This window comes from Flavobacterium suzhouense (genome assembly GCF_042684765.1).
GTDB lineage: Bacteria > Bacteroidota > Bacteroidia > Flavobacteriales > Flavobacteriaceae > Flavobacterium > Flavobacterium suzhouense.
Window position 1 is genome coordinate 57,672 of the sequence record NZ_JBHUMD010000006.1, and the last position, 57,671, is coordinate 115,342.

A 57,671-nucleotide genomic window follows, 5' to 3' on the forward strand; every position below is an offset into this window, starting at 1 on the left:
CTAGGAAACAGTCGGACAAATAGCCTAAAAAATGCGACAACCACAACCTATAGAGCTGATATATAATCAAATATATTTACATTGACAGGTAATTCCATTTTATGCGCAATACGCTCTTTTCGTTTTCTGCAAGCTTCTATTGTTATGTTAAGAATAGAAGAAATTTCTTTCACACTAAGATTCATGTAGATGTAAGCCACAAAGCGGATGTCATTCGCAGTCAGGGTTGGATGAAGTGTTTTTAAACGATTAAGAAATCCCTGATTCAGCTCTTCGAAATGCGTTATAAAATCATCCCATTCGTTGTCAATTCGAAGTTGGCTTTTCAGGGTCTTGATTTGGTTGGCTAACGAAGTATCTTTAGACAGTTTAGTTTTTTTAGAAAGTGAAACCAAAATGTCTTCTATAAGCTGATTCCTGTCTGAAAGATAAAGTGCTTTAGCAGACAATTTTCTGTTACGGGTCTCAATTTCATTTTTAAGTCGTTCCTGCTCCAGTAATGCATTAGTTTCATTTTCCCTGAATTGTTTTTCAAGCAACAGGTTGTCATTCTTTTCTTTTTCCAGTTCAAGAGCTGTAATACGCTGATTACGCTCCGCTATCAGTTTCTTTTGTCTTAATATAAATACCGTAGCGGTTAGCGCAATAATAAAAAAAGCAAGCAGAGAGTAAATGATTCTTCGCGTTATAACCTCCTTTTCCTGATTTAAAGCAAGTTGGTTCTTATATTCCTGCATTTCAAATTTTACCCTGCTGTTTTCAAACAACCTTCCGTTCTTCACTTCATTAAGTTCTTCAGTCGCACTCAGCACAGAATCTTTAAATTTAACAGCATTACGAAAATCATTACTCTTACCATAAATCTCGGCGAGCAGCTCAAAAGTTCGCTTTCTTGTTTCAAGATCAGGCTTTTTATTTAAAATACCAAGAGCATTTTGAGCCGCGACGTCATAGTGGCCTTCCTTAAAATAACTTTTAACTATTATCTCATTAAGAGGTATTGCAATATCGTTATAAGCAACATCTTTTGTATTCTTCAATAATTGTAAAGCCTCTTCTCTGGCAACAGCAGTTTTACCCTCAAGCAAATCAGCTTCTGCAAGAATCATTTCTGCTGCAACCACAGACCTTGGCCAATACTGCTTGAGGTTAGGCATAGCTTCCGTAATATAGTTACGGGCCTGAACCGGATTTTCAAGTATATTTTCAACATTAGCAAGGTTTATCAGATAAATACCAAGGCTTTTAAATTTTCCCTGTTTAGCAGCATCATATACTTTTCTGTAATAGTCTCTTGCCTTTTCATAATTTTTATCAGCAGTATATAGTATCGCAATATTATTAAGCGCAATCATCTCAAACTCCGGATCCAGCTCCTTTACGGCAAGATTATATGCTTCAAGGCAATAATTTAGCGCCTCACCATAATCCATCATTGCAATATAATTATGCCCTGTATAATTTATCGCATGAAACAACTGTTTCTTCCAACGGTTTTTTTCCGCCATAGAACGTGCCGTAGCCAAAACCTCTAGCGATTTTACATAATCCTTATCCCGTGTAGCCTGCTGCCCTACTTTTAAGAGCGAATCGCATTGTGCCACAGTCTGCGCATTTAAAGACAACGCACTTAGCGATATGAAAAGAATAAGAAGGACTATTTTACAGTTTTTTAATAAATGCATTTGGGATAGGAAGTCTGTAATTGAAAGTTAGATTCAAATATACTAATAAACCTTTTAAAAGTAAACTTATGTACATCCGCAGAAAACCTTGCCTAAACGACTAAACATACATTGTAGCGTTAATCAATAATTTGTAGGTTTGCATTGGTAAACCGCTTTATTGGATTGTGCCAAAAACTGACGTTATGAAACTTATTATTTCTTTATTTACACTGATAACATTTTCGGTGAATGCCCAACAACTTCAGACCCTAAACTGGGATGATGCCAAAATAAACGGCAAACTGGAACTGACGATATTAAAACGCGATTTTGAGAAAGCAGTAAAAGGTATCGGAACAATAATTACCCCTTATCCTGACGAAGTTTGTAACAACGACCCTGAATTAGATATTAAACTTTACTATTTCAGAACCACTAAATATGAACTTGACAATGGCGTACTGAATTTCCGCCGACTATTCCTTGATAAAAAAGCAGGTTATTATTTTACTTATAAAGATGTAAGATTAGACTGGAATACCACTCCGCAGGACTTGTTTAAATTTATAGATGCAGCTTCTACAAACAGAACTACTAAGCAATTAAAAAATATAGGAACTTATATTATCATTACACTCGATAATAAAACTGACGAAGGCGAATGGCAATTTCACTTTACTGCCGGAAAACTTACTTCTATTGAATGTGTTTTTGATTGTTAATGGATGATGTAAAGACATATTATAATCCGTTAAACGGCGAGTATACCAAAATACTCCGGTCATCTGCAGACACACTTGGAGAATATTCGCTTTTAGAAGTTAATCTTATGCCGGGAGGTGGAAACCCTCCACATTACCACACCCAATTTACAGAAGAGTTTATCGCTGTAAAGGGCAAACTGGGACTCTTGTACAATAAGGACATTGTATATTTAAACCCCGGAGAAAGTCGGTTGGTTCCAATAGGTGTTGAACATCGCTTTTTTAATGACTGCGATGAGCCTATTGTCTTTAAAATAATATTGAGAAGCGGACAGCCGGGATTTGAAAACTTCATTAAAGGTCTTTTCGGACTGGTTAACGATGTTAAAACCACTAAAAAAATGATTCCTAAAAATCCTCTTTATGGTGCAACATTACTTTATTGGGGTGACACCCATCTTAAAAACCTTTATTTTCACGTATTCAGTCCCTTAGCCAAACTTGCCTACTGGCTTGCAAAGAAAACAGGAACAGAAAACAAACTGCTCGAACGGTATTGCAGATAATTTCATGTCTTTATAATTATATAACAATAGAATAATTCGATAGCCACCTTTGTTTTTGATAAAAATTATCACTAATTTTAAGGCTATTGTTATAGGACTATGATAGAGATCGATATAGAACAGGAAAATAAGGCTATTGCCAAAGAATACAAGGAGTTACTCCGCATCAGCTACCAAACGCTTACCGAAGATGACAAAAAGCTAATCCGAAAAGCTTTTGACGTTGCTGTGGATGCCCATAAAGAACAACGAAGAAAATCGGGCGAAGCCTACATCTTCCACCCTATTGCCGTAGCTAAAATCGTAGCATCGGAAATTGGTTTGGGTGCAACTTCTATTGCCTCTGCCTTACTGCACGATGTAGTAGAAGACACCGATATTACTGTCGCGGATATTGAGCGTATGTTCAATCCTAAAATAGCGCAGATTGTTGACGGTCTTACCAAAATAGCACAGGTTAAGACCGATCAGGAAATATCGATGCAGGCGGAAAACTTCCGCAAAATGCTCCTTACCCTGAACGACGATGTAAGGGTTATCCTCATCAAAATCGCCGACAGGCTGCACAATATGCAGACAATGGAGTCTATGGCCGATTACAAACAGGCTAAGATTGCCTCTGAAACGCTATATATATACGCTCCGTTAGCACATCGTTTAGGCTTATATAACATAAAATCGCAACTGGAAGACCTTGGCTTAAAATATACCGAACCTTCAGTTTACAATGATATTGTAAGCAAGATGAAGGAAACCAAGGAAGAACAGGACGCTTATATCAAATCGATATCAGACGTATTAAAAGCTTCCCTTGACGCTGAAGGGATTGAATATACCATAAAAGGCCGCCCGAAGTCGATATATTCCATACGCAGGAAAATGCTGGCGCAAGGGGTAACTTTCGATGAAGTGTACGACAAATTTGCACTACGAATCATCTATAGATCAAACCAGCATGATGAGAAATTCATAGCCTGGAAAATATACTCTATCGTAACCGACCACTACCGCCCCAGCCCCAGCAGGCTAAGAGACTGGATATCGTCACCTAAATCAACCGGATATGAGGCCCTGCACATTACAGTTATGGGACCCAAAGGGCGTTGGGTTGAAGTTCAGGTACGCAGTGAGCGTATGGACGAAGTAGCCGAAAAAGGTTATGCAGCACACTACAAATACAAACAGGGTGGCGCAACAGAAGAACACGGACTTGAAACCTGGCTAAACCTGCTTAAAGAAGCTCTCGAAAACACATCGGGCAATGCAGTAGACTTTGTAGAGGACTTTAAGCTGAATCTTTATGCCAAAGAAATTTATGTATTTACCCCTAAGGGAGAGATCAAATCGCTGCCAAAAGGAGCCACCTCTCTGGATTTTGCCTTTAGCATTCACTCTGAGATTGGTGTAAAAACAAGAGGCACACGCGTAAATGGCAAACTGGTTCCGTTAAACCATGTACTTAACAGCGGTGACCAGGTGGAAGTTATTACCTCGCCCAACCAAAAGCCTAATCCGCACTGGCTGGACTATGTAACAACGGCCCGCGCTAAAAATAAGATTAAGAATGTACTTAATGAAAGTACCAAAAAAATTGCCGAAGACGGTAAAGAACTCCTTACCCGTAAGCTGCGTCATTTAAAAATTACACTTAGCGAAAATGTTGTTAATGAGCTAGTAAACTACTTTAAGCTAAAAACCAGCCTTGACCTGTTTTATCGTGTAGGCGTTGGAACCATAGACAACCAGCAGCTTAAGGATTATGCAGCCCTGAAGAGCAATACGTTCATGAACTTCTTTAAAAGCAAGATCAAACGTTCGCCAAGCGTACCTCAGGAACAGATACAAAAAGAAGAGATCAGCCGTAATTACGACCTGTTGGTTTTCGGTAAAAATGACGATAAACTGGACTATAAGCTATCCAACTGCTGTAACCCCATTCCGGGAGATGATGTATTTGGATTTATTACCATAAATGAAGGTATTAAAGTCCACAAAAAAGACTGTCCGAACGCCATCAGGCTACAGAGTAATTATGCATACCGCATTATGCCTGCCAAATGGATCGATTCGTCACAGGAAGAATTTAAGGCAACACTTAAAATTACAGGTATGGACACCCTGGGGCTTACCAACGAACTTACCAAAGTAATATCCAACAATATGCACGTAAACATCCAGAGTATATCACTTAGCGGAAATGCAGGGATATTTAACGGGCAGGTTACAGTCGTAGTACAGAACAATACCATACTTAAAAAACTTATAGACAACATTAAAAAAATAGATGGCATAGATAAAGTAACGAGGATAAATAACAATTAAGCTTAATGCTTTCACTTAACGAAATTTAGATTATCTTTGCACCATCGATACAAATACCATGGAAGATAATAAAAACCAGGACATTGTAAAAAATGTTTTTACTAAGTTCCTAGAAGACAAAGGCCACAGGAAAACTCCTGAGCGCTATGCTATACTTCAGGAAATTTATGACAGCAAAGAGCATTTTGACATTGAATCGCTGTACATAAAGATGAAAAACAAGAACTACCGTGTGAGCCGTGCCACGCTTTACAACACGATAGAGTTGCTTTTAGAATGCGGGTTGGTAAGAAGACACCAGTTTGGACAAAACCAGAGCCATTACGAGAAATCGTATTTTGACAAGCAGCATGACCATATCATTATGACTGACACAGGAGAAGTTATAGAGTTTTGCGACCCAAGGATACAATCTATCAAAAAAACGATAGAAGAGATTTTTGGTATTGAAATTCATAACCATTCTTTATACCTTTACGGCCATAAAAAACAATCTGCAACGGAACAGGAAAAACCTGTTACTGAACAACCTGTTGCAGAACACTAATAAAGGGCTCGTTTAGAAAACGATAAACCAACCCTGAAAAGGATTGGTTTTTATTTTTAGTAATTATCCGAAAAACAATTATTTCAATATAACAAACAAATTAAAGGAATGACCGTAGATTTGCTGCTTGGATTACAGTGGGGCGACGAAGGTAAAGGAAAGATCGTTGACGTACTCACATCAAAATATGATATTATTGCCCGTTTTCAGGGTGGACCAAATGCCGGACACACGCTTGAGTTTGACGGTATCAAACACGTTTTAAGAACTATACCATCAGGTATATTCCATAAAAACTCTGTTAATATCATAGGAAACGGTGTGGTTATGGATCCTGTTGTTTTCCAGAAAGAGATAGAAGGACTTGAAAAATTCAATATCGATATACAGTCACGCCTTCTTATTTCAAGAAAAGCACACCTCATTCTTCCTACTCACCGCCTTTTAGATGCTGCTTCTGAAGCTTCTAAAGGAAAAGCAAAGATTGGTTCTACGCTTAAAGGTATTGGCCCTACTTATATGGACAAAACCGGAAGAAACGGTCTTCGTGTAGGTGATATTGAGCTTGACAACTTTGAAGAGCTTTACCGCCATCTTGCAGACAAACACCAGGCAATGATCGATTTCTACAATGTAGACCTTCAATACGATCTTGCTGAGCTCGAGGCTGAATTCTTTGCTGCGGTTAAAGAACTTAAGAAACTTACTTTCATTGATAGTGAAGAGTACCTGAACAAAGCTATGAAGGAAGGAAAAACAATCCTTGCTGAAGGTGCTCAGGGATCGCTTCTTGATATTGATTTCGGAACTTATCCATTCGTTACATCTTCTAACACTACTGCTGCAGGAGCATGTACAGGTCTTGGTATTGCACCAAACAGAGTTAAAGATGTATTCGGAATTTTTAAAGCATATACTACACGTGTAGGTAGCGGACCATTCCCTACTGAACTATTTGACGAAGATGGTGCTACTATGGCACGCGTTGGTAACGAATTCGGTTCGGTTACAGGACGTGCAAGACGTTGTGGTTGGTTAGACCTTGTAGCGCTTAAATATGCGGTTCAGGTAAATGGTGTAACTGCCCTTTACATGATGAAAGGTGACGTACTTTCAGGTTTCGACACTCTAAAAGTATGTACTGCCTACAAATATAAAGGACAGGAAATTGACCACCTTCCATACAACATCGAGCCTGAAAATGTTGAGCCGATCTTTGTTGATAAAAAAGGATGGGCTGCTGACCTTACAGGGATGACTACTTATGAGCAGCTTCCTGCTGAACTTAAAGAATACATCGAGTTTATTGAAAAAGAACTTGAAGTGCCTATTAAAGTTATATCTGTAGGTCCGGACAGAACTCAGACAATAATGAAATAATACAGAAGCCGCTTGAAAGAGCGGCTTTTTTTATCCACACAATAAAAACTCCACACTCCTATTCTTGTTGTTTTTATGTAAATTTGTTCCAAATTATTAAAACTTGAAAAAGCTTCTTTTTTTATTCATTGCTTTTATCGCTTTCTGTGGCACTTCGCTTACTGCCCAGAACACTAAGCAAATTATTATAGAACACGTTGATTTCAGTGAAATGAACCAGACTGAAATTCCCGGTGCCGTAGTGCTTTCAGGGAACGTGAGGGTGCTTCACGACGGAATCAGGATGACCTGCAATAAAGCCTATCACTTCACAAAAGAAAACTACATAAAGCTTTTTGGAAATGTAAAGATGAATCAGGGTGACACCCTATTCATGGATGGGCGTTATGCTGAATATAACGGTAATAAAAAGTTTGCTTACGCAACAGGAGATGTTGTTATGCGCTCGCCGGATATGCGACTTACTACCGATACCATTAATTTTGACAGAACTATCCAGCAGGCTTACTACAACTCTTACGGAACGATTGTAAATGGAGAAAATACACTAAAAAGCAAATCAGGACGCTATATTGTTGGACAGAAAAAATATGAATTCAGGACAGCCGTAGTACTTACCAATCCTAAATATGTATTAAAATCAAACCATCTTGATTATTACACTAATTCAGGACATTCATATGTATTCGGACCATCGACCATTACCAGTAAAGAAGATTTTATTTATACTGAAAAAGGGTTTTACGACACCAAGAAAAACGAAGCTGAACTGCTTACCAATTCCTACATAAGATATGGTACGCGGGTAATTAAAGGCGATAAGCTTTATTATAACAAGCCGAAGAATTATTCATCGGGCACCAATAATGTCAGGATTACTGATACCATAAACAAATATATAATGGAGGGGCATTTTGGCGAAATATACAGAAAACCGCAAGGCGATTCTATTGTTATGACCAAACATGCAGTTGCCAAAACCCTTGTAGAGAAAGACACTTTGTACACCCACGCTAAGCTGATGATTGTTACCGGAAAGCCCGGAGAACGCATTATCAGAGGCTATAATAATGCCCGCTTTTACAAATTGGACATGAGTGGAAAATGCGACTCCATACATTCGGATGAGAAGAAAGGATTAACACAAATGATAAAAAGACCGGTTATCTGGAATGGCGACAGCCAGCTTACCGGCGATATAATTCATATTATTTCGAATAGCAAAACCGAACAAATAGACTCGCTGAAGGTCCTTGGCAATGCATTCATAATACAAAAAGACACCATAGGAACGGGATACAATCAGGTTAAGGGTAAAAACCTCTATGGAAAATTCCGGGATAATAAACTCTACGAAGTTGACCTGATAGGTAATGCCGAAAAGATTGTATACATGTATGACAAGACTGAACTTTTCGGTATTGATAAAGGGAAAGGCAGCAGCATACACCTCGAGATAGTAGACAACAAAATAACAACTGCGACACTTTTCAAAAAGACTGAAAGTGAAGTTTATCCTGATTCAGAATTCCCTGAGAATGTGCGGAAATTCAGAGGGTTTGTATGGCGGGGCGACGAGATGATACTCTCTAAGGATGATATTTTCCCGCAGGAAGAAAAAGACCTGCATGATAAGATCGTTAAGAAAAGTGATGCCGATAAAAAAGTGGAAGATAAACCTATGGATCCTCTTAAGAAAACACTGGAGTACGACAAGAACAATCCGCAACCAAAGCCAAAACCTGAAAATCCTTAGTTTTCATTTGCAGTCGAAGTTTTCAGTTCTTCTAACATACAGTATTAAAAACGAAGACACCCTTTCTTCGGTAAATTCCCCCTTTGGGGGTTAGGGGGCTAATATGATCAATGATTTTTTAAAATACCAGGCACAGACTTCACCTTACCCATTAGGAATGGAAGTTTCTCATGCTGTGGGCTCCTATATATTTGATACAAACGGTAAAAAGTACCTTGATTTTGTTGCAGGTGTTTCAGCTGCCAGCCTTGGCCATCAGCACCCAAGAGTAAATCAGGCTATAATAGACCAGCTGAACAAATACAGCCATGTTATGGTGTATGGCGAATATGCCCAGCATCCCTCAGTTGAATTTTGCAAACTGCTTGCTAAGCATATGCCCCCTCAACTGAATAAAACCTATTTGGTTAATTCAGGAACTGAAGCAACAGAAGGTGCATTGAAGCTTGCCCGCAGGGTTACCGGCCGTAGTCAGCTCATATCATGCTTTAATGCATATCACGGAAATACCATGGGCTCTATGAGCGTTATGGGATTTGAGGAGCGTAAACAGATATTCAGGCCACTTATCCCTGATGTTGATTTTATTACTTTTAATAATGAGGAAGACCTACAGAAGATAACAAATAAAACTGCCGGAATCATTTTGGAAACCATTCAGGGTGGTGCAGGCTTTATACAGCCTGAAAATGAATTCCTGAAAAAAGTAAGGCAGCGTTGTGATGAAGTTGGCGCTATGATGATACTGGATGAAATTCAGCCGGGCTTTGGACGTACCGGAAAAGTATTTGGCTTCCAGAATTATGATGTGGTTCCGGATATCGTAGTTATGGGCAAAGGAATGGGCGGAGGAATGCCGGTAGGCGCTTTTACAGCCAATGAAAAATATATGGACCTACTGAGCCACGACCCTAAATTGGGACACATAACAACCTTTGGCGGACATCCGGTTATTGCTGCAGCCTGTCTTGCCACACTAAAAGAAATTACAGAGACTGACATAATGGCGCAGGCACTGGAAAAAGAAAAACTTTTCAGAAAACTGCTTGTGCATCCACTTATAAAAGAGATACGAGGCGAAGGCCTGATGATTGCCCCTATGACCGAAAGTGCTGATATCACTAATGAAGTGATACTTCGTTGTCAGCAAAAGGGTCTTATTTTGTTTTGGCTGCTATTTGAAGGGAAGGCAATACGCATTACACCTCCCCTAACGATAAGCAATAAAGAGATAGAAGAAGGATGTGGCATTATTATTGAAGTTATGAATGAGATTCTTGCAGAGCAAAACAATAATTAACAATAAAATTTGTTAATTAAATTGTTCAAAAGAATTATAAATTATTTCCTATTGGGGTGTACATTTCGTAACTTTAATAAGGATAATTTTAAACAATTGGAGTATGAATTTGAGCCACGAAGAAGAAGATTACAGTTTATCCTTATCAAAGTTTGAATCTATGTTGAAAACCAACAAAGTATTCTTCTTTGACTCCGAAGAGTTTGAAGATATCATTCTTCATTACCTTGACACCGGAAAAATAAATTTAGCTAAAAAGGCCTTAAAATTAGGTTTGGAACAACATCCCAAATCAACAGGCTTAAAATTAGTACAGGTGGAGCTTTTGGTATTTGATGATAAGCTCGATATCGCCGAAAGATTGCTGAATGACCTTTATGCAATTGAACCTACCAACGAAGAAATATATATCCAGAAAGCAAATATTTATTCTAAAAGAGACCAACACGAGAAAGCCGTAGAGCTGCTTGAAACCGCTCTTAAATATACTGATGATTTTGCCGATGTATATTCGCTTATTGGTATGGAATACCTTTTTATGGACAATTTGGAGCTGGCAAGGGACAACTTTATCAAATGTCTTGATGAAGATACCGAAGACCACTCTGCCTTATATAATGTAGTATACTGCTTTGATTTCCTTGACCAGAATCTTGAAGCTATTGAATTCCTGAATAAGTTCATTGACAAGAATCCGTATAGTGAAGTGGCCTGGCATCAGTTGGGACGACAGTATTATGCCGTAAAAGACTATCCGGGAGCGCTTCGCGCTTTTGATTATGCAACCCTTATTGATGATGCTTTTCTGGGTGCTTTCCTTGAAAAAGCAAAAACCCTTGAGAAGCTAAAAAAATATAGGGAAGCCATAGACTGCTACAATATCACAATGGAGCTTGATGACCCTACCTCATTCGCTTTATTACGCGTAGGTAAGTGTTACGAGAGACTTGGTAATTTTGAGCAGGCACTGAACTTTTTCCTTAAAACGGTTCACGAAGACCCATTATTGGATAAAGCATGGATAGCAATAACCGACTTTTACATTCGACGTAAAAATTACCAGAAAGCGCTTTACTATGTAAACAAAGCTATTGGTATTGACAACGAAAACAAACTGTACTGGAAACGTTATGCTATCATCAACAGGGCACTAAGCTTTCACGAAGAAGCTGAAGAAGGTTACCGTAAAGCCGTTGAATTTGGCGATTACCAGCTTGACACATGGCTATTCTGGACAGATACGTTAATTACCCTTGGCGAATATGAATCTGCGATTAAGGCTTTACTTGATGCTACGGAATATTTTCCTGAAGAATATGAGATCGAATATCGTTTAGCCGGATTGTATTTTATGCAGCACGAAGAAGAGAAAGCCGTTTTTCACTTAAGCAACGGATTACGACTTGGCTTTAAGCACCACACGCTTATCGAAGAGTTCTTCCCGGCAATATGGTATTCAGACATTGTTCAGGATGCTATCAAAAAGCAGGAGAAAAAAAATAAATAATTCACTCTAATAAATTATAAGCCTGATTATGGAAACATAGTCAGGCTTTTTTATTTTTGTCGCATGAAACCAATCTACCTTATACCATTTCTGGCCTTAGCTTTAAACACTCAGGCACAGACACAAAATAACACTGAAAGTCCGGTAATCAACAACAGCAGCGCAGAATCAGAGACTGAAAACATCATTTATAACACTTCAGGTCTTCAGGTGCAACCTGAGTTTCCGGGAGGTCTAAAAGCTTTTTATGACTTTATACTTTCTAATTTTAAGGATCCAATAGTAGAAGACGGTCCTAAAACATTAAAGGCATATATTTCTTTTATCGTTGAAAAAGATGGAAGTGTCACCAATATAAAGGTATTGCGCGATCCGGGATACGGAGTAGGCAACGAAGCTATAAGGGTTCTTAAACTATCTCCAAACTGGAAACCAGGGGAGCAAAATGATAAACCTGTGCGTGCCAATTTTAATTTACCAATAACCATAAACATACCGGCTCCCGAGAAAGCAACTCCTGAAACAGTCAAAAAACAATAACAACAATATACTCATAACAAAAATATTAACCTGAATTGCTTTGCGCTTAATCAGGTTTTTTTATTTTTATGAAATGAAGAAATTACTCGTTTTAGCTTTTTTGTGGCGCTTTGCAACCTGCACTGCCCAAACAACATTGGACACTTTAATAAAAGTAGACTTTTTATACATGGAGGAGTTGATGACTAGCCCTTTACCAGGGATAAGTGTTGACGCAGATTATCCGGGAGGGATAAATAATTTTCAAAAAGAGCTAAAGAAAAAACTAAGCAATGCTTCTGTAAAAAAACTAAACCGTTTAAAAGAAACTTCAAAGTTAAATTTCACTGTTGAAAAAGACGGAAGTTTGTCAGATATAAGTATTTCTTCATCGGATGATAAAAAATTAATAAAAAACATCGAGCAATCAGTTAAGCTAATGCAAAAATGGAATCCTGCTATTAAAAACGGAAAGCCTTTATGCACACAGATGTCTTTAACCCTAACACGAGAATAATTTGAAATCAAAACGTTTTGGCCTTGTGGGCCGTAATATAAACTATTCCTTTTCAGCAGGCTATTTCAAGGATAAATTTGAAAAAACCGGACTGGATAAATATACCTATACCAACTTTGACATTGAGGACATTTTCCAATTACCGGAAATCATTGAAAACACAAAAAGACTGAAGGGACTTAATGTAACCATTCCGTACAAAGAGGAAGTGATTCCTTTATTAGACAAGCTATCGCCCACAGCAACTATAATTGGCGCTGTAAACACCATTGTCTTTACTAAAAAAGGAACAAAAGGCTATAATACCGATCATTACGGCTTCAGAAAAGCGTTAGAGCCATTATTAATGCCTCATCATAAAAAAGCACTGATATTAGGAACGGGTGGCGCATCAAAAGCTATTGCATATGCACTTCGCCGACTGAAAATAGAATATGACTTCGTTTCGCGAACAGCTACTGATGTAGTATATGGTTATGAAGACCTCAACAAAGATATCTTTAATGATTACCAGATCATCATTAATACTACTCCCCTGGGCACTTTCCCTAACATGAAAGAATGCCCTCCAATAGATTACAGCCTTTTTACCAGAGAACATCTGGCCTTTGATCTTGTTTATAATCCTGAGGAAACAGAATTTATGAAACGTGCCGCACAAAATGGCGCTGCAACATCTAACGGCTATCAGATGCTGGTACACCAGGCTGAAAGAGCCTGGAAACTATGGAACCGAAAATAAATCAATCAGTTTTAAAAAATCATTAATAATCTTTAAAAACACCGCCGAAATATTCAGAAATTAAGGTTTTTCTTTGAATTCTGAACTGCCTTTCTTATCTTTCGGCAATAAAGCAATATAAACTTAAGCATCTAAACAATGTTAGAAGAAAAGAATGATAACCTGCTTAATGCAGATGGAGAGCAATTAAACGAAGTAAACGGTACACTTCAAACCGATTACACGGCTGAAAACGACAACAATGAAAACGAGGAAGCACCCGTAGTTCACGAGACTGAAGGGCAGCTACCTTTTGCCCCTAAGGAAATCCTTGAGGCTGCTAAAGTTGCCGAAGAGCCGGAAGAAAACACTGATAATGAAACAGCTGAACAAACAAAATCATTATCTGCTGTTGAGTCTATAGACGAAGCTAATGCTGAACAGGGTGAGGATGAATCTCATCTTGAAGCAGAAGATTTTCCTATGAAAAACTACGAGGAGCTATCTATGGATGAGCTTGCTGCAGAACTTGAAAAGTTTGCAGCCGTAGAGAAAGTAATGTCGGTTAAAGACCACGTTGAAGAAATCAGAAAAGAATTTTATTCTAAATACAATCACTTTATTGAGGAGAAAAAAGACGAGTACAGCCATGAAAACAATGGCGACACTTCAGACTTTGAATACCACTACCCTCTTAAGAGTAAATTTGACGCCCTTTACAACCAGTACAGGGATAAGAAAAATACACACTTCAAAAAATTGCAAACTGACCTTAAAGGAAATCTTGAAAACAGGTTAGCAATTATCGAGGAGCTTAAAAATGTTGCTGAAGGCGGCGAAAATATTAAAGATTCTCTTAAGCATGTAAGCGAATTGCGTGAACGCTGGAAAAATGCCGGACCTATACCTCGTGACAAATACAACCACGTTTGGAACAACTTCCACTTCCATATAGAACGTTTTTATGATCACCTGCACCTTGACAGGGAAGCAAGGGATATGGATTTTAAACATAACCTTGAACAAAAACAAAAGATCATAGCTCGTGTTGAAGAACTGGTAAATGACGAAGACATTAGTAAGGCTTTCCGTGAGCTTCAGGCACTTCATAAAATATGGAAAGAAGAGATCGGACCGGTATCAAGAGAACACCGTGAAGAGATTTGGAACCGTTTTAGCGAGCTTACAAAACAGCTTCATGACAAACGTGAGGCACTTGTAGCTAAAAGCAAAGAGCTTGAAGAGGCCAACCTTGCAAAGAAAAAAGAGATCATTGCTCAAATAAATGCTATATCTGAAGAAAAGATAACTGCTCACAATGCATGGCAGGGACAGATTGACCGTATTGAGGCTCTTAGAGAGCAATTCTTCAAAGCCGGAAAAGTTCCTTTAGAGGTTAACGAAGAAACCTGGGCATCATTTAAAGACGCCGTAAGAAACTTTAATACAGTTAAGAATTCTTTCTACAAAGACATCAAAAAAGACCAGCAGGAGAACCTGAATAAAAAACAGGCACTTGTTGAGAAAGCAAAATCACTTCAGGACAGCGAAGACTTTGCTGCTACAACTGCTATTATGAAACAGATACAGGACGAATGGAAAACCATCGGCCATGTACCAAGAAAATATTCTGACAGCGTTTGGAAAGAATTCAAAGCAGCTTGTAACCATTATTTCGACAGGCTTCACGCTAAGCGCAACGAAGCAAACCACGAAGAACTGGAAGCATTCGACAAGAAAAAAGAATACCTGGAGCAACTTAAAGGATTTGAGCTTACAGGTGAGCACAAGACCGATCTTGATGCCATTAAAAAGCATATTGAAAACTGGAAAGGTTTAGGCCGTGTTCCTCAGGCAAGAAGACATATTGAAGGTAAATTCAACAAGATACTTGATGCATTGTTCGAAAAACTGAGCCTGTCTAAGAAAGAAACTGAGATGGTGCGTTTCAGCAACCGCCTGGAACAACTTTCTGAAGGTGATGATACCCGCAGACTGGAAAACGAGCAGCTTTTCATTATGCGTAAGATTGACGAAGTACAGGGAGAGATCTTCCAGCTTGAGAATAATATACAGTTTATTTCTAACGCTAAAGGCGACAATCCTTTTGTAAAAGAAGTACAAAAAAGCATTGAGCGCCACAAAGAAGAACTTAAGACCTGGAAAGACAAGCTTAAACAAATCAGGGAGCTTAAAAAACAGCAACAGGAAGGAGGAGAATAAAACCTCTTATTCTATATAACAAAAGCCGGCTAATAGCCGGCTTTTTTATTGAATTTATCTTGTAGAAACTTTTCTCAATTATCAGTCAAGGATTGCAAATCCGCGACATCGGGTTTAAAATAAATAACTATAAAGAGAGTTTTCTGAAATTTTATCTTCTCTTGAAGTCAAAAGACAAATGTATAAAACATCCTCTTTTTCATAAAATATGCAATCAATTGATTGTCCCGAATTTTCAACTTCGCCATAAATTCTTAAATTATCATCTTTATTTAATTGTATAGTGAACGTATTACAAGTAGTGTATGTTTCATTAGTAGATTTATCTAGACTTTTATGCTTAACAATTCCATCAGAAGAAAATTTTATGCACTTAATGTTATCCGCTTTATTGAATAAATCATTAGAGTAATGTAATTTAAAAGTATCTGTATTAATTGCTCCATAAATTGCATTTATATGTTTAAAATCTTCACCACTCTCCGTAGTAAAACTTTTGATTGCACTTTTTTGAAGTTTAATTACAGTAAGAGTTTTTTTGTCATCTATATCATAAATCGAGGCTATAGTATCCGATTCGTGTAAATAACTACCAAATACTTTAAAATCTCTTTTAAAAATTCCATTGAGATTAAATCCAGTATTTTTAACAAACTTGAGCGAAGGAAACGAACCTTCGCATGAAAATAAAAAACATAATAACACTATTAGTAAATAATTTCTTTTTTTCATTTTATATTATATTTTAACGTGCGTCAGCTAAGACTGGTACAATCGCACCTCTTGTTGCAACAATTAATAACTCTGTAATAGTGTATCTCCCTGTTCTCCAGATGGATCGGATATAGTATATACCTCTTGAGGATAGCGCGGATTTGTAATCCGTGCAATTACTTCAACAAATCTAACAATAATTAACAAAAAAAAGAGGGGCCGGCAACCAATAGCCGAACCCCTCTTATGAACTAAAAACTATTACTCTGTTACTGTTTTACAATTTTAAAAGTAGCAGTTCCGCCATTAGCTCCGGTTGCCATAAGCAGGTACGTAGCACTTGGCAGTGATGAGATATTGATCTGAGTTGAAGTCGCATTCACTTTTTGGTAAAGTACTTTCTGACCAAGAAGGTTATAAACAGAAAGCTCTGTTATATTTTCTCTTCCTTCGATATTCATAATATCAGAAGATGGATTTGGATAAATTACAAGGTTCGCAAGAGCGAAATCGTCAGCACCTAATACTATATTTACAGTTATAGCAAGCACTTCACTCTCACAATCACCTACAGTTTGAGTTACCCCATATACAGCACCATCAATTAGTGGTGTAGTTGCAGGAATTTCAATCCATACATCTTCATCTAAGAAGTACCATTGTACTGTAGCACCAGCAATGAACTCAACTTCAAGATCACCGGCAGTCTGGCCGTTTTCATAATCTTGATCTGCAGGTCCTACCGGTGCATCCGGCATAGTAGTAACGACAACATCAACTGTAGCAGCTATACTCTCACACTCACCCATTGTTTGTGTTACAGTATATTGTCCTGACACAAGAACATCATTAGGAGTTACAGGATCTCCTGTTGGAGAATACCAGTTAACAGTATAACCTGCTGTAGCACCAGCCTCAAGATCTGCAACAAAAGCTTCTCCACAGAATGTTTGCTCAGCAGCCGGGAATGGCGTAGGAACATTCGTTAATGCAATCGTAGCTGCTGTTCTCGGACTTTCACAACCATCAACTGTTTGCGATACATAGAAAGTTCCTGCTGAAACCAATCCTACAAGCTGTACAGTACTTGTTTGTGAGCTGTACCAATTAAATGTTGCATCAGGCAGACCCTCTACCGGTAATTCAGCAAAAAGTGAGCTGTTACAGATAGCAAAGTTTTGCGCGGCAGGAGCCGCTATACTATTAAGAGTAACAGTTATTGAAGCTCTGGCACCTTCACAGTTACCTACTGTTTGTGAAACATAATATGTAGTACCCGTAATAACCGGAGTAGACGCATCTAATGACGCTGTAGCTGTAGCACTAGCATACCAGGTTAGAGTTGCTCCTTCTTCCGCTGTAACAGGAACATCTGCAAGTGTAGAACCAAAGCATATCAACTGTGGAGCCGTAACCGGAGCTGCAACAGCATCAAAAACAACTACAGCTACTGCATCTTTACTGCTCTCGCAGCCATTGATGCTTTGTGAAACATAATAAGTACCTGTTGCTAATGCAGTTGTTGCTGTAAGCGCTGTAGTACTGGTTTCAGAAGCATACCATTTTATAGTATTTCCTGCAGCAGGTGTAGCCTGTAAATCTGCAACGGTAGCACCTGCACAAAACTCCTGATCCTCAACTACAGGAGGAGTTACAGTATTAATTGTAACCTGAACTGTAGACTTGGCACTTTCACAAACAGCTATAGTTTGTGTAACATAATAAGTACCCGTTGCTAATACCGTATCCGATGTTAGTGGCGTAGTACTTGTTGATGTCGCATACCATTTATATGTAATTGAAATGTTAGGGTTGGTCGGAAGATTCGCAACCGTAGCACCTGAACATAATTGTTGTGCGGGTATTACCGGAGATACAACAGAAGCAATTGTAACCTGACAAGAAACTTTAATACTTTCACAAACACCAACTGTCTGAGAAACATAATAAGTACCTGTGCCTAGTACTGTAGTTGGAGCTAAAGTTACAGTAGCTGTTTCAGAAGCATACCATTTTATAGTTCCATTAGCCTCGCCAGTTGCAACCAAGTTAGCCACTGTAGCTCCTGAACCTGCACAAAAAGTTTGTGCTGCTACTGTAGGAGGTGCTATAGTAGTTACTGAAATAGCAACAGTAGCTCTTGCACTTTCACATCCTCCCACAGTTTGAGATACATAGTAATTACCTGTAGCAAGAGCTGTAGTAGCCGCTAAAGCAGTACCACCTGTCTCGGCAGTATACCATTTGATATTTACACCTGATGTAGTCGTTAAATTTGCCACAGTAGAACCACCACAAAGTGTTTGTGGAGCTGCTGTAGGCAATGCTGTAGGAGCCAGTGTAACAGTAAATGCTGCAGATCTTGCACTTTCGCAAGTACCTATTGTCTGCGACACATAAAATGTTCCGTTTGAAACTGCTGCAGTTGATGCAATTGCAGTGCCACCTGTCGGCGCTGTATAGAATTTATAAACAGCACCGGAAATACCGCCAACAGTAAGATCTCCCATTGTAGCCTGAGGACAGATATTTTGGTTTGCAGCTGTTGGAGTAGCCGGTGTAGTACACGTTGCATACGCAAGGTTTATGGTAACTTTCCATGTGTTGTTATCGATTTTGCCATAAGTAACATTACATCCTGAACCACCCCACACTCTCCAAACTCTTAACTGGAACGCAACTGTTCCTTCAAGATCATTTGCTATAGATATACCTGTACGGTTGTAAATCGCTGTACCTCCATTACCTGTAGAAGTAGCTATACTGGCCTCTGTAGTATTGTTTGTTGTACACGCTAAGATAGATCGTTGCTCAGACATGAATAGCCCTCCCTGCGATGTATAGTTATAACTGGTTGCTACCGAAGCAATCTTAAATCCTGGAGGGATTGTAGCTGTAAGGTTAGCAGGACATGTTGGAACAGTAGTTAAAGTAGGCGCAGTGTTATATTCACTATTAAGATCACCTGCTGTATACGTTAAAACAATCTGCCCCGGTGTGAAAACAATTTGTTTCCAAAAACCTTTAGTCGCACCACAATTAGATCTTATCCAAAAATAATAAGACGATCCAATAGCAAAACCTGTAAGTGTTTTAGTTGTAACGCCTGCCGCAACACTACCAGTAGGTGTTGTAGATGCAGTTGGCGGAGTAGCAGATGCAGAAGTATAATACTCATAACCGCTTGAAGGCGCCGAAGCAGGAGCCGTCCAGTTTATCACAGCACCATCAGTAGTTGAAGCATAGGTTAAATTTGTAGGAGATGGACAGCTGGTATAAACATCTGCTGAAAAAGCAAAAATATTTACAACCTCACCTCCTGTAGAGGTTTTAGTTACCGTAACACTCTGTACAAGTTTAGACTGATTTGCCGGTGATATTGCAAGCGTAATCTGATACATCCTAGGATTGGTTGTACTAGATTCAAGCCCGTTAGTCTGCCTGTTAATACGTCCAATACCCTGAATTGCTGGAGGCGGATTTGTCGCATCATACCAATCCGGTACTGAAACACTTGTAAAAGTCTGACTGGTAGCGTCGCTAAAATTAACAACAGCTGTTACTGTACCTGATCCACTCCCAGTTACACCCAGCATATAAAGTGTGTTAACTGCCATAGGTGTAGTAAAAGCAATAGTTCCGGATGTAGTTCCTGTAGCAAGCCTAAGGGAATTGTTTCCTGATAAAGGAGCCAACTGATAACTTAACCCCGGTGTTGCTGTTACAATGGAATTAATTAATCCATTAGCAGGCACACCATAAGTTATTGCTGTCGATGATGCAGTAGCCTTAAAATCTGTGGCTACGTAGTTGTAATTTACTCCGTCAATATCAATAGACGTAGAGCTAAGAGCAGATCCTACTCCATTAGCGATAACGTCGGCATTGAGACCGGAGGCAATCGGCATGGTTTGATACTCCTGTGCTGTTGTGGTCCCTACAGCAAAAAGTGTCATCAAACCCAAAATTAAATTAGGTAATTTTCTTGTCATTTAGCTAAATTTAGGTTAATGTAATTTTTAGAAAATTAAGAAATTAATACCTAAAATTTCAACGTTTTACGTTAATTACATTTTTATAACAAAAAAGCCTAAAACAAAACCCTAATAAAACTTTAACAAATATTAAACATTAAAATTTAACACAAAAAAAGCATAAGTAGTTAATAATCTACAGATTAATTCTACGTACATCAATTCAGTGAGACCGGAATTTTGTACGAAATTAACTGCGGTTCTTTTACAATCTTCTTTTCATACCTTGGAGTGATTGAAAAATCCATAAATTTTTCATCTTTATACTTTATATGTTCTATGATAGCAGAGACTTTAATGTTTACATCTATAGGCTGTACATAGTTGTCGTTTATCAGCACCAAAGAAAATGCACCCTGAAGCATTCCTCCATCCACAAAGCGTTTATAAGCTGCTATCCCTTTACCCTCATCGATTGATTTATAGGACTTATCCTGAAATAAAAGTTTATTATTAGATTCATTCAACAAAACATAACCAACATCTTCTCCGTTGGAAGGCAACGCAAGATTAGTCAGTGCACCGGCAGCGATACCACCTAATGGTGTTGTAAAATAACTGGCCGCTCCCTGAACGGCTCCCACTATCATTTTACGGTTTTGGTTCCAGTATTCATTACTTTCCTTCCCTACTCCTACCCAATAAGCCCAGGCCACAACTTTTTTGGTTTCATCTTTACCAATTACATTTATCGGAAGAGAAAAAGGCACGCTAACCCTTGTTTCTCCCAAAGTAGTTTTAGCCTCCACCCTTTGATTTTTATCCATCACTACTTCCTCATATTTTTTCTCGAAATAGGCTACCTTTCGTGTCTTTTGAACCTTAAGGGTATCATATCCAACAACAACATCTTTTGTAACCGAATTCCAAACCGTATCCTGCTTTGTTATCCATTTTACAGATGTTACGTGATTTTCAGTTTGTTTTGATACCGGTATACGTACAATCTTAACTGTACACAATCTTACATCTTTAGCAGCATTGCTAAACCTGAATTTATACACTGTTTTATTACCAATAATAAATTCCCTGTTCTTTTCTTTCTTCACTTCATGCCCTTTGTACTTGTATGTTTCGGGATATTCAAAAACAGAAACCTCGTCAATAGCGTTTCCGTTAACCTCCTCAACTGTCAGTAACACCTTGTCGCCCGCAGCGAAACTGTAAAAAAGCTCTTCGGATGATGACGGATTGATACGTAACTGCAAATCGGCTACGGTTATTTTTTGCCCAAAACAAAGAGCTGTAAACAACAGCAGGGCCAGAAATTTGTTCATATAGTAAGTAAAAGTGATTTATAGTTTTTTTGCTTCATTCCAAAAAACATCCATCTCGGCAAGCGTCATATTAGCCAATGGCTTACCAAGCTCTGAAGCCTTGCTTTCAAGATACGTGAAACGCTTAATGAATTTTTTATTGGTACGTTCCAGAGCATCTTCAGGATTGACATTAAGAAAACGGGCATAGTTAATCATAGAGAACAATACATCTCCAAATTCAGACTCTATTTTGTCCTGATCTCCGTTTTTAACTTCCTCCTGGAATTCTTCAAGTTCTTCCTGAACCTTATCCCATACCTGATGCGGTTCTTCCCAATCAAAACCAACACCCTTTGCCTTATCCTGAATACGACTGGCCTTAACCAATGCCGGAAGACTCTTTGGCACGCCCTCCAAAACTGATTTTTTACCTTCTTTGAGTTTGAGTTTCTCCCAGTTTTGCTTCACCTGTTCCTCGTCTTCTACCACCACATCACCATAAATATGGGGATGACGGTAAATTAGCTTATCGCAAATTTCATTAGCAACATCAGCAATATCAAAATCGCCGGTTTCACTACCTATCTTTGAGTAGAAAACAATATGGAGCAATATATCGCCCAACTCCTTCTTTATTTCCTGAAGATTGTTATCCAGAATAGCATCACCTAATTCATATGTTTCTTCTATAGTCAGGTGTCGCAGGCTTTGTAATGTCTGCTTTTTATCCCAGGGACATTTCTCACGAAGGTCATCCATGATGTCCAAAAGGCGATTGAAGGCATCAAGCTGTTGTTGGCGTGTATTCATTTGGTTATTTTTTGTGTAAAAATAAAAAATCCTGCCTTCTGTTTTCAAAAGGCAGGATAGTATTATTAAGATAGTAATTAACTATTCTTCAGCTTTAACCTCTTCAGCAGCAGGAGCAGTAGCAGCTACCGGAGCATCTTTAGAAACAAGCCCTTTAGCCTGAAGCATGTTGTACCAGCTAAGTATTTTTTTGATATCAGAAGCATATACTCTGTCTTCATCAAACTCAGGAAGTACTTCTCTAAAGTATGATTCAAGCTTAGCGTTATCTTCTTTATGAGATAATGCAGGTCCGTTATCCTCTTTAGTGGCTATAGCTCTAAATACTTCAGAAAGGCGAATTTCTCCTTCATACGTATAAACAGAAATCTCAGAAAGTAAACTAACATTGCTTCTAAGCCCTACAGTTACTTTTTTACCATCAACAAGTGATTCTGCAACAAAGCCTGTACGTGTCTGTAATTTCAGTTCATATAATCCCGGTTTTCCGGAAATAGATAATATTTTCTCGATGCTCATTATATTATTTTTTTAAAGGAAGGCAAATATCTAATCTTTGGCCAAAAAAACAAAAATTATCTGCCTTTTTTGGCAATAAATTTCATTTTATAGTCAGGCCTTGTTTTCCCTTCCATAATGTTTTGCAATTTCTTTTTAATCAACGTTTTTTTAAGGGTAGATATTTTATCTGTAAATAAAATACCCTCAATATGATCATACTCGTGCTGTATTACCCTGGCAATTAAACCATCATATACATCAGTATGCTTTTTGAAGTCCTCATCATAATATTCAATAGTTATCTTTTCGTGACGGTATACATCCTCGCGTACTTCCGGGATACTAAGACAACCTTCATTAAAGCCCCACTCTTCACCTTCTTCCTTAAGGATAGTTGCATTTATAAAGGTCTTTTTAAAACCCTTAAGCAGTTCCTGTTCTTCTTTAGAAAGATCTTCATCATCACTGAAAGGCTCAGTATCAACTATAAAAAGACGGATAGCAAGCCCTACTTGTGGTGCAGCAAGCCCTACGCCATAAGCATTATACATTGTCTCATACATATCGGCAATGATTTTTTTAAGCTCAGGATGATCCTTGCTTATTTCCTCACCTTTTTTTCTTAGTACAGGATCACCATATCCTACAATAGGTAATATCATAATTAGCTCGCTTTTAAATTTTTGAGACAGGCAAAAAAACACCTGCGTTTTGAGACTGCAAAAGTAATAAATTAAAATGACTTGCCATAAGTCCTTCAAATGCTAAAATTTTGTGAGAATTCACGAGCCAAAACACAGTATGATTGGCGCATTCCTTATCTTTACACTTAAGTTTTACTATATGCTCCAAAGGATACGCAATTTTACCGACAGCCATAATTTCACCAAGGCCATTATTGTTACGATTGCCGCAGCAGTCCCGGTAATTATCCTTTCGCAACTGGGCTTATTCCAGCTTGGATTCGCCATCGCATTAGGAGCCTTCCTTACCTACCCTGCAGATATTCCCAGCAATCTATTACATCGCACAAAAGGGTTGCTTACCGCTTCGTTTATTGTAGCAGGCTGCGTACTGATCGTAAATCTGCTACACCCTTTTAAACTGCTGTTTTATCCATTACTTTTCATACTCGTTTTCTTCCTTTCTATGATATCAGTCTACGGACAACGCGCCACCATGGTATCGTTTTCCGGATTGCTTGCCACGGTTTTAGCCACAGGCCACATTCATACCGGATGGGAAATCCTGCAATATACCGGACTGGTATTGGCAGGAGGGCTTATCTATACTGTTGTTTCGGTTTCATTTAATTACTTAAGCCCATATCGTTATACGGAACTCGAAATTGCCCAGTGCATGAAGCTAACAGCAAAATACATGAAATTGCGCGGTGACCTCTGGAATACCGATGCCAACAGAGCTGCCATTGTAGAAAAGCAACTTAATCTTCAGGTCGAGATCAATCTAAATCACGAAAATCTCCGTGAGATACTAATGCGTAACCGCTATAATAGTGAAAACTCAAACAGGGGGCGCAAAATGCTGCTTGTTTTCATTTCATTGATGGAAATATTAGAGTTGGCACTATCAACATCTTTTGACCATAGCAAGCTACAGGAAAAATTCAGCAATCACCCTAAGGTACTGAGCACATATCAAAACCTTGCTTACAACCTTGCTTCTTCTTTAAAAAAGATTTCAAAAAGCATCGGAGAAAGATCTAAATACATCCCTAAACATAAGCTGGTTGCCGATCTTGAAGCACTCGAACAGGCAATTATAGATTATGAAGCCGAATTAGGAAAAGAAGCTGCTGCCGAAGGTGTATGGATGTTATCAAACATGCTTCATTATGCTGAAAAACAAATAGAGAAAATCAAGATCATAGAGCGCGCCTTTACCGAAAAGATTAAGTTTAAAGAATTAGGCAGCGGAAGAGACAAAGACCTTGAGAAATTCCTGGCACCGGAATACTATCCGCTACATACCCTCAAAGAAAATTTAGGCTTCTCGTCTACCATATTCAGGCATTCCTCACGCCTTACCATGTGCATAGCCATAGGTTGTATACTGTCTTTTATTTTTCCACTTCAAAATGTATACTGGATACTCCTTACCATAGTAGTAATAATGCGCCCGGGATATGGGCTAACCAAACAACGCTCTTACCAAAGGATTGTAGGCACACTTGCAGGTGGATTAATTGCGTTTGCCATACTCAGCTTTATCACCAATTCTATTATTATTGGCACGCTGACAATTGTTTGTATGCTGTTAGGCTATGCTTTTACAGCAACGAACTACCGAATCGGAGCCACATTTGTAACCATTTATGTAGTATTTGTTTACGGAATGCTTACCCCTAATGTAACCGATGTTATCCAGTACCGCATACTTGATACCGCCATTGGTGTTGCCATAACTTTTGCTGCTAATTATTTCCTTTGGCCTTCATGGGAGTTTATGAACATGCCAGTCTTCATAAAAAAATCTATTGAAGCCAACAGAAACTACCTTATTGAGATTTCCAGCTTTTACAATAATAAAGGAAACGTGCCTACCTCCTACAGACTAGCGCGTAAAAGCGCCTTTATTGAGTTGGGTAATCTGATGTCGTCTTACCAGCGCATGACACAAGAACCAAAATCAAAACAAAAACAACAAAGCCAGGTATATAAACTTGCTGTGTTAAATCATACCCTGTTATCGTCATTAGCATCATTAGGCACCTACATACAGTCCCACAAAACCACCAATGCATCCGAAGCTTTTAACGTCGTGGTAAATACAGTCGTAAAAAACCTGGAAAATGCCATAGCGCTTTTAAACATGGATTTACAAGCCGAAGAAGCCCATCAGGCCAACAACGACGATCTGGCAATGCGTTTTACTGAACTTAAGAACATTCGTGCCCGCGAGCTTAAAGAAGTACAAATTACCGACGAAGAAGAATTCAGGCTTAAAATGGAAGAAGCCCACCTTGTAATTGAGCAATTGGTATGGCTTACCGGCTTATCAGAAAAAATACTGAAAGCAGCACGCCAATTACAACTAAAAGCATAAAAAATCCCGTCAATGCTATGACAGGATTTGTGAGTAGTAGTAAGGTATTGAAAAATTTTAGTTGGACTCTTTACTTTAAAAACGCCTCTTTGGGCGTCGTTATTAAGAGATACAATAGTAAACAGAAATCTTAAAACCATTTTACGGAAAACCGTAAAACATCTTCTTTTTAACTAATTTTTAACAAGTGTAGACGTTACTCAGCTTTTTAAAATTTTGCCTCCAATTTTCTCAAATCGTGCAACATCATCATCCGTTAGCTCTTTTTTACGCTCTAAGAAGAATTTAAATTGATCATATTCCTTTTGATCTATATTACCAATCTTAAACTCCTGTTCATTAATTTTTTCACTTCTTTATCCGAATAACTATTATGTATTACAAAAATTAAAGGTGAATATGCTTTTCCATCTTTATACCTCTTTAATCTTTGTGTTGACAGATAACCATACTTTTTAGTCATATCGATAAATTCAACAAGATTCTTCTCATATACTGCTACGTAAAAATCTTTACATTTGATTGGCTTAAATTCTTTAAAATCGAAACCAATAAATTCTCTCAGATCAAGAGTCGAAGGGTTATTTTTCACTATAGCATTCATAAAATAATACGGAAAGGTTTTATCTAGTTCAGTTTGCTTTTCCTTGGTCATAGTCAAACATTTTGTGGCTTCCTGATCAAGATAAAACATAAGTTCAAGCTTATCGAGAATCGCTTCTTTATCAACTTCTACCAAAGAATCCTTTTCAGCCTGCGCAAACCCTGAAAAAGAAACAAGCACAAATAAGATGAATAAAACTTTTTTCATAATAGCTATAGTTTGGATGGCATACAATATTACGTATTTCTCTATAAATAAATGAATTGTGATTTAACTAAAAAAAACCACCCGAACAGTATGGCTTTATTTCATTGTCAATGTAATTAATTATAAACAGCATTTTGTATCACTGCAATCTGGATCCATTTTTTATTATGTTTTTTCATTAAGATTAGCCCTGCTAAATCAGAAGAGCCTCCTCCAATCAATAGTGATGGATAAAACTGAAAAACGGCAAAATCTTTCTGCGTATTTAAAACTGGCCTGGAAAGATTGAAAACATAATTCTTAGCAGAAATATTACTAACAATAAAATCCTTGCCACGGATAGTTTTCTCAGGTAGAATAATAATTTTTTTATTCTTAAAATCACTCAAAGTCCACTTTTCGTTTTCCTTTTTAATCTCTTTTTTTAATAGATCTATTTCATCTTGATTTATAGGCCAATCTATCATTTCAGGAATAACCCATGTTTCCCTATAGTCATTATTTACTAATCTTTCATGGAAGCTTTTCTCATACAATTTAACACTCTCGCTTCTTTGTAAAGGCATCTCTATTACGAAAATGGTATCATAATTCATTTTAGAAAGCTCGACTTCTAAAAAATTATTAATCACATCATATTCTGCTTTTTGAGCAAATGATGTAACGCCACAAAAAATTAAAAACAAGCTGATTATATTTTTCATGAATTGTACAGTAATAGTAAACTGCATCCAAATTTAATTAAAAAAGCCACCCTTTTCAGGATGGCTTTATAATTATATATAACTCAGAATTAAATAGTAACCGTCGCTTCTAATCCAAGCATTTTGTCAGAGTGTTTTCTAACTTCTGCAAGTAATTCAGGGTTGTTATTTAGCGCTTTACCGTATGAAGGTATCATTACCCTAAGCTTTTGCTGCCATGCTTCCGTTTTAATCTGTTCCGGGAAACAACGCTCAATAAGATCCAGCATAATAGAAACCGCTGTACTCGCACCCGGAGATGCTCCTAAAAGCACTCCAAGTGAACCATCGGCACTGTTTATCACTTCTGTACCAAACTCAAGTTTACCGCCCTGCTTTTCATCTTTTTTTATAACCTGCACACGCTGCCCTGCTGTCTCCAGTACCCAGTCTTCTTTTTTAGCGTCCGGAAGATATTCCCTTAGCGCTTCCATCCTGTCATCCTGTGACTGCGTAACCTGTTGGATAAGGTATTTTGTCAGCGACATATTGTGATAACCCGCCGCAAGCATTGGAGCAATATTGTTGGCACGTATTGAAGTTGGAAGATCAAAATATGACCCTTGTTTAAGGAACTTAGTACTGAATCCTGCATAAGGCCCAAACAACAACTCTTTTTTGCCGTTGATCATACGGGTATCAACGTGTGGCACCGACATTGGTGGCGCACCTACAGATGCCTTTCCGTATACTTTGGCATTGTGTTTTTGTATCACCTCTTCGTTAATACATTTTAACCATTGTCCGCTTACAGGGAATCCGCCAAAACCATCACCTTCAGGTATACCGGCTTTTTCAAGCAGATGAAGCGATCCGCCTCCTGCACCTATGAATACAAACTTACCATACACACGTTTTTTCTCACCCGTTGTAAGGTCTTTTATCTTAAGCTTCCATTTCGGGCTTTTTGCCGAACGTCTGATTCCCGAAACATCCTGGTTAAAGAACATATTCACGCCAGGCTGTTTTTCAAGCCATCTGAACATATCACGGGTAAGTTCACCAAAGTTTACATCGGTACCAATTGGCATATTAGTAGCAGCAATAGGCTGGCTATCGTCACGACCTTCCATTACCAATGGCATCCATGACTCTAATGTGTTCCTGTCTTCGGTATATTCCATCCCTTTGAATAAAGGATGTTTAGAAAGCGCTTCAAAACGTTTCTTTAGATAATCTACATTGTCAGCACCCCATACAAAGCTCATATGCGGTATGCTTCTCACAAAATCTTCCGGCTTAGAGATACGCTTTTGCTCAATTAGATAAGCCCAAAACTGCTTAGAAACTTCAAACCATTCCGCAATCTTAATTGCTTTTGAAATCTCTACAGTACCATTGGGCATTTCAGGCGTGTAGTTAAGTTCACAAAAAGCAGAGTGTCCTGTACCTGCATTATTCCATGCATCAGAACTCTCGGCTGCTGCAACATCAAGCCTTTCATAAATGTCAATTTTCACTTCAGGCATCAGCTCCTTTAAGAACATGCCAAGTGTAGCGCTCATGATTCCCGCGCCTATAAGAACCACATCTGGTTCCTGATTTATCGTTGTGGACATTGTGTAAATTTGAATACTGCAAATTTACTTTGAATAACTCAAAATTTTATCCTAAATCCGCAGGAATAGGCACAAATTTTAATTTTTATGAAAACACAAATAAAACTCTTTATTTTTTTCGTGATAAATAATCCTGTAACATAATTGTTGCCGATATCTCATCAATCAAGCCTTTATCCTGACGTTGCTTCTTTTTTAGTCCGCTATCTATCATTGTCTGAAAAGCCATCTTGCTTGTAAAACGTTCATCAACCCTTTCAAGCTGCATATCAGGAAACTTCGAAACGAATTTTGTTATAAAAACCTCAATTAAAGGTGCACTTTGTGATGGAAGTCCGTTCATCTGCTTGGGTTCGCCAATTAACACCTTTTCTACCTTTTCTTTTACAAAATAATCACTCAAAAAATCGATAGCTTTTTCCGAGTCAACAGTAGTCAGCCCGGAAGCAATTATCTGCATCTCGTCTGTCACTGCAATACCTGTTCTTTTAAGTCCGTAATCTATGGCGAGTATTCTTCCCATTTGTTTAGTTTAAAGTTTAAAGTTTAAGGTTATTTCCTCAACACTTTAAATTATTAGCAAATGTAATCTACTCAGCGGCAACTTTAAACTTTAAACCTTAAACTTTTAAACAGCCTATCCGTAATAGTAATGGAAAAGTAACTTTCTTATCGCCATTCTCCCAATATTCTTTCAACTCATCACGTATAATATCTACCGGATTGGTGCCATTCTGTTTTATACAGTGTTGTACCGCCGACCAGGTTTCAAGATATCCTGTAAGCTGTTCAAAAGTCCAGGTAAATTCATTTACAAATGGCTTAACCTCAATTTCTTCAAAAGGAAAAGGAATCGTAGTATAATTTTCATCGAGGTATTTACGCTCAGCATCCCAGTAAGGACCTGTTACATCATAATAAAAATGCTTCAGCAATGTATCAGCCTCACCATTTGCATTGAACAATCCATAACCCAAAACAGCAAAAATTCCATCCGGTTTAAGTATCCTGTACACCTCTTTGTAAAAGGCATCAAAATCAAACCAGTGTATTGCCTGCGCCACAGTGATAAGATCAAACTGGCTATTTACAAAAGATGTCTTCTCTGCCCTCTCCTTTATATAGGTGACATTATCTTTTTGTAAAGCATTGTTTAATTGTTTATCACTAATATCAGTACCATATACCTTTTCAAAGTACTTACCCAACTCAACAGCTACCTGTCCGTTTCCGGTAGCAACATCAAGTGCAAATTGTTTGTTTTTAGCAAAGGAAACAATATAGGCTATCATTTCCGAAGGGTAATACGGCCTATATTTAACATAGCCGTCTGCCTGTGTTGAAAAATTATCTTTCATGAACAAAATTTGTGATTTAGTAAAGATAATTCATTATGTTTGAAAAAGCATTGAAAGTGGCTTATGCCATCTTAAAAAACCGACTTATATTTGCCCAAACGACTATTTGAAATGCAAAATTTACAAAACCTTGTAGAACAGGCCTGGGAAAACAGAGACCTGTTAAAAGAAGAGGCAACAACAAATGCCATCCGTGAAGTTATTGAACTATTAGATTCAGGTAAGCTACGTGTAGCAGAACCTATCGAAGGCGGCTGGCAAGTTAACGAATGGGTGAAGAAAGCGGTAGTAATGTATTTTCCAATTCAAAAAATGGAAACCCTGGAAGCGGGTATTTTTGAATATCACGACAAAATGTTACTTAAACGCAATTATGCCGAAAAAGGCATACGCGTAGTACCTAATGCCGTGGCACGTTATGGTGCTTATATCTCATCGGGCGTTATTCTTATGCCAAGCTACGTAAACATAGGTGCTTATGTAGACGAAGGCACTATGGTTGACACTTGGGCAACTGTAGGAAGCTGCGCACAAATCGGTAAAAATGTTCACCTTAGCGGTGGTGTAGGTATCGGTGGTGTACTGGAACCTTTACAAGCTGCACCGGTTATCATCGAAGACGGAGCTTTCATCGGTTCAAGATGTATCGTTGTGGAAGGTGTTCGTGTTGAGACTGAAGCGGTACTTGGTGCTAATGTTTGCCTTACTGCATCTACTAAGATCATCGATGTTACCGGAGATGAACCGGTAGAAATGAAAGGTGTAGTTCCGGCACGTAGCGTAGTTATACCGGGCAGTTATACCAAAAAATTTGCTGCAGGCGAATACCAGGTTCCATGCGCACTTATTATTGGTAAACGCAAGCCTTCAACAGACCTTAAAACTTCATTAAACAATGCCTTGCGCGAATATGACGTAGCAGTTTAACAGTTTTTTGATGGGCGAAAAGATTAGAATATCTGCATTAGCGATTGTTTTAAATGAAGAACACAACATCAGGCAATATCTTGACAATATGTCTTTTGCCGATGAGATTATTGTGGTCGACTCATTCAGTTCCGATAATACTCCAAAGATTATTCAGGAGGAATATCCGCACGTAAAGTTTTACCAGCGTGCGTTTGATGATTTCTCTTCTCAGCGAAATTATACACTCGAATTAGCAACAAATGATTGGGTAGTATTTTTTGATGCTGATGAGAGGGTTACACAAAGAGGTATTGACGAAATCATCGCTACTGTAAACGGCAATCCTGAAGAAGTTGCCTTTTGGTTTAAGCGTATCTTTTATTACAAAGGTCGCCCAATGGTAAATAACAGCTTCAATAAAGACAGGGCAATCCGTCTTTTTAGGAAGTCGAAATGTAAATATTCTGAAAAACTTGTTCACGAAACATTATCTATAAAAGGTAAAAGCGGTCATTTAACAGAATCTATCCATCATTACTCATTTAAGAGTAAGGAAGACTTTTTAGAAAAAAGGCTGCAATACTCTAAACTTAAGGCAAAAGAGCTTTACCAAAAGGGAGTAAAAACTAACTTATACCACCTTTCGGTAAGGCCTGCCTTTCGATTCTTTAAATACTATATTTTAGGTCTTGGTTTCCTTAACGGAAGCCGTGGTCTTGAAATTGCCGGAATTCTTGGCTATCACGTATATATGAGATATGTATACCTGAGAGAAATGGCCAACCATAAAGAAGACCCTAAAATCCTTGTTATTCAGCAAAAGATGATAGGTGACGTACTGGCAAGCAGTATCATTTGTGCAAATTTAAAAGCACTTTACCCTCAGTCAACACTGGATTACCTTATCTATCCGTTTACCAAGCCTGTGGTAGAAAACAATCCTACCATAGACAACCTTGTTCTTTTTGACCAAAAGTACAGAGACAGCAAATGGAAATTCATAAACTTCGTATTCGACATACGTAAAAGAAATTATGACATTGTTGTAGACGCTTATGGCATACTTGGAAGTAATATTATCGTTGGATTCTCAAAAGCTAAAACCAGGATCGGTTTTTACAAATCCTATTCAAGCTTCGTATACACCCATACTGTTGAAGAACTTAAAACACCTTTAACCAATGCCGGTTTAGCTCTTGACAATCGCATGCAGCTAGTGAGGGTGTTAGAACCGGTATTACCATTAGTAAACAGGCCTGAAATTCATCTTACACAAGAGGAAATAAGTTACGGAAGGGCTTTTTTAGACAGTAAAGGCATTCCTGCAGGAAGAAAAGTATACATGATAAGCGTATTAGGGAGTCTGAATATCAAGACCTATCCTGCTGCTTACATGGCACAACTGCTTGATTTAATTACCCAAAACAGTGAAGCTGTCCTTATTTTTAATTACATCCCATCTCAGCAAAAAGAAGCTGAAGAACTTTATAATCTTTGCAGCGATGCTACCAAAGAAAGGATTAGAATGGATATCAGTCCGGGAACTATCCGTGAATTCCTTTCGGTATTATACCATTGTAATGCGTTGATAGGTAATGAAGGCGGTGCAGTAAACATGGCTAAAGCCCTTTATATACCAACCTTTACAATATTCTCTACATGGATTAAAAAAGAAGCCTGGAACTCATTTGAAGACGGCACCAATACAATATCAGTTCACTTAAAAGACTTTAAACCTGAACTGTATGGAGATACTTCACCAAAAGAAATGAAACCAAAAGCAATGGAGCTATATAATGCTTTTACACCTGACCTTATAATTCCTGCACTCAAAAAGTATATAGAAATTAATTAGAAAAACTATAGCATAAATTAAGTTGCCACAAACCAGATTAATTAACACAAGTAGAATTGTGGATTAATTTAGTTTGTGGCAATAAATTTTATCTAATCCTAATATTTCTTTATTCGTTAGAATCGATACCTACAGGTGTTTTAATCACTTTGTTATCGCGGGTATTTTTACGAATAGCATAGTTTTTCTTCCATGTCTCTTCATTCACATAACCCCTTTTATGATCAAGATGAACACAAACAGCATTGTATCGTATTTGTTTTGATTTAAGCCCTTTATTAAAGAGCCTTTCGCCAAGTTCGCGATCCTGTCCACCATATTGCATTTCCTGGTTAAAACCGTTAATAAAAACCAGATCGGTTTTCCAGCCTGAAGCATTATGCCCGTTCCATGTAGCCTTAGTAGGAGTTACAAAGTTCAGGAAAGATGCTATAAAACCTTTAGCCGAAAGCTTAAGCTTATTTTTATCAGGCAGCCCCATTCCCGTAAGCCATTTTACATCAAAACATCTTTGAGAAACGATATCATCTTTAGTAATAGCTATTGAAATATCCATAGGAAGTTTAAAATAACCACCTGACAAGAAATAACCCGGCTCACGGAATTTGATATGTGTAGCTACAAAATCTTGACGGGGAATACAGTCGCCATCAGTAAAAATAAGATAGTCGCTGCTAGAGGCCATAATCGCCTTATTAAGTATCTGTGATTTTTGAAAACCATTATCTTCCTGCCACACATGTACTAACGGCATATCAATCTCCTGACGAAGCCTGTCTAAAAGTTCTTTGGTTTTAGGCCTCGAACCATCATCGGCAATAATAATCTCAAAATCTTTTTCGGTTTGTACACTAAAGCCCCATATTACTTTTTCAAGCCATTCCTCGGCATTATAGGTACTCATTATAACAGATGCTTTCATTTTTTTTACGTTGCTTAGATACTTCGGTGCCGAGTTACTTAGATTTCACCTCAATAAACCGGTAACTAAGAAACTTGCGAAGCACAAAGATATTATTTTTTTTTCAGGCCAAGTTTTTGCTTAAGGGCGCGTTTTCTGTGGAATCGGTTGGCAAAATACTGCGTATGTTTTACCATTAACTGTAACACCTCTTCATACGGCCTACCATAAAGTTTGGCATATTCATCGCTCATTACTTCAACAAGGGCAATCTCAGGTGTTAACTTCGCCATATTGATAATCCTTTGTTCAAAAGACATCGAATTATGAAACTCCATCCTGTTCAGGTCTACCAAAAAGAACTCATAAGTTCCCTCTGCTGTTTTTTTAATCAGCGTATTGCCCGGAGTGTGATCCAGAAACTCCACCCCTTTTTCATGAAGCTCAAAAGAGAAACGCGTAAACTGCCTTAATATAGTATTGTGATCAGGATAATCAGGTATTTCAATCAGCTGTCTGAACGTAAGATCTGCTTCAAGCTGCTCACTCATATAATAACTATCCTGCAATGAAAATGCTGCAAGATTTTCAAAGTAAGCAATGGGTTGAGGAGTTCCTATCCCTTTTTCAAGCAATATATTGGCAAACTCATACGAGCGGCGTGCCTTTGACTTTCTGAAAAAACGATAAACAAACTTGTTGATAAAATTTGGAATTTTGAATGACTTTACATTAACGGTGCGATTCCCAAGCTCAAACAGTTTTATCTTATTCCTTTTTCCATCTACAAAAAGCTGTCCTGTAGCATCAAAATGTTCAATAATATTTGTTATTTCCTGAGTCTGCGAAAGAAATTCCGGATGTATGACTTTGTTCATTCAGCAATTGCAATTTTATACAAAAGTAACTATTTTGAATTTCTTAGTTCAAATAATTGGTTTATTTTTACCCTCCAAACAATAAGCCCGCACATGTTCAATCACTATCTCATTACCCGTTTTAACCTAAAAAACCCCAAGTGGGACGTTACTAAAAACAACGAAACACTGCTTACAGATGAGTGGCTTGAACACAGGCTGTGGCTTTTTCAAAACTTTTGTTTTCCGTCGGTTGCAGCACAGACCAATAAAAATTTTACGTGGCTAATTTACTTTGACTCCACAACACCCGACACTTATAAACAAAAGATAGAAACCATCGTTGGCAACGAACCAAACATTCGCATCTTTTATATTGATGGAATGCCTGCCTTCTACCCTGAGATCAACAAAATCATCACGAGCGAAGCAGCAGACAAACCTTATCTTATTACATCAAGAATTGATAATGATGATTGTATAAGCAAGAACTTCATAGACGAAGTTCAAAAACAATTTGCCAGCCAGGATTATATGGCTATTGATATTATAAATGGTTATTCACTACAGATAAAACCGGTTATTATGCTGGGCAAAAAAGAGCATATCTTTAATCCTTTTATTAGCCTTATAGAGAGGAATGAAAACCCTAAAACTGTTTGGGCTAACGATCATAACCATTGGAAAAAAGAAACCCGTGTAAAACAAATTACCGGAAAAAGATTATGGATGTCTATCATACACGAAAAGAATAAAGTAAATGAATTTGACGGTTATGGCAACATTCCATGGAAAAGCGTAAATGATGAATTCATTGTTTCCGATAATATGAAAGCTACCATAGCCAACGAAATTTTACCTTACAATAAATGGGCATGGACAAGCTTTAAAAATGAGCTATATGTAAAATGGGTTCTGTTTAATAAAACATTTAAAAAAGCCCTGGGCATCTATAAATTAAAGCAATAACTAATGAAAAAAGCAATAGTTGTAGTACCCATCTACAAAACAAATCTTGACGAGAATGAGATGCTGTCCCTAAAAAGGTCTGTTAAGATGTTACACCAGCATCCGTTTGCCATTGCCTGTCCTGAGCATTTAGACATTACACCGTTAAACAGCATTCTCGCTCCGGTACATTATACCATACATCGCTTTGAAGACAGTTATTTCAAAGGAATTGCAGGATACAATAAGCTTATGCTTTCGGAAGTGTTTTATAACAGCTTTAATGAGTATCAATATCTGTTAATTTGCCAGACAGATGTTTTCGTTTTTGATGACCAGCTGGAGTACTGGTGCAGTAAAGGATATGACTATATAGGTGCACCCTGGATCGCATCTAAGCAAACTGCCATAACTAAGTTACTATTAAATATAAATAACAGCTTTAAAAAGAAGAAAAAGAGAACAGAGCATTTCTTTAAGGTTGGCAATGGAGGATTCTCACTACGAAAAGTTTCAACCATGCAACGCATTGTTAATGAACAAAAAGATAATATTGAATATTGTCTGACAAACCCTAACGATTTGAGCCATCATATTGAAGATGTATATTTCTCTCTGGTTGCACCTGCACTTACCGAAATGAAGATTCCAGCCTATACTGAAGCCGTGGGCTTCGCGATGGACAGGAAACCGGATATTGCCTATAAGCTTAACGGTAAAAAATTACCTTTTGCAAGCCATAGGTTTTACAATCGTAAAGTAAAAGAATTTTGGACACCAATAATTGATAAAATACAAAAAGCGGGTTAAAACCCGCTTTTTTATCGCTTATAAAAATGTTCTGAGAACTTTTGCTGTACCTCTTCACGCTTAAGGTACTCTGGTAAGCTTTCAATGGTAGGCATTACCTGAAATTCCATGTTTCTCCCCAATATATCTTTTCCACTACAAAGACAATCATTGATAAAGTTCTCATCCTTTATCCTGTCGAGGTTATATTCAGTATGCGAAAAGGCTTCCAGTTTTTGCTTAATCTTGTTAAACCCTCCCATAAATGTAAAATGCCAGCCTGCATTAGGAATAATATCATACACTTGTTTTCTACGGAGAGTACGCATTAGCGTTTTGCGAATCCTAACCGGTGTTTGTTTCAATAATTTGTAAGGCAGCATAGCAGTACCAAACCATATACCGTTTACAGACTCTTCTTTTGTCATACGGCTTTCTTTGTCATAGATAAGCTTATGATTAAAGAAATACATGAACATATCCATCTTTAATCCATATATCCTGTCAATACCCTTTTCCTGATATTCCTTGATAACAGATGCTCTTGGAATCTCATCTATATCAGAGATTAGAACAACATCATCCAGCTTACATCCTTTAAGGCCTTTAAGTATGCTGTTTCGTTGATAAAACTCCAGTTTCCAAGGCGAAAAAGGATTAATTACAGGAATAAATAACGGATATTTTGTTAATTTCACATGAATGATTTTATGCAAAAATTTTGCATACCGCTCTTTATTTTGCTCGAAAATAAAAGGCTTGGCATCATTCTGAAACGTCCTGTCGGCTTCAACTATAACGAACTTATCCACTACTGAGTCCATTTCGTTGAGCCTTATTTCCAACAAGTCTAACTCGTTGAAAAAGATAAAGCAGTCGTATACCATTATGGTAAAAAGATTAAATTGTTTGGGCGGCGAAAATAATCTTTTTTAACATAATTACGTTTAAAAACAACTTTACTTTATTATAAAATAAATTATCCTGCCAATTTTATCCAACAAAAACATAACCAACTAGCTATCAAACACTAAACAATCAAAGTCTGTATTAACTAAAAGCCTTATTTTTACACTCAGAAAAAACGCCTTTAATGATAAAATTTCTAGATCTGCAAAAAATAAATCTTCTTCATCAGGAGGAAATAGAATCACGATTGCTCAAAGCCTTCAGAAGCGGCTGGTACCTACTGGGTGAAGAAGTAAAACAGTTTGAAAAAAATCTATCTCATTACATAGGCGCAAAGCATAGCATAGGCGTTGCAAATGGATTAGATGCACTACGCCTTATTTTTAAAGCGTATATTGAGATGGGCTTTATGCAGCCAGGAGATGAAGTCATCGTTCCGGCAAATACCTATATAGCTTCTTTACTTGCCCTAACTGATAACAATCTTATCCCCGTTCTGGTGGAACCTGATATTAAAACTTATAATATTGATATTGCCAAAATAGAAGAAAAAATCACTCAGAAAACAAAGGCAATAATGGTAGTGCATTTGTATGGTCAGGTGGTTTTTAGCGACGAACTTACAGCACTTGCTCAAAAGCATAACCTGAAAATTGTTGAAGACAATGCTCAGGCGATTGGTGCCGTATGGAATGGCACTAAGACCGGAAATCTGGGGAATGCTGCAGGGTTCAGTTTTTATCCCGGAAAAAATCTTGGTGCATTAGGCGATGCAGGAGCTGTTACTACTAATGATGATGTCCTTGCCAAAACCATAAGAGCATTGGCCAATTATGGCTCTGAAGAGAAATATGTAAACAAGCATCAGGGACTTAACTCAAGGCTTGACGAGATGCAGGCAGCAGTGCTAGACGAAAAACTGAAGCATCTTGACACCGAAAACGACACACGAAAAGCCATAGCTAAATATTATATTGACAATATAAATAACACTGCTATAATGCTACCTGAGTTGCCCAAAAACAGTAATGAGCATGTATGGCATTTGTTTGTAATCCGTACAGCTAACAGGGATAAACTACAACAGTATTTAAAAGAGAATAATATTCACACCCTGATCCATTATCCTATCCCGCCACACAAACAGGCAGCATATCCTCAGCTAAATGGATTATCTTTGCCAATAACTGAGCAGATACATCGCGAAGTATTGAGTCTGCCGATAAGCCCCGTGCTAACCACAGAAGAAGTACAAAAAGTTGTTGATACTGTCAATAATTATCAATAAATGATCAGGAACATTATTTTTTCAATTATTCTATTATCTCAGGGACTTCTGTTTTCTCAGACCAGAATACTTGATCTTTGTGCTATAGAGCCCGGAGAGAACTATCCGGACAATATGCCAAATATCTTAAACTGGATCAACAAAACTATCCCAAACACATTCGGAACTGGCCTACAGGCATCCAATCAAATATCAGCCGGATTCTATTCTTTCGCTTTAACCAGTACTAAGCCTAATGTATTTACGCTATCCGGATTTAATGGTATTAAACTATCTTTCACTACAGAAAAAACATTTAACAATGGTGTCTCTGTTCAAAACATAACACAATATTACCCGATAGAATTTGATCATCCTATCAAACAGATAAATTCCAGATTTAATCCTGCTACCCTTAAATATACCCCAAAAGAATATTTTGACGATATACTTTTAATTAGCCGCCTTGAGGATTTTGATTTTATGCGCGATGCAATAAGAACATTTACGCAGCCTGAAAATAACGAAAGTAGCGTGAAAAAATTCATCGATGATGTTAACAAGGCAACAAAAGCCAATTTTAAATATCCAGATGAAGATAGCTTAGAGTCTGTTTATAAAATAGTAAGCAACAGTAAAAAAGATGTATTTGATATTGTATATGAAACCTATATAGCAAACGATGATAATAATATTACGTTTGAAAATATGGAAATTGTTTTTAGAAAATCGCGAACCGGAAAGGAAGTAGTTAAAACAATAGACGAAGCGAGAATATTAACTATTTCTACCGGGATGGGAAAAAATGAAATTATCGAATTTCCATCGGAACTGCTACAACCGGTAAATCTAACAGTTGTTGATGACAATATCATCAAATTTGAATATAAGAAACTTGATATAAAAATAGATTATAAAAATAAACAGCTTCTATTGTTTTTTCAGGGAAAATTAAATCAGCCCGCAAAAATAATGTCGGGAAAAAAACAGGTAATTACATATAAGGAAAAAGAATATAAGTCACGAACTACTGATGATAAGAAAAATGTAAAAAAGACCTATAAAGAAAAAACAGGTGAAAAATGGGTATCTGTTAAGAAAGGTACACCTATTGACAATCTGACCAACTTCATTTTTATCATCGGTGAAAAATCGACTAAGGTTATTGCCTACAAAAATGAAGATGAAAAATTTGAACTTCTTCAAAACAAAATGCCTTAATACAAATAACAAAATGAGCACTCCCGATATAAATAGCGAAGTACACAACGCTTTTGAAGTAATAAAAAATGGCGGAATAATCCTTTACCCTACCGATACGGTTTGGGGAATAGGCTGTGATGCTACCAATCCTGAAGCAATTAAAAAAATATATGCTTTAAAACAGCGCGAAGAAACCAAAAGCATGATCGTGCTTATGAATTCTGATCGTATGATGCATACCGTTTTCAGCCAGATACCCGAAGTGGCATGGCAAATACTTGATCTTTCAGAAAAGCCAACTACGCTTATACTGGATAATCCACGTAATGTAGCTCCTAATATTATTGCAGAAGACAAAACTCTGGGCGTGCGCCTGGTAAAAGAACCGTTTTGCTACAAACTGATGGAACGCATGAAAAAACCACTGGTTTCTACTTCTGCAAACATTAGCGGCAGGCCTACCCCTAATTCTTTTAAAGAAATTGACCATCATATTTTGGACGGCGTAGACTATATCGTAAATTTGCACCACGATAAAATTGCCGCTAAACCATCTACCATTATAAAACTTGGTAATGATTTACAGGTTAAAGTGATACGACCTTAATGGAAAATAAAACTTCATATAAAGAAGCGCTAAATAACAGGATATTTGACATTACCTCGCAGGCTGCCGGAGAACTTAACGTAGACAGTTATGTTATTGGCGGTTTTGTAAGGGATCTCCTTTTACAAAGGGATTTTAAAAAAGACATTGATATTGTTGCTGTAGGCAGCGGTATCGACCTTGCTGAAAAAGTCTCTTCCCTGCTTCCTAACAAACCTAAAGTTCAGGTATTTAAGAGCTATGGCACCGCCATGCTTCGTTTTGAGGACATTGACATTGAGTTTGTTGGCGCACGTAAAGAGTCATACAACAGGGACAGCCGCAACCCTATAGTGGAAACAGGAACCCTTGAAGACGACCAAAACCGTCGCGATTTTACCATCAATGCATTAGCATTGTCATTATCTCCTGACAATTTTGGTGAACTGGTTGACCCTTTTGGCGGTGTTGAAGACCTGAAGAATAAAATAATCCGTACTCCGCTTAATCCTGACATCACATACAGTGACGACCCACTGCGAATGATGCGTGCCATACGTTTTGCATCGCAGCTAAACTTTACTATTGAAGAAGAATCGCTAAATGCAATTACCAGAAATAAAGAACGTATTAAGATCATTTCCGGTGAACGTATTGTTGATGAGCTGAACAAGATACTGATGTCTGATGTGCCATCCGTAGGATTCAAGTTGCTTCATCAAACAGGATTGCTACACATTATATTACCTGAACTTACTGCCCTTCAGGGTGTTGAGGAGGTAGAAGGTCAAACCCATAAAGATAACTTTTACCATACCCTTGAAGTAGTCGATAATATTGCACCAAATACACAGGATGTATGGTTGCGATGGTCGGCTTTATTGCATGACATTGGTAAGGCGCCAACAAAGAAATTCCACAAAAAAGTGGGATGGACATTCCACGGGCATGAGTTTTTGGGTGGAAAAATGGTAAAAAAGCTTTTCGAAAGACTACACATGCCGCTGAACCATAAAATGAAATACGTTTCTAAAATGGTAATGTTGAGTTCGCGACCTATTGTACTGGCTCAGGATATCGTAACCGATTCGGCTGTACGCAGGCTTATTTTTGATGCCGGTGAAGATGTAGAAGACCTGATGATTCTTTGTGAAGCAGACATTACTACTAAAAATGCTGCTAAATTCAAGAAATACCATAATAACTTTAAGATAGTACGCCAAAAGATAGTTGAAGTTGAAGAACGCGATCATGTACGTAATTTCCAGCCACCTATTACGGGAGAAGAAATTATGGAGATCTTCAACCTGAAACCATCAAGGGAGATTGGAGTACTAAAAGAAGCTATTAAAGAAGCCATACTGGAAGGAGAGATACATAACGATTATGAGTCGGCTTATAAGTTCATGATGGAGAGAGCAAAGAAGCTTGGTCTTGAAGCTGTTAAATAGTTTTGAGTTCAGGGTTTAAAGTTCAGCGTCATTGCGAGGTACCAAGCAATCTAAAAGAGATTGCCACGCTTCATTTCATTACGCTCGCAATGACATACAGTGTGTCATTCTGAATGTAGCATTGCGAAATGAAGAATCTCTTGAGATCCTTCCTTCATCTGGATGACAAAAGAACCTGACATATATCATAAAACAGATTACGGATTACCCCGTAATTCGCAATAAAAAACAAGATGAAGATTAGCTTCCAAAAAATCACGAAAACTGCAATTATTCTCGTTTACTTAGTAATCGTAGCCGGCGCATTAGTGCGTATGACAGGCTCAGGAATGGGTTGCCCGGATTGGCCAAGGTGTTTTGGCTATTACATCCCTCCAACTGATATAAAAGAGCTGATGTGGTCTCCAAACCATCAGTTCAACAAAGGACAGGTAATCATTAAAGACGAAAAACTTTGGGTCGCCAAAGAAACCTTTACCACGACCGATACTTATGATGCATCTAACTGGGAAGAGTATACCAAACACGACTATGCCGAATTTAATCCTGTACACACCTGGGTAGAATATGTAAACCGTCTTGTAGGTGCCCTTGCAGGCGTTGCTGTTTTTGCTATGGCCATCGCTTCATTTGGTTTTTGGCGAAGGAAAACAAGTATTATACTGCTTTCATGGCTAACAGTATTCATGATGGGCTTTCAGGCCTGGCTTGGTGCAACGGTGGTATATTCGGTACTGAATCCTGTTAAGATCACTATACACATGGTGATGGCGCTTATTATTGTTGCGGTTATATTATACATCCTTGACAAATCGAAAGCACTGAATTACGCTGCTATCAGCTTTAAAAAAGATAAACTTTTCAAATCGCTGCTTGTTACTTCACTTATAATCACATTAATTCAGGTAGTATTGGGTACTGAAGTTCGCCAGTTTGTAGATGAGCGCGTGAAAATGCTGGGGTATGAAAATATGCACCTTGTTATGGATAGCCCCATTATGCAGTTTTACTTCCACCGAACTTTTTCTTTTGTAGTATTTGGAATTAACCTGTGGCTGTACCTACGTAACAAAAAACTGAACCTTGGCTATAAAAAAACCACATGGGTTATGTACCTGCTGGGTATCGAAATCCTATCAGGAATCGCCATGTACTATCTTGATTTTCCTTTTGGTATGCAGACAACACACCTCGTATCAGCATCAGCTTTGTTTGGTATACAATTCTACATGCTGTTGGAAAGTTCAAGGAAAGAAGGGCAATATATAGCATAGTTTGTTCAATAAGCTTAACCCCAGAAGGGTGAAATATTTATAGCGAATAAAGTTACGAAACGAAAGAGCTCCGGAGGAGCGGCATATGTCGCTCCTCCGGAGCTTTTCGCAATCTATCTCATATACAACTATAAATATTTCGCTTCTCCGAAGCTAAAACAATCTTCTAAAGCATCATTATTTAGCATAGTTTTACATTTCCCTTACCACAAGTTTAAGAGAACAGAAGGTACCTTTACATTGTAATAAAAAAACAATATAAGCCATGCCAAATTCAACTGAACTTAAAGGAAACTGGGACGAATTTAAAGGTAAATTAAAACAGAAATATGCCGAACTTACAGACGACGATCTGACGTATGAGGAAGGCAAAGACGATGAAATGTGGGGAAAACTTGAACAGAAACTGGGCAAAGCGAAAAAAGAGATATTAGCTCTATTCCAATAGCCTCTTTTCCTTCAGGGTAACAACCACATATTCCGAAACTGTTCCATAAGCAGCAATCTGCTTATCGAACAGTTTTTTTATGTTAAGCCTTTTAGACTTCGGTATGCTTTTTACCAAATGTAGCTTTCCACGAACCACAGCACCATAATGGCCAAATAACTAACAACGGATGCAGGAACAAACGGGTTAATCTTATACCGTCAGTATCCAGTCCGAAAGCGGGATCGTGATTAATGTACTGGTTATAATTACCCGGGAAGATACAGATGAAAAAAATTGCTGTTATCCATCCCACCTGTACTCGATAACTGGTAAGGAATAACAATGAAAGTCCGAGCAGTAGCTCTACAACACCTGAAAGCGTTACAACAAGGCTTGCATCGAGCGGCACCCATCCCGGCACCTGAGCTAAAAACGGTTCGTGCAAAAAAGAAAGATGCCCTGTTCCGGTAAAGCATAGAAGACAGCCTAAAAGGATCCTGAGAATGTTTTGTGCTTTAGAATAATGTACTGGAGTTTCCATAGTAAGAGGTTTTTGGTTTAAACCAAAGTTAGCAATAAAGCTCTTACAAAAAACATTAATGCACTGATTTAAAACAAAATACAACTACCCCAACCAATTCCTAAAGTCGTTTACACGTTCACGGCTTACAATAACCTCATCTTCATTGTAGGTTGGCAGGATAATCTTAAGTCGTGAATTAGTATAGACAACTATATCTTTTATTGCATTAATAGAAACAATAAACTTCCTGCTTACACGATAAAATTTGGCTGGATCGAGTTCATTTTCCAGCTGCTCGAGTGTATTCTCTAACAGGTAATCACGTCCTTCTACCGTATGGATATACGTCCCTTTGTTTTCACTGTAAAAACATTCTGCATCTTCAATATTAATCATCTTGAGGTGCTGTCCCATTTTTACGGTAAAACGTTTTTTATAACTCTTTTCAGAAGGATTGGTCAGCATTTGCCTTATCTGGTCAAAATCCAGTGAAAGGTTCTGGGTTTGTGGCTGCAGGTTTTTGTATTTATTTACAGCAGCTTCAAGATCGTCTTCATCTATGGGCTTAAGAAGATAGTCAATACTGTTAAGCTTAAATGCACGAAGTGCATACTCATCATAGGCCGTAGTGAATATTATAGCACTTTTGATAGGTATGTTCTCAAATATCTCAAACGAAAGCCCGTCTGAAAGCTGAATATCCAGAAAAATCAGCTCAGGATGCGGATTATTACCAAACCATTCAAGGCTTTCCTCTACCGAATGCAGCATGGTTTGCGCCTCAATATTAAGTTTCTGTAATTTTCGCTGTAGTAGCCTTGCAGCCGGCTTTTCGTCTTCTATAATGATAACGTTCATTGGTGGTTGATTGTAATGATTTGATTGATTGTTTTTTGATTTACCTGTTAACAGGCTGATGACTGAACTATTGCTGACACTGGATTATTCCCATCTTTTGGTGTCATTTTCACCATTCTGATTTCGCCCCATCATTTCTTTTATTTTTCGTTCTTCCCAATTTTTACCCAGTACTATGTCTGTACCAAAAACACCATACCAGTGAAAGAACAAACCTATGCCCCAACAGATTGCTGTTGAGAAAGTACCCCATTCAAAAAAGACATCATCCGATCCGGTATTGAATGCTTTAATTATCAACAAAAAAGTATTAATTGCAAGGTATACAATCAGGTGCTTATAAAACCCCTGCATTGCCTTAACTTTTTTTCTTACTTTATCTTCTCTTATTTTATCTTCGAGTGAATTTTCCATTTTATTCGTATTTATTGTGTTGGTTTTGTTTATTGATTAATTCTTTAAGCTTTTTTTCTTCCCAGCTTTTCGGTAGTAAGTATTTTGCTCCAAATACAAACACCCCATGGGCTAACACTGCTAAACCGGCAACCCCTGCCATCATTATAAAGGCAGGACGCCAAAACGTTTCGGGCATGGACGTTTCCAGAAAAAACCAAAAGATCAGAAAAAGCAGGTTTACAGTACAATAAGTTATAAGGTGCACATAAAAATCCCTTAATTGTTCAACCCTTTTCTGAGCCAGAATAAAGTGAGCCATTTTCTTATTATCAGTGTTCATATTATTCATATTTATCCCGTTCCTGGTCTCTTTTATCCATCTCATCCATAAGCTGTTTCAACTTTCGCTCTTCCCATCCTTTTCCTAGAAACGGATAACAGTCAAATGCTCCCATACCATGAAAAAGTACTCCTACCCCCCATCCGGCCAGGGAGAACCAAAACCATTGAAATTGCGGGCTAAACCTTAGATTTATGTAAACCAAGATTGGAATAACAATACAATAACAGGTAAGGTTGATATAAAAACCCTTTATTTCCTTTACTTTTCTTTTTGCCTTATCGTAGGCTATTTTATCAAAATCTTCCATAATAGTTTATTGCCATTTTTTAGATTTTTCTCTATCCATTAATTCTCTCATTTTACGCTCTTCCCAGTCGCTACTAAGGAAAGGCATATAGTTGAATACATTCACGCCATGTATTACAACACCGATTCCCCATCCTAAAGCCGGATAAATAAACCATAAATGATCCGGTGAAGTTGCAAAGTTCAATATGGCCAACCCTATATTAATTACGATGTAAGATGCCAGGTTACCATAAAAGCCTTTAATATCCTCAATCTTTTTCTGAGCTTTTAAATAATTACTCTCTTCTTTATTATAGTGGGTAGGTTCCATGATTCTAAGCTGTTTGGTTAGTATAGGTAACTTTACTGTAAAATGTTCGGCAGTTTCCTGTACCATTACGTTTCTTTCGGTAAGTATAGCATATCGGTTTACGATATTTTGCAATCCTACCCCTTTTCTGTCCTGTAAAACCTCTTTCTTTTGCAAGTCATTCTGTACCACCAGACAACCATCTTTTTCAAATATCCTGATATGTAACGGGCGTAGCGGACTCACAACATTATGCTTGATGGTGTTTTCTAAAAGCAATTGTAATGAAAGTGGTACTACCCTGGCATCAGGATTACTTATTTCCTGTACTTCATAAAAGATACTGTTCTCGAAACGCATCTTAAGCAGGTTCATATAGGTTTTAGCAAATGAAAGTTCTTCCTCTACACTTACCAATTCCTTATCCTTTTGTTCAAGAACATAACGGTATATTTTTGACAAGGATGTTGTAAAGCGCTGTGCATTGTCCGGATTCTCTTCGATCAGAGAACTCAAAACATTAAGACTATTGAAAAGGAAATGCGGGTCTATCTGATTTTTAAGCGATTCAAACTGAGCGGATGCAGCTCCTGCAATAAGCTTTTGTTCTTTAACCCTGCCTTCCTGGTAGCGTTTATAAAAATAAAAAGCATGTACTATGATGGTTACTATAAGTGTAACAATCAGGGCGACATAATAATTTGACATCTTCTCAGTAGCAAAAAAATCAGCAAACGATTCGCCCTCTACAACCACGTTTTCAAATATCCGTAACAGGAACATAATGAACACTGAAACCCCAAAAGATGTCAGAAAACCAAAAGCTATCCTTTTTACATTCATTATGGCCCTGTTGTAGACCTTATCGAAATAGTAAAATATAAATGCATTGGCCATATATAAAGTAACCGAATACAGCATTACAAAAAGAAACTGAAGCAAAAGCTCTCTGTTCCAGGTAAAGCTTCGTCCGCTTGCCATCGCCACAAAGAGCAGTACAATAAATATTATCATACCAATGACTACAGATTTAAAAAACTCTTTATACAGATTCTTTTTCATTGTGTTTTGCTTCTAAATTAAGATCTATCTTGTCTTTAACCGCCTTTAGAACGGGTACTACAGCAGCCAATATCCAAAAAACAAATATGAACAACATCCATTGAACCGTTTCAGTGGTTCTTACTATAGCTTTATTTTGTCCCTGAAGTATCTCTAATATCTTTTCCTGCGAGTTTATATCTTCAACAGTTTCAGGATAACCAAAAGTACTCAGGCTGGGTGTTGAAGGAAGTAATAGGTACATCACCAAAAACATTGCACCTGAAATAAGCAACATAATCTGAAGGTTTTGAATACTGTCCCGCAACGGATGTCCTATTTTATGCCTTGCTATTTTTGTGTAAAAAACTCCTCCTATTATGAAAGGTATAATGATGAACGCTAAATTTAAATCCTCTAATAACATAAATATCTGCCTATATTGCCTTAATTACTTTTTACACTCCTTAAGTTTTTCCTGTGCCCTGTCTGCACCCCAGTTAGGATGAAAAGTCGTTTCTGGCTTAAAGGTAGCAAAAAGACCAACCGCACGCTCAATTTCTTTGCACATAGGTGCCGTATCCTGTCCGAAATAAGCTGCTCCTCCAATTTCAAATTCAGCCTTAGAAAAAACCACTCTTGGATTATTAGGTGCTAATATTTTTGCCTTGGCATACAATTCGTTAGCCTTTGCTGAATATTTCATTCCGTTGGTCATTGGGTCATAAACAATCCATGCAGTATAAATCAGGCATTGCATTACCATCAGTTCCGGATTGTCAGGCGAAATTAAAGTTGCCGCATCCTGAGCCTGCTGAGCTTTAGCAAGCAGTCCGCTAAGCTTCTCCTTATCTTTAGTCATAAAGGCATCTGTTGTATTAATAAGGGCAACATAATAATTAGGTAGCCAGTTATCTTTTTCAACTGCAGCTATTCTTTCAAACATAGCCGAAGCTTCAGCAGATTTATTTTCACCCCATAATGCAAAAGCCTTTTGCATACCGGTTTCATATTTAGTTTGTGCGGTTACAGCATTTGCTATAAGTAAAACGTAAAGTACAATTAGTCGTATCATAATAATTAATTTTAGGTTGTTGATTTTTTATGAGACAAAGATGGCTACATTACAACTTATAATAAAAAGTGTTTTACCCAATTGTAGAATTTCAAGGATGAATTGTAAATTACATACATTCAACCTAAAATTGACGCTGATTTTATATACTACGAAAACATTTTCTTAAAATAATCACAAATTTTTTGCTTAATAATTCCACTTTTTTTTACCACATATGATTTTACTTTTTATATTTGTTAAAATTATTGCCAACTAACTGATTATACAACAATTAAAAAGTTACGAAAATGCGTACATCTTTACTTAAATCTTTAGCTCTTATTGGCTTTTTCGCTGCAACCAGCTGCGGAACGAGCGAAGATGGCAGTTCATCGATTGGCAATGGAAGTAACGGAAATGCATCTTCTAATCTGGGTGGATCGTACAATATCATTTCAATGGTCTCTGACTTAAGTGTCGATCTTAATAATGATGGGGTATCTTCTAATGATTTGTTTACTGAGATTGATCCCGAAGTATTTAATACCCAAATACCTGAGCTGGAAATAAAACCTGTTGTAGTAAACAACCAGTTGGAAAATATGATGAGTTTTTATCTGCCTCATTCTAATGTTACCATTGAATCTCCTACTTCTACAGGAAGTGTAAAGTTTTCTAAAACCGGACTAGGATATGTTTATGAATTTGATAGCAATACGCAAACAATATCAATAGAGGATAGTACTACTCCCGGAAGTCAACCCGGCATTTATGGTCACATGGAAAGCATTGAAGTCTATGGGGCTAATGGTTTAAAAGCTATATTTACTAAATATTATTACGACTTTTCTGCACCTGCAGGATGGAAGCTACTAACAGTTACCTGTATCTATCGCAGAACATAATCTATTAAAAAAACTGTTGTTTTTTTATCATATCTGTAAAAATTGCACAATACTCTAGGGTAAACAGTTGTAATGCTGTTTGTCATATAAAAATGCCAAACAACATGAATCAGAAAGAACTTCCTTTATTAAATCCTGTATCTCTTCCTCATCCCGGAAAGTTACTCATAATTGAACCTTTAGACTATCCAAATCCTTATGATTTTCATCGAGCGCACAGGCATGATTATTTTGAAATCATTCTTGTAAAGAGTGGAAATGGTTTTCAGCTAATCGATTTTTCTCCATATAATATAAAAGAAGGGCAGCTTTTTACCATCTACCCGGGTCAGGTACACCTTATGGAGCGTAAAACTGCACAAGGTATGATCATTCAGTTCAAAAAAGATATTTTTGAGTTTATTCATCCTTTAAAACATTCTCATTTATATTTTTCTGAAGCTTCGTTTGACCTGGATGACGAAACTTTTACCCATTTGTATGATATGACTGAAAGTATCTGGGACCTTCTCCAAAAAGAAGAGCTTTCTGCCCTGTCTATTCACAAAGCATACAGCTACCTCCAGATTATCCTTATTACCCTGATAGAAAAGCACTGTAATAATACGGTGGATATTCAGGGACATCAGGTAGTAACCCAGTTCCTTTCATTGCTTCCTCAAAATATAAAGACAAAAAAGAAAGTTTCGGAATATTGTGATCTCATGAATTGCAGCTCTGATAAACTTAATCTTGCCTGTAAGAACAGACTGGGCAAAACCGCTTTAAAACTAATACACGAAGAACTAATACTCGAAATAAGACGTTTGCTACTTTTAAATCAGCTTTCGCTAAAAGAAATTGCCTACGAACTTAATTTTGACAGCCCGGCTAACTTTAGTGGATTTATAAAAGCAAATACCGGACTCACACCCACTGAACTTCAGTTATCTATACTCAAAATTTATAACTAATTTCGGTTTTTTAATAACCATCGGTTTAGAGAAGCAAATTAATTTTATAGTCAACCAAAATAACAGTAGCTATGAAAAAAACTGTACTCTTAACAGCCGTACTTTTTAGTATTACACAAAGTATAAATGCACAATGCAATGATGCAGTGCCATTGCCCTACGTCGAAAATTTTGATACGTCTCTCCCACCCGACTTACCAGACTGCACTTACTCGTATAGGCAAACATTTGTAGGCAGTGAGTGGGATTGTGCTATTGCGCCAAACAGCAGCTTTACCGGAAATGTAGGACGCTATTCTACCTACTCAGACGTAGGATGGGGAATGACATGCGATTTTATTCTTAGACCTGTTCAGCTGGCAGCAGGTTCAACATACAATGTGTCATATAAATATGCTAACGAGGATAATCAGGCAGCGATTGACATATTAAGGGTTTCGTTATCTTCTGCTAATGCAGAGATTCAGATACCGCTAGAATCACATGAGTCAATATCAGGAGCTGCACCGGTAAATCATTCGGTTGAATTTACCATAACATCAACAGCCACCTATTACCTTAGGTTTAGCCTTGAAACTTCAGGGAATCAGGGAATATTGTATTTAGATGATATAAAAATTGAGGAAACAGGCATAACAGGAATTCCTGACCCCGCATTAGCAGGAATAATATACTATCCAAATCCGGTTAAAGACCGTTTAACAATAACAAACACTACCGGCTCTGAAAACCTAGAGCTATACAGCATTACCGGGCAATTGTTATATGCACAACCATCTTCGGAAAATGCTACACTCATTGATTTTGAAAATTTCCCTGCCGGTATTTACCTTTTGAAGACCGGGCTTAAAAACAGTAACAAAACCATCAGTATAATAAAGGAATAAACTAAAAACGGAAGCTTCACTTCCGTTTTTTTTATTTAAGAGCAGGCAGATTATATCTATAAGCGTTTGCGTTTTTTTTATAACAACTACTACAAAATATGCATGTATTTTTACATTAAGTAACCTATTAAAATGCTATGAAAGTTAGTAGGCTATCCATCTGAATAACTAAATTTAGGTTTTAGTAATTTTTTCGCCTGCAAGGGCACATGATTGATTTTTAAAAGTTTATTCAGATGTATAACGGGGCTCTATCGAGCCCCGTTTTTTTATTAAACACCTCATCTATGAATCTATAATTATTTACGGTTTTTTCATAACAATACAGCAGAAACACAAACATAACTTTACAACACTGTTAATTTAATAAACAATACTTATGAAAAAGACAATTACCCTTATGCTAATATTGACAATGTCGGCACTGGCAAATGCACAGTTACAAAATACTGATTTTGAGCAATGGCAAAATGATCCTTCAGATCCAAATTTCCCTAACAAACCCAATGGATGGATAATTACTGATGGTTTTAGCGAAGCTCCACATTGTATTTATCCCCCTGCAACTGATGCTCAAAACGGAGATTATGCCCTTACACTTGGTATATGGTATCATTATGTAAAAGATGCTGCAAAACAAACTGTTCCCATCGATTACAGACCATCTGCACTCAAGGGATATTATAAATACACTGATAATATAATACAAGGTAATTCAGGTCCTGTAAACGATGTTGCACAGGTAAACATCTACCTTACAAAATGGAATGTTGCTTTAAGCCAAAATGACACTATTGGCAAGGGGACAATAAACCTTAATGAAAGCATTGACTATAGTAGTTTTACCTGTCCGGTAACTTATACCAGTAACGAAACCCCTGATAATGTATCTGTTTATCTTGACTGTACAAGAATTAAACGTGCAGGAGAAACAGAAAACCTAATACGCATGGAAGGTAATGGCAGTTATTTTACAGTAGACAACATTACCCTTGAGCAAAGCACAGTAGGCCTGGAAGAATTTACAGTTAACAATATTGAAATCTACCCAAACCCGGCAAGAGACAAAGTAACTATATCCAATTTTACGGGTCAGGCAGAGCTATATGATATTACCGGCAAATTAGTGATGTCAAAATCATTGACAGAAGACAAAACTATTACTACCGAACAGCTACAAAAAGGTATTTATACCATCAGGCTTACCGATAAAACAAATACCAGCTATTCGAAACTTATCAAAGATTAATTTTTCATGTATGAGCTGCCAACAAGCAGCACGGTTTTTTAATTTAGGTTTAGGTAAAGAAAAAACAGGGCTTATGACCCTGTTTTTGTTTTTACAAATTATCCAACTGGTTCTTAGTCTTATCATCACTGATGGTCCAGAAGAAGCCTACAAAAAAGAATCTGTCAGCCGGCTGGGTAATAGCCTGTCTTGCATATATGCCATTAGTTCCAGGATTATTAGCATAAGTATACCCAAACACATTGTCAGCTCCCATAACATTTGAAACCGAAAAATATAATATTTTTTGTTGGCTTACGAGATATGCCCAACTAAGGCTAAGATTATTATATGCTTTTGTTTTGCCGTTCATAAAAGCATTTTCATTTGGATTATCATAAGGCCTTCCAATATTAAAGCTATAAGTTACACCAAGTTGCGATCTTAGGTCCTCAATCCAGTATTTAGTAACTATCGATGCATTATGTGTAGCTATGTAACTCGGTGTTACTTCATATTCGTAATTCTTATAGTCTCTTTTACTATCTATATATGAATACGAAACCCAGTATTCAAGATTTTTTATCAGTTTACTGTCCCTCCAGAAAAGGTCAATACCCTGAGCATAACCATAACCTGCATTGCTGTAGTTTGAATCGAAGGCTGCGGTTATGCCATCATATTTCACTAAATTATCATACTTTTTATAATAAGCCTCACCCCTAAACATTCTTCCATCTGTATTGTACAGATAATTAAAAATATAATGAGCTGTTTTTTGGTGTTCAAAATTCTTGTAATATTTCAGGTAATCCTGTCCCGGTGTCTGGTAAAAATCGCCATAAGCTAATGAAAACTGACTTTTAGGACTCACTTTATAAGCAAGTGCAGCACGAGGTTCAACTGTCCCCTCCTCCAGTACGCTGGCGTATGAAGAACGTAATCCTGCTTTAAAAGCGAGGTTTTTAGAGATAAAAACATCCGCTTCGGCATAGGCCGCTGCTATCGAATTATTATAACCGCTATTAAAATTAAAACCTGTAGGTTCAGTATAGTTTTCATTAAAATCAGTTATAAAATAATCACCCCCAAATGTAAGTTTAAACCTGTCGCTAAAACCTTTACGCAGTTTTAGTTTCATATGTGAGGAGTTCTCGGCATTCTTAAGCCCATTTACATCAAAAGCCGTTTTATTGTGGCTGTACCCATATGAAATACCGGTCTGAATCGTCCATTGGGTTCCAAACATTCCTTTATAAGAAGTATTAAAATAAAGATTGTCATTTTTGGTATCTACCCTTATTGGTTCAGGCAGGTTAATATCGTCCTGGTTCAGGTCGAAGGTAGCGTGGTCAAAAGCAGCATATACCTTAAGCATACCACTATTGAACTTATACCTGTACACTGCTTCGCCCGACATTGACTGATAAGGTTTATTCCAGTCTACATTTTGTGGTACTATCCATTGGTAAGGTTTTAAGTTAAGGTAGGAAAGGTTAACGCTTAGCGAACTCTTTTCCCATTTTTGGGTATGCCCCAAACCTAAACCAACAGTCATAATTGCAATATCGCTTTGTTTTTGCTCCGGTTCTTCAATAGTATTAAGTAGCAGTACACTCGATAATGCTTCACCATACTCTGCTGAATATCCTCCTGTAGAAAATGTCATCCCACTAAACAGAAATGGAGAAAAGCGTCCACGAGCCGGTACATTATTAGCTGTCGCATTATAAGGCTGTGCTACACGGAGACCATCTACAAAAGTTTGTGTCTCATCAGATTCTCCACCTCTGACAAACAACCTTCCGCTCTCGCCTACGGTCTGTGTACCCGGAAGCGTTTGTAATGCTCCAATAATATCTCCGGCTGCTCCGGCTGTAGTAACAATATCAAGTGGTTTTAGCGCAGTTACTTTACTGTTATCCCCTGCCTGAAAAGAACCTGCTGAAATAACAACGGCATCGAGCGTGTTCACACTAGCTTTCATCACAAACGTCTGCACTTTATATCCCTCTACAACAATATCCTGTCTGAAATCTTCAAAAAACATTCCTGTAATTACTAACACCTGATTTCCCTTCTCTGGGGTTTGAAAAGAAAAATGACCGGTTTCATCAGATGTAGCACCGTCATAAGTACCATCTATATAAATATTAGCACCTGTTACAGGCTTTCCTTTTTTGTCGGTAACCGTTCCTTCAATAATTGTTTGCCCGACAGAAAAGCTGGATACAAGAATAAATAAAAGTGTAATAATTGATTTCATGATTGGTGGTTGTATTGATTTGATGGGTCAAAATTGCAGCTACAATTTCAGATATAATAATAAAGTATCCCGAACTGTAGAATTTAAAGGATGAACTGTATAAAAAATAGTGAATCAATTTACATTAAGAAAAAACCGACTACTTTTGCCGCATCAAACTAAACCACCCAATGAAAAAATTATTTTTAATGCTTCTTATAGCATTTCCATTGCTTTCTATTGCTCAAATAAAATTTGAACCCGGCTATTTTATTGAAAATGAATCAAAAACTGAATGCCTGATTAAAAACATTGCATGGAAAAATAACCCAACGTCTTTTGAGTACAAGCTAAATGAAGCTGATGATATAAAAACAAAAAACATAAGCACTGTCAGCGAATTCAACATTAATGAGAGCTATAAGTTTATAAGGACAACCACTAATGTAGATCGGTCAGAAACAGCTCTGGATCGTTTAGATAATTCTAAACAGCCTAAATGGAATACTGAAACTATTTTTCTAAAAGTTTTGGTAGAGGGAAAAATTACGCTTTACCAGTATGAGGACAGTAACTTTATAAAATATTTTTTTAGTACAGAAAATGATGCAAAAACAGAACAACTGGTTTATAAAGAGTATTTAGTTGATGGAGGGGTTGCCGAAAACAACTTTTTCAGGCAACAGCTGTACAACCTTATGAAAGATGACAAGTTTACTATATCACGTTTTGAAAACCTCAAGTACAAAAAGAGCGATATGGTAAAACTTTTTGCTGAATATAATGGGAATTCAGGAACAAAAATGAAAAACCTTTCCGAAAAACAGAATAATGGAAAACTGAATCTGCGTTTTACACCGGGGATAACATTTACTTCCCTTGACATTGAAAACAGTACTTCCGGTTTTTATTTTGATTTTGGTAGCAACGTTTCATACAGGATAGGTGCTGAAATTGAATACATACTACCTTTTAACAACAACAAATGGTCATTGTTTGCCGATCCCAATTACCAATCTTATGAAAAAGATGGTAATAGAGGAAACCAAAGTCTTTCGGTAAGTTATAAAGTAATCGAAATCCCTTTGGGAGTGAGGCATTATATATATCTGTCAGACAAATCAAAAATATTTGTTGATGCTGCTTACATTGCTTCCCTGAGCATGGGCGATAATAACTTAAAATTTGCTTATTCTGAACTTGAAGTTTCAAATACCTCTGCTTTAGCATTAGGATTGGGTTATAGTTATGAACGATACAGTCTTGAGGCACGCTATAACTTTAGTCATGGTATTTTAGACAATTATGAAAGCTGGGGAAGCAATTTAGACACGTTTAGCGTTATATTAGGATATAATTTTTTATAGTAATTTTATAGTAAACAATTAAGGTTTTCGCAATGTGATGCGTACTTTTGCAGTGAATAATATATTTACTTCAATGTTTAACCCTGCTTTAAAGAAAAAATACACCTATACCAAGTATTTCAAACTCATAATTGTTTCATTAGTTATTGGTTTTCTTGCTGCATTACTGGCTGTAACATTAAAACATATGACTGAGCATTATGAAGAAATTCTTTTTCATAGGTCTAAACATCAAACATTATATCTTTTAATTTTCCCTTTTATTGGTCTTTCCCTTATCTATATTCTAAGACAATATTTATTTAAGAAAAAAGAAAATAAAGGTATTAAAGAAGTTTTTGAAAGCTCGGCAACAGGAAAAAATCTGCCTTCATACAAAATTCCTTCGCATTTTATAAATGGATTGCTAACGGTTAGTTTTGGCGGTAGTACTGGCATAGAAGTATCTACAGTAGTTTCTACTGCTGCGATAGGTTCGTTAGCCCAGGAAAAAGAAAAAATATTCAGAAAATATAAGACTGAACTTATTTGCGCAGGTATTACAGCGGGGCTTACCGCATTATTTTGCAGTCCACTGGCAGGACTCCTGTTTGCTTATGAGGTTATAGCTAAAAAAGCGAGCAGAGTCTTTTTAGTAACCAATATATTGGCCGCAGCCATTGCGTTTGCTTTTATAATGCTAATCGATGAAAAGCCTCTTTTCCCGCTAAATATAACGCAATGGAATTTATATGCACTACCTTACTTTATTTTGCTGGGAATTATTTGCGGACTTAATTCTATTTACCTGACAAAATGTGTAATGTTCTTTAAAAAACAATTTGCAAAAATATCAGGTCACTACTATAAGATAGTTATTGCAGCGGCAGTTTTAAGCAGTTTGTTGTTGCTTTTCCCTCAACTTTACGGTGATGGTTACCATGCAATGAAAGAAAGCCTTGTAACAGCAAACACTTTTACATTAACCCTTCCTCATATTATGTTATTTATAGCCTTACTATTGTTTAAGCCTGTAATAACATCAATAACACTTTCGGCAGGAGGTGATGGAGGTGTTTTTGCTCCCAGTTTGTTCATAGGTGCATTTTTAGGATTACTTTTTGCAACGATACTTAACACTTACTTTAACGCAGGTGTTATTCCTCTTAATTTTATGGTTATAGGTATGGCTGCCATGCTTAGCGCAAGCATTCATGCGCCTTTTACAGCGTTGTTCCTTGTTTGTGCATTAATAAACGATTATACTTTATTTTTACCAATCCTGACAGGAACATTGGTAGCAAAATATTCTGCCAAAGCTATTTATC

The 57,671-nt window shown here is 37.4% G+C and carries 53 protein-coding genes (1 of these 53 only partly in view); 29 read left to right on the top strand and 24 right to left on the bottom strand.

The window, feature by feature from the left end; genetic code table 11:
- Positions 1-47: 47 nt before the first annotated feature.
- Positions 48-1,685 (bottom strand): tetratricopeptide repeat protein, encoded by a 1,638-nt coding sequence (locus ACFSR3_RS05035; RefSeq protein WP_379819996.1) that lies wholly within the window; start codon positions 1,683-1,685, stop codon positions 48-50.
- Positions 1,686-1,870: 185 nt separating this feature from the next.
- Here ACFSR3_RS05035 and ACFSR3_RS05040 point away from each other — a divergent pair, with 185 nt between their 5' ends.
- The 12 genes from ACFSR3_RS05040 (at position 1,871) to ACFSR3_RS05095 (ending at position 15,729) form a co-directional block, all read left to right on the top strand.
- Positions 1,871-2,389, top strand: coding sequence for a hypothetical protein (locus ACFSR3_RS05040; RefSeq protein ID WP_379819997.1), 519 nt, complete (start codon positions 1,871-1,873; stop codon positions 2,387-2,389).
- On the top strand, positions 2,389-2,937 hold the full coding sequence (locus ACFSR3_RS05045; RefSeq protein ID WP_379819998.1) for a cupin domain-containing protein: 549 nt from the start codon (positions 2,389-2,391) through the stop codon (positions 2,935-2,937). Before ACFSR3_RS05040 ends, ACFSR3_RS05045 begins: the two co-directional genes overlap by 1 nt.
- Before the next feature lie 99 nt (positions 2,938-3,036).
- A complete protein-coding gene (locus ACFSR3_RS05050) occupies positions 3,037-5,259 on the top strand; it encodes a RelA/SpoT family protein (RefSeq protein WP_379819999.1) in 2,223 nt (740 codons plus the stop codon).
- Between the two features lie 58 nt (positions 5,260-5,317).
- Entirely contained in the window at positions 5,318-5,806 is a 489-nt protein-coding gene (locus ACFSR3_RS05055) for a Fur family transcriptional regulator (RefSeq protein WP_379820000.1), read from the top strand.
- Between the two features lie 108 nt (positions 5,807-5,914).
- Complete coding sequence (locus ACFSR3_RS05060; protein WP_379820001.1) at positions 5,915-7,186, top strand: adenylosuccinate synthase; 1,272 nt, start codon at positions 5,915-5,917, stop codon at positions 7,184-7,186.
- A 103-nt stretch (positions 7,187-7,289) separates the two neighbouring features.
- Positions 7,290-8,942: an OstA-like protein gene (locus ACFSR3_RS05065; protein WP_379820002.1), complete on the top strand. Its 1,653-nt coding sequence runs from the start codon at positions 7,290-7,292 to the stop codon at positions 8,940-8,942.
- A gap of 103 nt (positions 8,943-9,045) precedes the next feature.
- Positions 9,046-10,242, top strand: coding sequence for an aspartate aminotransferase family protein (locus tag ACFSR3_RS05070; RefSeq protein WP_379820003.1), 1,197 nt, complete (start codon positions 9,046-9,048; stop codon positions 10,240-10,242).
- Between the two features lie 103 nt (positions 10,243-10,345).
- The gene (locus tag ACFSR3_RS05075) at positions 10,346-11,749 is read left to right on the top strand and encodes a tetratricopeptide repeat protein (protein ID WP_379820004.1); all 1,404 of its coding nucleotides are present in this window, start codon (positions 10,346-10,348) and stop codon (positions 11,747-11,749) included.
- A gap of 63 nt (positions 11,750-11,812) precedes the next feature.
- Positions 11,813-12,289 (top strand): energy transducer TonB, encoded by a 477-nt coding sequence (locus ACFSR3_RS05080; RefSeq protein ID WP_379820005.1) that lies wholly within the window; start codon positions 11,813-11,815, stop codon positions 12,287-12,289.
- 73 nt (positions 12,290-12,362) lie between these two features.
- Entirely contained in the window at positions 12,363-12,785 is a 423-nt protein-coding gene (locus tag ACFSR3_RS05085; protein ID WP_379820006.1) for an energy transducer TonB, read from the top strand.
- Position 12,786: 1 nt separating this feature from the next.
- Complete coding sequence (locus ACFSR3_RS05090; RefSeq protein ID WP_379820007.1) at positions 12,787-13,527, top strand: shikimate dehydrogenase family protein; 741 nt, start codon at positions 12,787-12,789, stop codon at positions 13,525-13,527.
- 138 nt (positions 13,528-13,665) lie between these two features.
- Positions 13,666-15,729 (top strand): DUF349 domain-containing protein, encoded by a 2,064-nt coding sequence (locus ACFSR3_RS05095; protein ID WP_379820008.1) that lies wholly within the window; start codon positions 13,666-13,668, stop codon positions 15,727-15,729.
- A gap of 114 nt (positions 15,730-15,843) precedes the next feature.
- Here the strand turns inward: ACFSR3_RS05095 and ACFSR3_RS05100 are convergent, their stop codons facing one another.
- The 6 genes from ACFSR3_RS05100 to def all read right to left on the bottom strand — a co-directional run bounded on the left by ACFSR3_RS05100 (position 15,844) and on the right by def (position 23,709).
- Positions 15,844-16,461, bottom strand: coding sequence for a hypothetical protein (locus tag ACFSR3_RS05100; RefSeq protein ID WP_379820009.1), 618 nt, complete (start codon positions 16,459-16,461; stop codon positions 15,844-15,846).
- 251 nt (positions 16,462-16,712) lie between these two features.
- Positions 16,713-20,435 carry an Ig-like domain-containing protein gene (locus tag ACFSR3_RS05105; protein WP_379820010.1) on the bottom strand — a complete coding sequence of 1,241 codons (3,723 nt, stop codon included), beginning with the start codon at positions 20,433-20,435 and terminating at the stop codon, positions 16,713-16,715.
- A 200-nt stretch (positions 20,436-20,635) separates the two neighbouring features.
- The gene (locus tag ACFSR3_RS05110) at positions 20,636-21,754 is read right to left on the bottom strand and encodes a hypothetical protein (protein WP_379820011.1); all 1,119 of its coding nucleotides are present in this window, start codon (positions 21,752-21,754) and stop codon (positions 20,636-20,638) included.
- A gap of 18 nt (positions 21,755-21,772) precedes the next feature.
- Complete coding sequence (gene mazG, locus ACFSR3_RS05115; protein WP_379820012.1) at positions 21,773-22,546, bottom strand: nucleoside triphosphate pyrophosphohydrolase; 774 nt, start codon at positions 22,544-22,546, stop codon at positions 21,773-21,775.
- A gap of 81 nt (positions 22,547-22,627) precedes the next feature.
- Positions 22,628-23,065, bottom strand: coding sequence for a DUF5606 family protein (locus tag ACFSR3_RS05120; protein ID WP_114759122.1), 438 nt, complete (start codon positions 23,063-23,065; stop codon positions 22,628-22,630).
- Between the two features lie 56 nt (positions 23,066-23,121).
- Positions 23,122-23,709 carry a peptide deformylase gene (def, locus tag ACFSR3_RS05125; protein WP_379820013.1) on the bottom strand — a complete coding sequence of 196 codons (588 nt, stop codon included), beginning with the start codon at positions 23,707-23,709 and terminating at the stop codon, positions 23,122-23,124.
- Between the two features lie 139 nt (positions 23,710-23,848).
- On the opposite strand from def, the gene ACFSR3_RS05130 reads away from it, so the two are divergent.
- Positions 23,849-26,113, top strand: a complete 2,265-nt coding sequence (locus ACFSR3_RS05130) for an FUSC family protein (RefSeq protein WP_379820014.1) — start codon at positions 23,849-23,851, stop codon at positions 26,111-26,113.
- 310 nt (positions 26,114-26,423) lie between these two features.
- Here the strand turns inward: ACFSR3_RS05130 and ACFSR3_RS05135 are convergent, their stop codons facing one another.
- The 5 genes from ACFSR3_RS05135 to ACFSR3_RS05155 form a co-directional block, all read right to left on the bottom strand.
- Positions 26,424-26,924: a hypothetical protein gene (locus tag ACFSR3_RS05135; RefSeq protein ID WP_379820015.1), complete on the bottom strand. Its 501-nt coding sequence runs from the start codon at positions 26,922-26,924 to the stop codon at positions 26,424-26,426.
- A gap of 116 nt (positions 26,925-27,040) precedes the next feature.
- A complete protein-coding gene (locus tag ACFSR3_RS05140; RefSeq protein WP_379820016.1) occupies positions 27,041-27,628 on the bottom strand; it encodes a hypothetical protein in 588 nt (195 codons plus the stop codon).
- Between the two features lie 89 nt (positions 27,629-27,717).
- On the bottom strand, positions 27,718-29,226 hold the full coding sequence (locus tag ACFSR3_RS05145) for a malate:quinone oxidoreductase (protein WP_379820017.1): 1,509 nt from the start codon (positions 29,224-29,226) through the stop codon (positions 27,718-27,720).
- 109 nt (positions 29,227-29,335) lie between these two features.
- On the bottom strand, positions 29,336-29,749 hold the full coding sequence (gene ruvX, locus ACFSR3_RS05150; RefSeq protein ID WP_379820018.1) for a Holliday junction resolvase RuvX: 414 nt from the start codon (positions 29,747-29,749) through the stop codon (positions 29,336-29,338).
- 97 nt (positions 29,750-29,846) lie between these two features.
- Positions 29,847-30,584, bottom strand: a complete 738-nt coding sequence (locus ACFSR3_RS05155) for a class I SAM-dependent methyltransferase (protein WP_379820019.1) — start codon at positions 30,582-30,584, stop codon at positions 29,847-29,849.
- A gap of 111 nt (positions 30,585-30,695) precedes the next feature.
- On the opposite strand from ACFSR3_RS05155, the gene ACFSR3_RS05160 reads away from it, so the two are divergent.
- Both ACFSR3_RS05160 and ACFSR3_RS05165 read left to right on the top strand, forming a co-directional pair.
- Positions 30,696-31,511: a 2,3,4,5-tetrahydropyridine-2,6-dicarboxylate N-succinyltransferase gene (locus tag ACFSR3_RS05160; protein WP_114759110.1), complete on the top strand. Its 816-nt coding sequence runs from the start codon at positions 30,696-30,698 to the stop codon at positions 31,509-31,511.
- A 10-nt stretch (positions 31,512-31,521) separates the two neighbouring features.
- Complete coding sequence (locus ACFSR3_RS05165) at positions 31,522-33,348, top strand: glycosyltransferase (RefSeq protein WP_379820020.1); 1,827 nt, start codon at positions 31,522-31,524, stop codon at positions 33,346-33,348.
- A gap of 109 nt (positions 33,349-33,457) precedes the next feature.
- Here the strand turns inward: ACFSR3_RS05165 and ACFSR3_RS05170 are convergent, their stop codons facing one another.
- On the bottom strand, positions 33,458-34,270 hold the full coding sequence (locus tag ACFSR3_RS05170; RefSeq protein ID WP_379820021.1) for a glycosyltransferase family 2 protein: 813 nt from the start codon (positions 34,268-34,270) through the stop codon (positions 33,458-33,460).
- Between the two features lie 92 nt (positions 34,271-34,362).
- Positions 34,363-35,127, bottom strand: a complete 765-nt coding sequence (locus ACFSR3_RS05175; RefSeq protein ID WP_379820022.1) for a Kdo domain containing protein — start codon at positions 35,125-35,127, stop codon at positions 34,363-34,365.
- Between the two features lie 93 nt (positions 35,128-35,220).
- Between ACFSR3_RS05175 and ACFSR3_RS05180 the strand changes: the two genes are divergently transcribed.
- Together ACFSR3_RS05180 and ACFSR3_RS05185 are read left to right on the top strand one after the other, a co-directional pair.
- Positions 35,221-36,075, top strand: coding sequence for a glycosyltransferase (locus tag ACFSR3_RS05180; protein ID WP_379820023.1), 855 nt, complete (start codon positions 35,221-35,223; stop codon positions 36,073-36,075).
- A gap of 3 nt (positions 36,076-36,078) precedes the next feature.
- Complete coding sequence (locus tag ACFSR3_RS05185) at positions 36,079-36,864, top strand: DUF5672 family protein (RefSeq protein ID WP_379820024.1); 786 nt, start codon at positions 36,079-36,081, stop codon at positions 36,862-36,864.
- An 11-nt stretch (positions 36,865-36,875) separates the two neighbouring features.
- Here the strand turns inward: ACFSR3_RS05185 and ACFSR3_RS05190 are convergent, their stop codons facing one another.
- Positions 36,876-37,730, bottom strand: coding sequence for a hypothetical protein (locus ACFSR3_RS05190; RefSeq protein ID WP_379820025.1), 855 nt, complete (start codon positions 37,728-37,730; stop codon positions 36,876-36,878).
- A gap of 206 nt (positions 37,731-37,936) precedes the next feature.
- Between ACFSR3_RS05190 and ACFSR3_RS05195 the strand changes: the two genes are divergently transcribed.
- The 6 genes from ACFSR3_RS05195 to ACFSR3_RS05220 all read left to right on the top strand — a co-directional run bounded on the left by ACFSR3_RS05195 (position 37,937) and on the right by ACFSR3_RS05220 (position 43,981).
- Positions 37,937-39,040 carry a DegT/DnrJ/EryC1/StrS family aminotransferase gene (locus tag ACFSR3_RS05195; RefSeq protein ID WP_379820026.1) on the top strand — a complete coding sequence of 368 codons (1,104 nt, stop codon included), beginning with the start codon at positions 37,937-37,939 and terminating at the stop codon, positions 39,038-39,040.
- The gene (locus ACFSR3_RS05200) at positions 39,041-40,240 is read left to right on the top strand and encodes a hypothetical protein (RefSeq protein WP_379820027.1); all 1,200 of its coding nucleotides are present in this window, start codon (positions 39,041-39,043) and stop codon (positions 40,238-40,240) included.
- Between the two features lie 13 nt (positions 40,241-40,253).
- The gene (locus ACFSR3_RS05205) at positions 40,254-40,829 is read left to right on the top strand and encodes an L-threonylcarbamoyladenylate synthase (protein ID WP_379820028.1); all 576 of its coding nucleotides are present in this window, start codon (positions 40,254-40,256) and stop codon (positions 40,827-40,829) included.
- A complete protein-coding gene (locus ACFSR3_RS05210; protein WP_379820029.1) occupies positions 40,829-42,259 on the top strand; it encodes a CCA tRNA nucleotidyltransferase in 1,431 nt (476 codons plus the stop codon). The genes ACFSR3_RS05205 and ACFSR3_RS05210 overlap by 1 nt, the downstream gene beginning before the upstream one ends.
- Before the next feature lie 233 nt (positions 42,260-42,492).
- A complete protein-coding gene (locus ACFSR3_RS05215) occupies positions 42,493-43,533 on the top strand; it encodes a COX15/CtaA family protein (RefSeq protein ID WP_379820030.1) in 1,041 nt (346 codons plus the stop codon).
- A gap of 265 nt (positions 43,534-43,798) precedes the next feature.
- Positions 43,799-43,981 (top strand): CsbD family protein, encoded by a 183-nt coding sequence (locus ACFSR3_RS05220; RefSeq protein WP_114759093.1) that lies wholly within the window; start codon positions 43,799-43,801, stop codon positions 43,979-43,981.
- 91 nt (positions 43,982-44,072) lie between these two features.
- Here the strand turns inward: ACFSR3_RS05220 and ACFSR3_RS05225 are convergent, their stop codons facing one another.
- The 8 genes from ACFSR3_RS05225 to ACFSR3_RS05260 form a co-directional block, all read right to left on the bottom strand.
- The gene (locus tag ACFSR3_RS05225; protein WP_379820031.1) at positions 44,073-44,504 is read right to left on the bottom strand and encodes a DoxX family protein; all 432 of its coding nucleotides are present in this window, start codon (positions 44,502-44,504) and stop codon (positions 44,073-44,075) included.
- Between the two features lie 84 nt (positions 44,505-44,588).
- Positions 44,589-45,344, bottom strand: a complete 756-nt coding sequence (locus tag ACFSR3_RS05230; protein WP_379820032.1) for a LytR/AlgR family response regulator transcription factor — start codon at positions 45,342-45,344, stop codon at positions 44,589-44,591.
- 84 nt (positions 45,345-45,428) lie between these two features.
- Positions 45,429-45,758: a 2TM domain-containing protein gene (locus ACFSR3_RS05235; protein ID WP_114759089.1), complete on the bottom strand. Its 330-nt coding sequence runs from the start codon at positions 45,756-45,758 to the stop codon at positions 45,429-45,431.
- A gap of 1 nt (position 45,759) precedes the next feature.
- The gene (locus ACFSR3_RS05240; protein WP_379820033.1) at positions 45,760-46,080 is read right to left on the bottom strand and encodes a 2TM domain-containing protein; all 321 of its coding nucleotides are present in this window, start codon (positions 46,078-46,080) and stop codon (positions 45,760-45,762) included.
- A 1-nt stretch (position 46,081) separates the two neighbouring features.
- On the bottom strand, positions 46,082-46,390 hold the full coding sequence (locus ACFSR3_RS05245) for a 2TM domain-containing protein (RefSeq protein ID WP_379820034.1): 309 nt from the start codon (positions 46,388-46,390) through the stop codon (positions 46,082-46,084).
- A 6-nt stretch (positions 46,391-46,396) separates the two neighbouring features.
- Positions 46,397-47,743 (bottom strand): 2TM domain-containing protein, encoded by a 1,347-nt coding sequence (locus ACFSR3_RS05250; protein ID WP_379820035.1) that lies wholly within the window; start codon positions 47,741-47,743, stop codon positions 46,397-46,399.
- Positions 47,724-48,020, bottom strand: a complete 297-nt coding sequence (locus tag ACFSR3_RS05255; protein WP_379820036.1) for a hypothetical protein — start codon at positions 48,018-48,020, stop codon at positions 47,724-47,726. Before ACFSR3_RS05255 ends, ACFSR3_RS05250 begins: the two co-directional genes overlap by 20 nt.
- A gap of 153 nt (positions 48,021-48,173) precedes the next feature.
- Entirely contained in the window at positions 48,174-48,797 is a 624-nt protein-coding gene (locus ACFSR3_RS05260; protein WP_379820037.1) for a hypothetical protein, read from the bottom strand.
- Between the two features lie 290 nt (positions 48,798-49,087).
- Between ACFSR3_RS05260 and ACFSR3_RS05265 the strand changes: the two genes are divergently transcribed.
- From ACFSR3_RS05265 to ACFSR3_RS05280, 4 genes are all read left to right on the top strand, one after another.
- Positions 49,088-49,684 (top strand): hypothetical protein, encoded by a 597-nt coding sequence (locus ACFSR3_RS05265; RefSeq protein ID WP_379820038.1) that lies wholly within the window; start codon positions 49,088-49,090, stop codon positions 49,682-49,684.
- A 104-nt stretch (positions 49,685-49,788) separates the two neighbouring features.
- Positions 49,789-50,637 carry an AraC family transcriptional regulator gene (locus ACFSR3_RS05270; protein WP_379820039.1) on the top strand — a complete coding sequence of 283 codons (849 nt, stop codon included), beginning with the start codon at positions 49,789-49,791 and terminating at the stop codon, positions 50,635-50,637.
- Between the two features lie 71 nt (positions 50,638-50,708).
- Complete coding sequence (locus ACFSR3_RS05275; protein ID WP_379820040.1) at positions 50,709-51,524, top strand: T9SS type A sorting domain-containing protein; 816 nt, start codon at positions 50,709-50,711, stop codon at positions 51,522-51,524.
- A 379-nt stretch (positions 51,525-51,903) separates the two neighbouring features.
- A complete protein-coding gene (locus tag ACFSR3_RS05280) occupies positions 51,904-52,773 on the top strand; it encodes a T9SS type A sorting domain-containing protein (protein WP_379820041.1) in 870 nt (289 codons plus the stop codon).
- 91 nt (positions 52,774-52,864) lie between these two features.
- Here ACFSR3_RS05280 and ACFSR3_RS05285 read toward each other — a convergent pair whose 3' ends face one another.
- On the bottom strand, positions 52,865-55,018 hold the full coding sequence (locus ACFSR3_RS05285) for a TonB-dependent receptor (RefSeq protein ID WP_379820042.1): 2,154 nt from the start codon (positions 55,016-55,018) through the stop codon (positions 52,865-52,867).
- A 170-nt stretch (positions 55,019-55,188) separates the two neighbouring features.
- On the opposite strand from ACFSR3_RS05285, the gene ACFSR3_RS05290 reads away from it, so the two are divergent.
- Complete coding sequence (locus ACFSR3_RS05290) at positions 55,189-56,364, top strand: tRNA modification GTPase (RefSeq protein ID WP_379820043.1); 1,176 nt, start codon at positions 55,189-55,191, stop codon at positions 56,362-56,364.
- Between the two features lie 37 nt (positions 56,365-56,401).
- Positions 56,402-57,671, top strand: the 5' portion of a protein-coding gene (locus tag ACFSR3_RS05295) for a chloride channel protein (protein WP_379820044.1). 35 nt of this gene lie beyond the right edge of the window; the window shows 1,270 of its 1,305 coding nt (coding positions 1-1,270); its start codon is at positions 56,402-56,404; the stop codon falls past the right edge of the window.

Bases quoted from the DNA above. Each gene is read 5' to 3' on its own strand.
- ACFSR3_RS05285 (WP_379820042.1), bottom strand. From the start codon at position 55,018: ATGAAATCAATTATTACACTTTTATTTATTCTTGTATCCAGCTTTTCT.
- ACFSR3_RS05105 (WP_379820010.1), bottom strand. From the start codon at position 20,435: ATGACAAGAAAATTACCTAATTTAATTTTGGGTTTGATGACACTTTTT.
- ACFSR3_RS05050 (WP_379819999.1), top strand. From the start codon at position 3,037: ATGATAGAGATCGATATAGAACAGGAAAATAAGGCTATTGCCAAAGAA.
- ACFSR3_RS05140 (WP_379820016.1), bottom strand. From the start codon at position 27,628: ATGAAAAATATAATCAGCTTGTTTTTAATTTTTTGTGGCGTTACATCA.
- ACFSR3_RS05225 (WP_379820031.1), bottom strand. From the start codon at position 44,504: ATGGAAACTCCAGTACATTATTCTAAAGCACAAAACATTCTCAGGATC.
- ACFSR3_RS05180 (WP_379820023.1), top strand. From the start codon at position 35,221: ATGTTCAATCACTATCTCATTACCCGTTTTAACCTAAAAAACCCCAAG.
- ACFSR3_RS05200 (WP_379820027.1), top strand. From the start codon at position 39,041: ATGATCAGGAACATTATTTTTTCAATTATTCTATTATCTCAGGGACTT.
- ACFSR3_RS05240 (WP_379820033.1), bottom strand. From the start codon at position 46,080: ATGAACACTGATAATAAGAAAATGGCTCACTTTATTCTGGCTCAGAAA.
- ACFSR3_RS05230 (WP_379820032.1), bottom strand. From the start codon at position 45,344: ATGAACGTTATCATTATAGAAGACGAAAAGCCGGCTGCAAGGCTACTA.
- ACFSR3_RS05170 (WP_379820021.1), bottom strand. From the start codon at position 34,270: ATGAAAGCATCTGTTATAATGAGTACCTATAATGCCGAGGAATGGCTT.
- ACFSR3_RS05060 (WP_379820001.1), top strand. From the start codon at position 5,915: ATGACCGTAGATTTGCTGCTTGGATTACAGTGGGGCGACGAAGGTAAA.
- ACFSR3_RS05145 (WP_379820017.1), bottom strand. From the start codon at position 29,226: ATGTCCACAACGATAAATCAGGAACCAGATGTGGTTCTTATAGGCGCG.
- ACFSR3_RS05155 (WP_379820019.1), bottom strand. From the start codon at position 30,584: ATGAAAGATAATTTTTCAACACAGGCAGACGGCTATGTTAAATATAGG.
- ACFSR3_RS05120 (WP_114759122.1), bottom strand. From the start codon at position 23,065: ATGAGCATCGAGAAAATATTATCTATTTCCGGAAAACCGGGATTATAT.
- ACFSR3_RS05265 (WP_379820038.1), top strand. From the start codon at position 49,088: ATGCGTACATCTTTACTTAAATCTTTAGCTCTTATTGGCTTTTTCGCT.
- ACFSR3_RS05220 (WP_114759093.1), top strand. From the start codon at position 43,799: ATGCCAAATTCAACTGAACTTAAAGGAAACTGGGACGAATTTAAAGGT.
- ACFSR3_RS05190 (WP_379820025.1), bottom strand. From the start codon at position 37,730: ATGGTATACGACTGCTTTATCTTTTTCAACGAGTTAGACTTGTTGGAA.
- ACFSR3_RS05175 (WP_379820022.1), bottom strand. From the start codon at position 35,127: ATGAACAAAGTCATACATCCGGAATTTCTTTCGCAGACTCAGGAAATA.
- ACFSR3_RS05195 (WP_379820026.1), top strand. From the start codon at position 37,937: ATGATAAAATTTCTAGATCTGCAAAAAATAAATCTTCTTCATCAGGAG.
- ruvX (WP_379820018.1), bottom strand. From the start codon at position 29,749: ATGGGAAGAATACTCGCCATAGATTACGGACTTAAAAGAACAGGTATT.
- ACFSR3_RS05290 (WP_379820043.1), top strand. From the start codon at position 55,189: ATGAAAAAATTATTTTTAATGCTTCTTATAGCATTTCCATTGCTTTCT.
- ACFSR3_RS05215 (WP_379820030.1), top strand. From the start codon at position 42,493: ATGAAGATTAGCTTCCAAAAAATCACGAAAACTGCAATTATTCTCGTT.
- ACFSR3_RS05210 (WP_379820029.1), top strand. From the start codon at position 40,829: ATGGAAAATAAAACTTCATATAAAGAAGCGCTAAATAACAGGATATTT.
- ACFSR3_RS05245 (WP_379820034.1), bottom strand. From the start codon at position 46,390: ATGGAAGATTTTGATAAAATAGCCTACGATAAGGCAAAAAGAAAAGTA.
- ACFSR3_RS05075 (WP_379820004.1), top strand. From the start codon at position 10,346: ATGAATTTGAGCCACGAAGAAGAAGATTACAGTTTATCCTTATCAAAG.
- ACFSR3_RS05040 (WP_379819997.1), top strand. From the start codon at position 1,871: ATGAAACTTATTATTTCTTTATTTACACTGATAACATTTTCGGTGAAT.
- ACFSR3_RS05205 (WP_379820028.1), top strand. From the start codon at position 40,254: ATGAGCACTCCCGATATAAATAGCGAAGTACACAACGCTTTTGAAGTA.
- ACFSR3_RS05255 (WP_379820036.1), bottom strand. From the start codon at position 48,020: ATGTTGCTTATTTCAGGTGCAATGTTTTTGGTGATGTACCTATTACTT.
- ACFSR3_RS05100 (WP_379820009.1), bottom strand. From the start codon at position 16,461: ATGAAAAAAAGAAATTATTTACTAATAGTGTTATTATGTTTTTTATTT.
- ACFSR3_RS05135 (WP_379820015.1), bottom strand. From the start codon at position 26,924: ATGAAAAAAGTTTTATTCATCTTATTTGTGCTTGTTTCTTTTTCAGGG.
- ACFSR3_RS05035 (WP_379819996.1), bottom strand. From the start codon at position 1,685: ATGCATTTATTAAAAAACTGTAAAATAGTCCTTCTTATTCTTTTCATA.
- ACFSR3_RS05250 (WP_379820035.1), bottom strand. From the start codon at position 47,743: ATGAAAAAGAATCTGTATAAAGAGTTTTTTAAATCTGTAGTCATTGGT.
- ACFSR3_RS05080 (WP_379820005.1), top strand. From the start codon at position 11,813: ATGAAACCAATCTACCTTATACCATTTCTGGCCTTAGCTTTAAACACT.
- ACFSR3_RS05070 (WP_379820003.1), top strand. From the start codon at position 9,046: ATGATCAATGATTTTTTAAAATACCAGGCACAGACTTCACCTTACCCA.
- ACFSR3_RS05280 (WP_379820041.1), top strand. From the start codon at position 51,904: ATGAAAAAGACAATTACCCTTATGCTAATATTGACAATGTCGGCACTG.
- ACFSR3_RS05055 (WP_379820000.1), top strand. From the start codon at position 5,318: ATGGAAGATAATAAAAACCAGGACATTGTAAAAAATGTTTTTACTAAG.
- ACFSR3_RS05275 (WP_379820040.1), top strand. From the start codon at position 50,709: ATGAAAAAAACTGTACTCTTAACAGCCGTACTTTTTAGTATTACACAA.
- ACFSR3_RS05130 (WP_379820014.1), top strand. From the start codon at position 23,849: ATGATTGGCGCATTCCTTATCTTTACACTTAAGTTTTACTATATGCTC.
- mazG (WP_379820012.1), bottom strand. From the start codon at position 22,546: ATGAATACACGCCAACAACAGCTTGATGCCTTCAATCGCCTTTTGGAC.
- ACFSR3_RS05110 (WP_379820011.1), bottom strand. From the start codon at position 21,754: ATGAACAAATTTCTGGCCCTGCTGTTGTTTACAGCTCTTTGTTTTGGG.
- ACFSR3_RS05085 (WP_379820006.1), top strand. From the start codon at position 12,363: ATGAAGAAATTACTCGTTTTAGCTTTTTTGTGGCGCTTTGCAACCTGC.
- ACFSR3_RS05045 (WP_379819998.1), top strand. From the start codon at position 2,389: ATGGATGATGTAAAGACATATTATAATCCGTTAAACGGCGAGTATACC.
- ACFSR3_RS05185 (WP_379820024.1), top strand. From the start codon at position 36,079: ATGAAAAAAGCAATAGTTGTAGTACCCATCTACAAAACAAATCTTGAC.
- def (WP_379820013.1), bottom strand. From the start codon at position 23,709: ATGATATTACCTATTGTAGGATATGGTGATCCTGTACTAAGAAAAAAA.
- ACFSR3_RS05260 (WP_379820037.1), bottom strand. From the start codon at position 48,797: ATGATACGACTAATTGTACTTTACGTTTTACTTATAGCAAATGCTGTA.
- ACFSR3_RS05270 (WP_379820039.1), top strand. From the start codon at position 49,789: ATGAATCAGAAAGAACTTCCTTTATTAAATCCTGTATCTCTTCCTCAT.
- ACFSR3_RS05160 (WP_114759110.1), top strand. From the start codon at position 30,696: ATGCAAAATTTACAAAACCTTGTAGAACAGGCCTGGGAAAACAGAGAC.
- ACFSR3_RS05235 (WP_114759089.1), bottom strand. From the start codon at position 45,758: ATGGAAAATTCACTCGAAGATAAAATAAGAGAAGATAAAGTAAGAAAA.
- ACFSR3_RS05095 (WP_379820008.1), top strand. From the start codon at position 13,666: ATGTTAGAAGAAAAGAATGATAACCTGCTTAATGCAGATGGAGAGCAA.
- ACFSR3_RS05165 (WP_379820020.1), top strand. From the start codon at position 31,522: ATGGGCGAAAAGATTAGAATATCTGCATTAGCGATTGTTTTAAATGAA.